This is a genomic window from Pseudomonas sp. NPDC089396 (assembly GCF_044749545.1).
Classification (GTDB): Bacteria; Pseudomonadota; Gammaproteobacteria; order Pseudomonadales; family Pseudomonadaceae; genus Aquipseudomonas.
Window position 1 is genome coordinate 1 of sequence record NZ_JBIVIC010000016.1, and the last position, 56132, is coordinate 56132.

General features: G+C 63.6%; 51 protein-coding genes, 1 tRNA gene and 1 pseudogene (1 of these 53 running past the window's edge). 21 read left to right on the forward strand and 32 right to left on the reverse strand.

What is annotated here, in order from left to right; genetic code table 11:
• Nucleotides 1-132: 132 nt before the first annotated feature.
• A complete protein-coding gene (locus tag ACIPZB_RS23395) occupies nt 133-840 on the reverse strand; it encodes a S24 family peptidase (protein ID WP_400642917.1) in 708 nt (235 codons plus the stop codon).
• Between the two features lie 88 nt (nt 841-928).
• Between ACIPZB_RS23395 and ACIPZB_RS23400 the strand changes: the two genes are divergently transcribed.
• Both ACIPZB_RS23400 and ACIPZB_RS23405 read left to right on the forward strand, forming a co-directional pair.
• A complete protein-coding gene (locus ACIPZB_RS23400; protein WP_400642918.1) occupies nt 929-1240 on the forward strand; it encodes a DUF6124 family protein in 312 nt (103 codons plus the stop codon).
• Between the two features lie 437 nt (nt 1241-1677).
• On the forward strand, nt 1678-2193 hold the full coding sequence (locus tag ACIPZB_RS23405; protein WP_400642919.1) for a DUF4880 domain-containing protein: 516 nt from the start codon (nt 1678-1680) through the stop codon (nt 2191-2193).
• Between the two features lie 15 nt (nt 2194-2208).
• Here ACIPZB_RS23405 and ACIPZB_RS23410 read toward each other — a convergent pair whose 3' ends face one another.
• Together ACIPZB_RS23410 and ACIPZB_RS23415 are read right to left on the reverse strand one after the other, a co-directional pair.
• Nucleotides 2209-3081 (reverse strand): EamA family transporter, encoded by an 873-nt coding sequence (locus ACIPZB_RS23410; RefSeq protein WP_400642921.1) that lies wholly within the window; start codon nt 3079-3081, stop codon nt 2209-2211.
• Nucleotides 3082-3240: 159 nt separating this feature from the next.
• Nucleotides 3241-3603: pseudogene (locus tag ACIPZB_RS23415) on the reverse strand (MFS transporter); the annotation flags it as partial.
• A gap of 357 nt (nt 3604-3960) precedes the next feature.
• On the opposite strand from ACIPZB_RS23415, the gene ACIPZB_RS23420 reads away from it, so the two are divergent.
• Nucleotides 3961-5109 (forward strand): M14-type cytosolic carboxypeptidase, encoded by a 1149-nt coding sequence (locus ACIPZB_RS23420; RefSeq protein WP_400642923.1) that lies wholly within the window; start codon nt 3961-3963, stop codon nt 5107-5109.
• A 109-nt stretch (nt 5110-5218) separates the two neighbouring features.
• On the opposite strand, the gene ACIPZB_RS23425 is transcribed toward ACIPZB_RS23420, so the two are convergent.
• Genes ACIPZB_RS23425 through ACIPZB_RS23455 form a run of 7 tightly spaced genes read right to left on the reverse strand, consistent with a single transcriptional unit; the run spans nt 5219 to nt 11549 of the window.
• Nucleotides 5219-6190, reverse strand: coding sequence for a spore coat protein U domain-containing protein (locus ACIPZB_RS23425; RefSeq protein WP_400642924.1), 972 nt, complete (start codon nt 6188-6190; stop codon nt 5219-5221).
• Nucleotides 6187-8571 carry a fimbria/pilus outer membrane usher protein gene (locus ACIPZB_RS23430; RefSeq protein ID WP_400642926.1) on the reverse strand — a complete coding sequence of 795 codons (2385 nt, stop codon included), beginning with the start codon at nt 8569-8571 and terminating at the stop codon, nt 6187-6189. Before ACIPZB_RS23430 ends, ACIPZB_RS23425 begins: the two co-directional genes overlap by 4 nt.
• 12 nt (nt 8572-8583) lie before the next feature.
• Nucleotides 8584-9351, reverse strand: a complete 768-nt coding sequence (locus ACIPZB_RS23435) for a molecular chaperone (RefSeq protein WP_400642928.1) — start codon at nt 9349-9351, stop codon at nt 8584-8586.
• Nucleotides 9352-9390: 39 nt separating this feature from the next.
• Entirely contained in the window at nt 9391-9894 is a 504-nt protein-coding gene (locus ACIPZB_RS23440) for a spore coat U domain-containing protein (RefSeq protein ID WP_400642930.1), read from the reverse strand.
• A gap of 9 nt (nt 9895-9903) precedes the next feature.
• Nucleotides 9904-10437 (reverse strand): spore coat U domain-containing protein, encoded by a 534-nt coding sequence (locus ACIPZB_RS23445; protein ID WP_400642931.1) that lies wholly within the window; start codon nt 10435-10437, stop codon nt 9904-9906.
• Nucleotides 10438-10457: 20 nt separating this feature from the next.
• Nucleotides 10458-10991 carry a spore coat U domain-containing protein gene (locus ACIPZB_RS23450; protein WP_400642932.1) on the reverse strand — a complete coding sequence of 178 codons (534 nt, stop codon included), beginning with the start codon at nt 10989-10991 and terminating at the stop codon, nt 10458-10460.
• A 30-nt stretch (nt 10992-11021) separates the two neighbouring features.
• A complete protein-coding gene (locus tag ACIPZB_RS23455; RefSeq protein WP_400642934.1) occupies nt 11022-11549 on the reverse strand; it encodes a spore coat U domain-containing protein in 528 nt (175 codons plus the stop codon).
• Nucleotides 11550-11792: 243 nt separating this feature from the next.
• Here ACIPZB_RS23455 and ACIPZB_RS23460 point away from each other — a divergent pair, with 243 nt between their 5' ends.
• Genes ACIPZB_RS23460 through ACIPZB_RS23470 form a run of 3 tightly spaced genes read left to right on the forward strand, consistent with a single transcriptional unit; the run spans nt 11793 to nt 16941 of the window.
• Nucleotides 11793-14063, forward strand: coding sequence for an ATP-binding protein (locus ACIPZB_RS23460; protein ID WP_400642935.1), 2271 nt, complete (start codon nt 11793-11795; stop codon nt 14061-14063).
• A 15-nt stretch (nt 14064-14078) separates the two neighbouring features.
• Nucleotides 14079-14540, forward strand: coding sequence for a response regulator (locus ACIPZB_RS23465; RefSeq protein ID WP_008096020.1), 462 nt, complete (start codon nt 14079-14081; stop codon nt 14538-14540).
• A gap of 13 nt (nt 14541-14553) precedes the next feature.
• Entirely contained in the window at nt 14554-16941 is a 2388-nt protein-coding gene (locus ACIPZB_RS23470; RefSeq protein WP_400643030.1) for a response regulator, read from the forward strand.
• A 179-nt stretch (nt 16942-17120) separates the two neighbouring features.
• Here ACIPZB_RS23470 and ACIPZB_RS23475 read toward each other — a convergent pair.
• Nucleotides 17121-17195, reverse strand: a tRNA-Gln gene (locus ACIPZB_RS23475).
• 272 nt (nt 17196-17467) lie between these two features.
• Between ACIPZB_RS23475 and ACIPZB_RS23480 the strand changes: the two genes are divergently transcribed.
• Complete coding sequence (locus tag ACIPZB_RS23480; protein ID WP_400642936.1) at nt 17468-17710, forward strand: hypothetical protein; 243 nt, start codon at nt 17468-17470, stop codon at nt 17708-17710.
• Between the two features lies 1 nt (nt 17711).
• Here the strand turns inward: ACIPZB_RS23480 and ACIPZB_RS23485 are convergent, their stop codons facing one another.
• A complete protein-coding gene (locus ACIPZB_RS23485) occupies nt 17712-18137 on the reverse strand; it encodes a DUF1810 domain-containing protein (RefSeq protein ID WP_400642938.1) in 426 nt (141 codons plus the stop codon).
• Nucleotides 18138-18295: 158 nt separating this feature from the next.
• On the opposite strand from ACIPZB_RS23485, the gene zapE reads away from it, so the two are divergent.
• Nucleotides 18296-19381: a cell division protein ZapE gene (gene zapE / locus ACIPZB_RS23490; RefSeq protein WP_400642940.1), complete on the forward strand. Its 1086-nt coding sequence runs from the start codon at nt 18296-18298 to the stop codon at nt 19379-19381.
• Between the two features lie 112 nt (nt 19382-19493).
• Here the strand turns inward: zapE and ACIPZB_RS23495 are convergent, their stop codons facing one another.
• Nucleotides 19494-21383: a propionyl-CoA synthetase gene (locus ACIPZB_RS23495; RefSeq protein ID WP_400642942.1), complete on the reverse strand. Its 1890-nt coding sequence runs from the start codon at nt 21381-21383 to the stop codon at nt 19494-19496.
• 181 nt (nt 21384-21564) lie between these two features.
• Between ACIPZB_RS23495 and ACIPZB_RS23500 the strand changes: the two genes are divergently transcribed.
• Complete coding sequence (locus tag ACIPZB_RS23500) at nt 21565-22431, forward strand: LysR family transcriptional regulator (protein WP_400642943.1); 867 nt, start codon at nt 21565-21567, stop codon at nt 22429-22431.
• Here the strand turns inward: ACIPZB_RS23500 and ACIPZB_RS23505 are convergent.
• The 5 genes from ACIPZB_RS23505 to ACIPZB_RS23525 form a co-directional block, all read right to left on the reverse strand.
• Entirely contained in the window at nt 22405-23562 is a 1158-nt protein-coding gene (locus ACIPZB_RS23505) for an HPP family protein (RefSeq protein WP_400642944.1), read from the reverse strand. The genes ACIPZB_RS23500 and ACIPZB_RS23505 overlap by 27 nt on opposite strands.
• Nucleotides 23563-23858: 296 nt before the next feature.
• Nucleotides 23859-25178, reverse strand: coding sequence for a sensor histidine kinase (locus ACIPZB_RS23510; RefSeq protein ID WP_400642946.1), 1320 nt, complete (start codon nt 25176-25178; stop codon nt 23859-23861).
• Nucleotides 25175-25843: a response regulator transcription factor gene (locus ACIPZB_RS23515; protein WP_008096038.1), complete on the reverse strand. Its 669-nt coding sequence runs from the start codon at nt 25841-25843 to the stop codon at nt 25175-25177. Before ACIPZB_RS23515 ends, ACIPZB_RS23510 begins: the two co-directional genes overlap by 4 nt.
• The gene (locus ACIPZB_RS23520; protein WP_400642947.1) at nt 25844-26158 is read right to left on the reverse strand and encodes a PepSY domain-containing protein; all 315 of its coding nucleotides are present in this window, start codon (nt 26156-26158) and stop codon (nt 25844-25846) included. It abuts the gene before it with no gap.
• Nucleotides 26158-26466 (reverse strand): PepSY domain-containing protein, encoded by a 309-nt coding sequence (locus ACIPZB_RS23525; protein WP_400642949.1) that lies wholly within the window; start codon nt 26464-26466, stop codon nt 26158-26160. Before ACIPZB_RS23525 ends, ACIPZB_RS23520 begins: the two co-directional genes overlap by 1 nt.
• A 240-nt stretch (nt 26467-26706) precedes the next feature.
• Here ACIPZB_RS23525 and ACIPZB_RS23530 point away from each other — a divergent pair, with 240 nt between their 5' ends.
• The gene (locus tag ACIPZB_RS23530; protein ID WP_400642951.1) at nt 26707-27786 is read left to right on the forward strand and encodes a patatin-like phospholipase family protein; all 1080 of its coding nucleotides are present in this window, start codon (nt 26707-26709) and stop codon (nt 27784-27786) included.
• A 53-nt stretch (nt 27787-27839) separates the two neighbouring features.
• Nucleotides 27840-28196 carry a 6-carboxytetrahydropterin synthase QueD gene (gene queD / locus ACIPZB_RS23535; RefSeq protein ID WP_400642953.1) on the forward strand — a complete coding sequence of 119 codons (357 nt, stop codon included), beginning with the start codon at nt 27840-27842 and terminating at the stop codon, nt 28194-28196.
• 129 nt (nt 28197-28325) lie between these two features.
• On the opposite strand, the gene ACIPZB_RS23540 is transcribed toward queD, so the two are convergent.
• Complete coding sequence (locus tag ACIPZB_RS23540; protein ID WP_400642954.1) at nt 28326-28805, reverse strand: DUF1289 domain-containing protein; 480 nt, start codon at nt 28803-28805, stop codon at nt 28326-28328.
• A 405-nt stretch (nt 28806-29210) separates the two neighbouring features.
• Between ACIPZB_RS23540 and acnB the strand changes: the two genes are divergently transcribed.
• Nucleotides 29211-31820 carry a bifunctional aconitate hydratase 2/2-methylisocitrate dehydratase gene (acnB, locus tag ACIPZB_RS23545; RefSeq protein WP_400643031.1) on the forward strand — a complete coding sequence of 870 codons (2610 nt, stop codon included), beginning with the start codon at nt 29211-29213 and terminating at the stop codon, nt 31818-31820.
• Nucleotides 31821-31966: 146 nt separating this feature from the next.
• Here the strand turns inward: acnB and prpD are convergent, their stop codons facing one another.
• The 6 genes from prpD to ACIPZB_RS23575 all read right to left on the reverse strand — a co-directional run bounded on the left by prpD (nt 31967) and on the right by ACIPZB_RS23575 (nt 40600).
• A complete protein-coding gene (gene prpD / locus ACIPZB_RS23550; RefSeq protein WP_400642955.1) occupies nt 31967-33451 on the reverse strand; it encodes a 2-methylcitrate dehydratase in 1485 nt (494 codons plus the stop codon).
• 158 nt (nt 33452-33609) lie between these two features.
• Nucleotides 33610-34800: a 2-methylaconitate cis-trans isomerase PrpF gene (gene prpF, locus ACIPZB_RS23555; protein WP_400642956.1), complete on the reverse strand. Its 1191-nt coding sequence runs from the start codon at nt 34798-34800 to the stop codon at nt 33610-33612.
• Nucleotides 34801-34960: 160 nt separating this feature from the next.
• Complete coding sequence (gene acnD / locus ACIPZB_RS23560) at nt 34961-37549, reverse strand: Fe/S-dependent 2-methylisocitrate dehydratase AcnD (protein ID WP_400642957.1); 2589 nt, start codon at nt 37547-37549, stop codon at nt 34961-34963.
• A gap of 180 nt (nt 37550-37729) precedes the next feature.
• Nucleotides 37730-38857, reverse strand: coding sequence for a 2-methylcitrate synthase (gene prpC / locus ACIPZB_RS23565; RefSeq protein ID WP_400642958.1), 1128 nt, complete (start codon nt 38855-38857; stop codon nt 37730-37732).
• 139 nt (nt 38858-38996) lie between these two features.
• Nucleotides 38997-39887: a methylisocitrate lyase gene (gene prpB / locus ACIPZB_RS23570; RefSeq protein WP_400642959.1), complete on the reverse strand. Its 891-nt coding sequence runs from the start codon at nt 39885-39887 to the stop codon at nt 38997-38999.
• Nucleotides 39884-40600 (reverse strand): GntR family transcriptional regulator, encoded by a 717-nt coding sequence (locus ACIPZB_RS23575; protein WP_400642960.1) that lies wholly within the window; start codon nt 40598-40600, stop codon nt 39884-39886. Before ACIPZB_RS23575 ends, prpB begins: the two co-directional genes overlap by 4 nt.
• Before the next feature lie 292 nt (nt 40601-40892).
• On the opposite strand from ACIPZB_RS23575, the gene ACIPZB_RS23580 reads away from it, so the two are divergent.
• The 5 genes from ACIPZB_RS23580 (at nt 40893) to ACIPZB_RS23600 (ending at nt 46446) form a co-directional block, all read left to right on the forward strand.
• Nucleotides 40893-41429 carry an ATP-dependent zinc protease gene (locus ACIPZB_RS23580; RefSeq protein ID WP_176517667.1) on the forward strand — a complete coding sequence of 179 codons (537 nt, stop codon included), beginning with the start codon at nt 40893-40895 and terminating at the stop codon, nt 41427-41429.
• Nucleotides 41430-41434: 5 nt separating this feature from the next.
• On the forward strand, nt 41435-42970 hold the full coding sequence (locus tag ACIPZB_RS23585) for an inactive transglutaminase family protein (RefSeq protein WP_008093593.1): 1536 nt from the start codon (nt 41435-41437) through the stop codon (nt 42968-42970).
• Complete coding sequence (locus ACIPZB_RS23590; RefSeq protein ID WP_400642961.1) at nt 42970-43950, forward strand: alpha-L-glutamate ligase-like protein; 981 nt, start codon at nt 42970-42972, stop codon at nt 43948-43950. The genes ACIPZB_RS23585 and ACIPZB_RS23590 overlap by 1 nt, the downstream gene beginning before the upstream one ends.
• Before the next feature lie 209 nt (nt 43951-44159).
• The gene (gene pabB, locus ACIPZB_RS23595; protein ID WP_400642962.1) at nt 44160-45503 is read left to right on the forward strand and encodes an aminodeoxychorismate synthase component I; all 1344 of its coding nucleotides are present in this window, start codon (nt 44160-44162) and stop codon (nt 45501-45503) included.
• A gap of 208 nt (nt 45504-45711) precedes the next feature.
• A complete protein-coding gene (locus tag ACIPZB_RS23600) occupies nt 45712-46446 on the forward strand; it encodes a phosphoadenylyl-sulfate reductase (protein ID WP_400642963.1) in 735 nt (244 codons plus the stop codon).
• Between the two features lie 123 nt (nt 46447-46569).
• Here the strand turns inward: ACIPZB_RS23600 and cysB are convergent, their stop codons facing one another.
• The 3 genes from cysB to ACIPZB_RS23615 all read right to left on the reverse strand — a co-directional run bounded on the left by cysB (nt 46570) and on the right by ACIPZB_RS23615 (nt 49223).
• Nucleotides 46570-47544: an HTH-type transcriptional regulator CysB gene (gene cysB / locus ACIPZB_RS23605; protein ID WP_008095512.1), complete on the reverse strand. Its 975-nt coding sequence runs from the start codon at nt 47542-47544 to the stop codon at nt 46570-46572.
• A 129-nt stretch (nt 47545-47673) separates the two neighbouring features.
• Nucleotides 47674-48171, reverse strand: a complete 498-nt coding sequence (locus tag ACIPZB_RS23610; protein WP_400642964.1) for a universal stress protein — start codon at nt 48169-48171, stop codon at nt 47674-47676.
• Nucleotides 48172-48275: 104 nt separating this feature from the next.
• A complete protein-coding gene (locus tag ACIPZB_RS23615; protein WP_400642965.1) occupies nt 48276-49223 on the reverse strand; it encodes a putative 2-dehydropantoate 2-reductase in 948 nt (315 codons plus the stop codon).
• Nucleotides 49224-49457: 234 nt separating this feature from the next.
• On the opposite strand from ACIPZB_RS23615, the gene ACIPZB_RS23620 reads away from it, so the two are divergent.
• Complete coding sequence (locus tag ACIPZB_RS23620) at nt 49458-50534, forward strand: 3-deoxy-7-phosphoheptulonate synthase (RefSeq protein ID WP_400642966.1); 1077 nt, start codon at nt 49458-49460, stop codon at nt 50532-50534.
• 82 nt (nt 50535-50616) lie between these two features.
• Here ACIPZB_RS23620 and ACIPZB_RS23625 read toward each other — a convergent pair whose 3' ends face one another.
• The gene (locus ACIPZB_RS23625) at nt 50617-50898 is read right to left on the reverse strand and encodes a GNAT family N-acetyltransferase (protein ID WP_008095521.1); all 282 of its coding nucleotides are present in this window, start codon (nt 50896-50898) and stop codon (nt 50617-50619) included.
• 508 nt (nt 50899-51406) lie between these two features.
• On the opposite strand from ACIPZB_RS23625, the gene oprI reads away from it, so the two are divergent.
• The gene (oprI, locus tag ACIPZB_RS23630; RefSeq protein ID WP_003259780.1) at nt 51407-51658 is read left to right on the forward strand and encodes an outer membrane lipoprotei OprI; all 252 of its coding nucleotides are present in this window, start codon (nt 51407-51409) and stop codon (nt 51656-51658) included.
• Between the two features lie 139 nt (nt 51659-51797).
• On the opposite strand, the gene ACIPZB_RS23635 is transcribed toward oprI, so the two are convergent.
• From ACIPZB_RS23635 to ACIPZB_RS23645, 3 genes are all read right to left on the reverse strand, one after another.
• Nucleotides 51798-52775 carry a L,D-transpeptidase family protein gene (locus ACIPZB_RS23635; RefSeq protein ID WP_400642967.1) on the reverse strand — a complete coding sequence of 326 codons (978 nt, stop codon included), beginning with the start codon at nt 52773-52775 and terminating at the stop codon, nt 51798-51800.
• A 106-nt stretch (nt 52776-52881) separates the two neighbouring features.
• Entirely contained in the window at nt 52882-53163 is a 282-nt protein-coding gene (locus tag ACIPZB_RS23640) for a hypothetical protein (RefSeq protein ID WP_008095532.1), read from the reverse strand.
• A gap of 58 nt (nt 53164-53221) precedes the next feature.
• Nucleotides 53222-53827: an arylesterase gene (locus ACIPZB_RS23645; protein WP_400642968.1), complete on the reverse strand. Its 606-nt coding sequence runs from the start codon at nt 53825-53827 to the stop codon at nt 53222-53224.
• Between the two features lie 10 nt (nt 53828-53837).
• Between ACIPZB_RS23645 and ACIPZB_RS23650 the strand changes: the two genes are divergently transcribed.
• Both ACIPZB_RS23650 and ACIPZB_RS23655 read left to right on the forward strand, forming a co-directional pair.
• A complete protein-coding gene (locus ACIPZB_RS23650; protein WP_008095536.1) occupies nt 53838-54521 on the forward strand; it encodes an ABC transporter ATP-binding protein in 684 nt (227 codons plus the stop codon).
• On the forward strand, nt 54521-56132 hold the 5' portion of the coding sequence (locus ACIPZB_RS23655) for an ABC transporter permease (protein ID WP_400642969.1). It continues 896 nt past the right edge of the window; only the first 1612 of its 2508 coding nucleotides appear in the window; it begins with the start codon at nt 54521-54523; its stop codon lies off the right edge, out of view. The genes ACIPZB_RS23650 and ACIPZB_RS23655 overlap by 1 nt, the downstream gene beginning before the upstream one ends.

Below are 56132 nucleotides of genomic sequence, written 5' to 3' on the forward strand. Positions count from 1 at the left end.
CTCCACAGCTATAACAACTACCTGTCGCCAATAGCTATGGAGCAACAGGCAGCGTGATCACCGTAATCGGTGTCCGGCAAAACTTGACCAGAACAGCTTGCCGGCGATGAGGCCAGTACAGGCAACGACGCTTCAGAAGACCCCGTGCACCCGCACCACCACCCCCAGAAACTCACATCCCTCTTCACAGACCAAGGCCGGATAGCTGCTATTGAGCGCCTTCAGGTACCGCTGCCCGCCCTCTTCGCCCAACTCGCGCAAGATCGCCGATTTGCCAGGCTGACGCGCAATCACCAAACGCCCCGGCTCAGCCTCCAGCCCTGGGTCGACCAGAATACGCATCCCCTGGGGCACGCTACGGCCACTCGCCGAACTCATCGCATCGTTCTCTACGGTCAACCAGAACGCCTTGCCCTGGGCCAGGTACTCGGTCTGCTCGTAGACCGTACCCTCTTCAGGCACCGCTTCGGCCAGTGCATCCCAGTCCCGCAGCGGGTAACGAAAACACACGATGTATTGCATCAGGTCGATATCGTCTTCGTCTTCATCGAGCACATAGCGCCCCTTGTCCTCGCCCACCTGGCCGAGTACCCGTAGCTGCAGGCTGACGTGGTAATGCGGCATGCCCAACTCGACGAACACACGGTTCATCGAATCGACCTTGGGCTGACGCCGCTTGTTCACCCAATGCCCCACGCTGCCTTGGGAGACCCCAACGCGTTCGGCGAGCTGCTCCTGGGAGATATCGAGCTCCTCCATCCGATCACGGACGAGGGCAATCCATTTATCCATATTCATCGCTGGCACGATACGGACTGCCTTCAGGCGCTCAATAAACATTCAGTATTATTTATCGGAATGTCTTCAAATACCTTAAGTATTAAACTCGACCAGGAGCTTTTCCCTATTGGCATGCGCAGGTATCAGGATGAAACCAACGAAAAACGACGTAACAGAACTCGACAGCGAAGCCGCCCGCCGCGCCCTCGACTATTACCTCAACCCCAGCCCCACCCGCCCCAGCGAGCACAACAGGATCTGGACCCTGCACGAAGGGGTCAGCAACCAACAGGCGCAAGAACACGCCATCGCCCTGCTCCGCTGCGCAGCCGCCACCGCCCAGGAAACCGCCATTCATCAGGAAGGCAGCACCCGCGAACTGATCTTCGCGCTGATGCACATGATGGACATGGCCAGAGCCCTGCTTGAGCACAAGCACGCGGGAAACAGCGGGTTTTAGGGGAGAAAGGAAGGGAGAAACGTGATGGCCGGGTACTGGCAAGAGCGCCGAGTACCGGACAGAGGAAGCGCATCGGTAAAAGTTTTTTACCGAATAAATGAAAATTCATTTGACTGGCAAATGATAACGATTATTATTGCACTCAGCTGATCGCGAGATCTGCTGGATAACCTGGAGCTTAGGTCGCTCTCAGATTATCTCCTCATCAGGCTAATCACGGTTTTTGACCCGGCTTTTTGCCGGGTCTTTTTTTTTGGCTCTTCAGGCTAATGAAGATCGTTGATGGCGGCGATGATAGCAAAAGTGTTTCAGAGCGTGAACGCTCATTACAAAACTTTGCGGAATCAGCACTTGAGAATCAATCTCGTTTCCCCTACTCTGGATCCGCATCAAGGACGATGCCCCCAACCCTCCCCCTCTTGAGCAAGGAGCTGTCCATGAGCCGTCTGCTGCTGCCCCTCGAGCACCCTACCCCCGCTGCCGAGCAGGATGCCGACAATGCGCTGCTTCATGGCCTCAAGCGCTTGCCACGGCGCGTGCAGCAAGTGTTCCTGCTCAGCCGCCTCGACCAACTGGACTTCACCAGCATTGCCGCGCGGCTCGATCTGCCATTGTTGAGCATCGAACGGCACATGAACCAGGCCTTGCAGATAGCCAGTCCGCGGGGGAATGCCTTGGCCAGCGTGGCCGGGCAGTGGTATGTGCGGCTGCAGAGCCCAGAAGCCACTGCCTGCGAGCGGATCGATTTTCGCCGCTGGCTGGATGCGGACCCGGCGCACCTGCAGGCTTTCCATGACACCGAATTGCGCTGGCGCAGCCTGCTGGTACCCGCGCGTGAGCTGGGACAGGATGGCTGGTATCGGCAAGGGCGTGCGGCGATTTCGTTGGGTGGGTGTTCAATTGCTGTCGGGCTGGGCGTCGCAGCGATTCTGCTGTTCGGTTACTGGGCCTGACGCTATTGGGCGAGCCTAACGTTGATCCACCAGATGCAACGCCACCGCGCCACCCAATACGAGGCAAATACCTACAAGCTGCAACGCCGTCAGACGCTCCCGGTGAAACAGGTATCCCAGGACCGCAGCCACCCCGCCTGACAGCGTGCTGATCACTGTGACAATCGCAACAGAGCCGCCGATCGCACCATATGAGAACGCTGTAAATCCTCCCAGATTGGACAGGCTGGCTCCAAAGAGCGACGAATACGCCTTCAGCCCGCGAGAACGCAGAGCAAGTGTTTTGCAGGTCACAGGCCCCAGAACGATAACGCCGACCAGATAGTTTACCCAAAGCATATTGACTGGCCCGATTGCGGGAAGCGCATAAACACCTTGAAGCCAGAAGCTGACGCCATAAAGCAAGGCAGCCAACAGGGCGAAAAGAATGGCGCGCCCCTCCCCCACGGGTGACGTCGAGTTACTTGACCTCTTGCCCAATCCAACGAACGCAACGCCTGCAGCGCAGATCACCAAACCTGCGAATTGCATCAACGAGACCGACTCTCCACTCCACCATGCCAACAGCGTAGTGAACACACCATATGTAGTAACCAACGGCGCCACAATTGAGGTTCTGCCCGAAAAAAAAGCAGAGGAAAGCGCAATTGCACCCGCAACGGTGGACAAACCAGCCGCAAAACCGAAGAACAGATCAATTAAATCCGTTTCAAATAGAAAGCCGAAGCCTTCAGATGAAACAGCAAGCATTGAAGTCAGAACCAATAACCCTATCAGCTGCCCTAGCAAAACCGATTGCCGAACACCGAAAATCCTGGCACTTGTGCCAACCAGATAGTCAGTCACACCCCAGCAAAGCGCGGCCAAAAGGCCCATCACAATATCCATATTGATGCCCTTCTTATCTTTGACTTATCAACGTTAATCACTTATCAACCAGCACCTCACCCGCGGACCCGGGCAAATAAACAAGTAGCAACCAGCCTGAAAGGCAGGACACTACGAAGCTCAACGCCAGACTCATCGGCAACATTTCTTCGACTGACACCCACACCCCATCGCCTGCAAAAGACGAAACGCCATGAAGCTCTCGTAATTTGATGCGAGGGAACAGCCCGCCGCCCCTGCGATTGATACGGAGAGCCCCGCAATCAACAACCGTTTTCGGCCCATATGATCAGACAGCGGCCCAATGATCGCTTGAGAGAGGGCGACGCCAATAGCGAAAAAGCTAATTGAATAGGCCGCATACTTCGTATCGACAGCAAAATCATGGGCGATCGCGGGAACTGAGGGCAAGATCACATCGAGCGGAAAGACACCAAGCAGGCTTATTAGTATGAGCAATGTGACCTGCGGATTATTTGGCCACAACACACTACGACCGTTCACCTGCTCACCCCCGCACATTAACCGAAAATTCTATTTTCCTTCCGTTCATTTCTAATCCCCACATAGCACACTGCACGCTTGCGACGCCTCATGCTAGCCAAACACACAAGATGCACAAGCTCAGAAGTTGAGCGAGAATTCCCATGAAGTTGTAGGAAAAGCCATCCAATGAAAGTCAAGGTATCTTTCCGCTAAGCGCCCACTGCCGCACTCAACCATTACTTCGCGTAGTCAGAAACGCGGACATATACGCTCAATCGCCGGCTATGTTTTCAGCACCTTTGGCCGAGATTGCAGGGCTTATGCACCCCGACACACCCGCGATCCCCCAAGCGGTGTACAGTACCCCGACAACAATTCCCAAGGAGCCCGCCAATGACCGTGACGCTGTCCCCCCTGCAGATCGACTGTGATTTCGACTCCGGCAACATCCAGGTCCTGGACGCCAGCAACCCGTCCCAGGTCCGCCTGGCCATTCGCCCGGACACCCACAGCGGCCACTTCCAGTGGTTCCACTTCAAGGTCAGCGGCCTCACTCCCGGCCAGCGCCACCGCTTCAGCCTGGACAACGCCAGCGAGTCTTCCTACAAGAACGCCTGGACCGGCTACAACGCCGTGGCGTCCTACGACCAGCACACCTGGTTCCGCGTGCCCAGCCAGTTCGACGGCAAAGCCTTGTCGTTCGAGATCCAGGCTGAACAGCCGCAAATCTGGTTCGCCTACTTCGAACCTTACCCCCGCGCCCGCCACAACCAGCTGATCGAGCGCGCCCAGCAGATTCCGGGCGTGGAGCTGCTGGCCCACGGGCGCAGTGTGCAGGGCCGGGATATCCCGCTGCTGCGCGCAGGCGACGGCGCGGCGGGCAAGCGCAAGCTGTGGCTGATTGCCCAGCAGCACCCGGGCGAGCACATGGCCGAATGGTTCATGGAAGGCGTGATCGACCGGCTGCAAGGCCATGATGCGACGGTTCAGGCACTGCTGGCGAAAGCCGACCTGTACCTGATCCCCAACATGAACCCCGATGGCGCCTTCCTCGGCCACCTGCGCACCAACTTCAAGGGCAAGGACCTCAACCGGGCCTGGCAGGACGCCAGTGTCGAGGCGAGCCCAGAGGTGTTCTTTGCCCAGGCGCAGATGAAACAGTACGGGGTGGATGCGTTCATCGATGTGCATGGGGATGAAGAAATCCCCCATGTGTTCACCGCGGCTTGCGAGGGCAATCCGGGGTATACGCCGCGGCTAGCCAAGCTGGAAGAGCAGTTCCGCAGCACCTTGTGCAGCCTGACGCCGGACTTCCAGACGAAATACGGCTATACCCGCGATGAACCGGGACAGGCCAACACCACGTTGGCGTGCAACGCGGTGGGGATGGCGCATGAGTGCTTGTCGCTGACGCTGGAGATGCCGTTCAAGGACCATGACGATGCGCCCAATCCGGTTACCGGGTGGTCGGGGGCGCGGTCGAAGGCGTTGGCGGGGGCGGTATTGGAGACGCTTGTGAAGATGGTTGACGATTTGCGCTGAGGCTTCTGGCCCTATCGCCGGCAAGCCGGCTCCCACAGGGAAGTCACACAGCTTTCACTGACTGTGTGGGAGCCGGCTTGCCGGCGATGGGGTCAACACCGATTCCCGCTCAGAACTGCACGTCCAGTATCACCGTGTCGGTATAAGTCGCCGCCGGCGGCGTGGCCTGATCGGTGTAGACCTTGGCGTTGTAATTGAACACCTGGCTGCCGGTGCCGGTCCCCGCGCCAGGGTTCACATCGGCATCACTGCTGGCGCGCCGCGCGCTGCTCACCGAGCCCCAGCGCACCGCACCGGCGCTCTTGAAGATGTCGTAGGCCATGTAGTTGTTGGCACTGGACTTCATCCGCCGTCGCCCCCCCGAGACGTTCTGCCCGTCATCCAGTCCCACCGTGTAGGTGCTGCCTTTGGTGCACGACACGCTCAGGTTCTGGCTCACCGTACCGAACCCGGCCACCACCGGCGCACTGCCAAAACTGATGTTGGGCGTGGTGATCTGGCAGTCGTTGCTCACCGTCAGGGTGACGTTCAGGGTCTGGGTGCCATTGTCGATATCACGCCCCAGGCAGATGCTGCCCACGCCAATGCCCGAACAATAGTTCCAGTCCCAGAAGATCTGCAGGGTTTCCCGGTACACGCCTGCCGCGACATTGCTGCCGATCTGGGTACGCAGATAGAGCGGCACGGCTTTGGGTGTGGTGCCATTGAGCAGTCCCAGCAGGTCGATGATGCCATTGCGGGCAAAGTCGAACGGCAGGCCGCGGGTGATCGGGTAGCGGGTGGTGTTGTCGGCGTACAGGGTGTAGCCGATGACATCGCCCGTCGGGCCTACCAAACCGGCGGTACTGGACGTGATGGTGGCATAGAAATGGTCGTTGGCGCTCAGCAGGGTGAGCAGCGAGCCGGTGCACTGCAGCCCTGAGTTGGTGGTGGAGGCGTTCTGCACGTTGTTGCGCACCACCGTGGAGCTGAGCGTGCCGAACCCTGCCGGGAGCGTCGCCACCGACTTGCACAATGCCCAGGCGGAGCCTGCCTGCAGCAGCAAGAGGCCAAGCAAGACAAACCGTGCAAGCCGTTTCATCGACACTCCAGCGGGCCGATCAGCGGAACTGTGCCCTGCGCAGGCGGCAAATCGAATTCGACCTGACATTGCCCTCCTCCTTCGATCGCCACCTGCAGGCGGTTGTGTGTCGCCAGGTTTTCCAAGTACACCAGGCCATCCCAGCCCACCACTGCCTGAGCGCCGCTTTCCTGGTGAGTGACGGTGCTGCCCAGCTTCAAGGGCTGCTGGCTGCCGTCCACCAACTCGATGCTGGCCGCCAGCACGCGCTTGACCGGGAACTCCAACAAATAACCACTGCCGCGGCGCACGGCCACCCGCTGCTCCACTTCGGGGGCCAGCACATCGGGCGGCAGGTCCATCGGGTCGATTTCGTACTTGCCGCGGTAGTAGCCACTGCTATAGGGCACCAGCAGATGCCCGTGCTTGTCGGTACGGCCGATCTCCTGGTTTTCGTAACGCACCGGCACGTCCGCATAGCCGTCGGTGCTGACCACCACAAAGGCATCGTCGATGCGGTTGGCGGCGAACATGCCGCTGTCCATCCATACCAGCGAGCCGCTGGCATCGCCCCAGCGCGTCATCTCGCCACTGTTGCCATACACCCCGGCCTGCAGCTGCACCGACTGCAGGCGCCAGGTGACGTCGGCCTGGCGGTAGGCGTCGCGGTCGCTGCCGGTGGCATAGCCGAGGTTGTAGCCCACGCCAGCGCCCACCGGCACCGCGCGGCTGTAATTGACCCGCTGCACGTCCTCGCCGTCCTTGCTGCGCTCCGTGCTCACGGCCAAGGTGCCGTTGAAGTCGAACGGGATCACCAGTTGCGCCTGCACCGCCCACTGGCTGTCGCCGACTTCGCGGTTGGCCGACAGGTAGACGCTGCTGTTGCCCCACAGGGGTTTGCTCCAGCTCAGGTTGATCAGCCGTGTGCGCGTGCCGTCACCGGCGCGAACGTCGAAGTAGCCCGCGCCAAGGCTGCCGTAACGGTCCAGGTTCAGGCTCAGGGTCACTTGCTCGCTGCGTTGGCTCAGCTGCATGTCGGGGATGTCGACCCGACTCAGGTCGGCATAGTCGCCATGGCGCTGCAGGCGCTGGTAGCTGAAGCCGATGCGCTGGCTGTTGTACTGGTAGCCAAGAGCAACCTGATGGCCGTTGTCGCCGTCGAACTGGCTCTGCGCCAGGGCCGCGTTGAGCACGCCAAAGTTGCCCAGGCGCATGTTGCCGCCCAGGCCACCGAGCAACAGCGATTCGGCCGTTTCAACGTGGCTTTCGAGGGTGAAGTAGTCACTGAGGCCGTAGCGCAGGTTGGCCGAAGCGACACCGGGGCCATAGCTGAAGTCCTCGATGGCGTAGTCGCGGCGCAGGCTGCCGGCGGCCACCGAGTAGTCCGACAGGCCTTTTTGCAGCAGGCTGCTGGTGACGTAGAACGGCAAGGTGGTGGACACCTGCCGACCGAGGGCATCGGTGGTCACCACCACGGCTTCGCCGGCACCGTTGATGAACGGCACGTTGGTCAGGGTGTAGGGGCCAGGTTGCAGTTCTGTCGTGCTGGATTTGTAGCCATTGATGAACAGGTCCAGCGACGTCGGCACCGCCGCCTCGCCGGCGAATGCGGGCAATGGATAGGTGACCAGGTCCGGGCGGGCGGCGAAATCGCGCGACAGCTGCAGGCCACCGACACGCACCGAACTGGTCCAGGGCAAGGCGCCGGTCACGAAGTCACCGGCTTCATAGGTCAGCAGCCGCTGTTCGTCGGTGAAGCGCCAAGTGGTGTCGTAGCGCAGAAAGCCCTGGCCGCCGTCGTCGCCTGGCGCGCCATTGAATGACTGGCGCCACTGGCCCGTGGTGGCGAAGGTGCCCCAGCTGTCGAACAGGCGCAGTTCGTTCCAGGCGGCCAGGTAAGTGCCGCCGTCATCGGTGTCATTGAGGTACAGGTCATAGTTGAACAGGGCGCCGAAGCTGCTGCGCGCCTCGCTGGGCGGATACAGGTTGCGATCGCCGAGCTGCTGGTCCGGCAGCCAGGCCGCAGGCACTTGCAGCAGAAGCCGCTGGTTTGGGCTGTCGTAATCGCTGTGCAGGCCTTCGAGCTCATCCAGTGCGACTTCGCCCTGGGGGTTGCCCGGCAGCTTGATGCCGGCTGCGCGCAGCACCTCGCTGTCCAGAAACAAACGCCCGGCCCGTTGCTGCACCGGCACCAGCTCAGCCCTGGGCACCTGGTTCACCAACAGGTCGAGGTACAACGTGGCGTCGGCAATGGCAGCGGCCTCCGTGGGCGGCGGCGGCAGGTCGTCGGCCAGCACCAGGCCCGAGCCCAATACGGCCAGGCCGAGGCAGCAACGGGTCGCCCGCGACAACCATCTCACGCACGGATTCCGACCATTGATGGGTCCTCCCTGGGCCCTCATTCAGTAACAGGCTCATTGCTCTTGGCTGATCACTTCGGCCACTTCCTGGCCATTGACCCTCCCCTTGAGCCCTCCCGGTGTCACCGGCGCAGGCCAGCGCATGCTGGCGCCGGGCAGGACATAGCCGAGCAGCCCTTCGGCCAAGGGCTTGGCCTGGCCGCCTTGCTGCACCACCACGTCGGTCAGGCGGGCATGCACCGGGCCCGTATTGCGCAGTTCGACATAGGGTTTGCCCTGCACCGTCACCGGGCGCCAGCTCAATTGCGGCTTGCCGACACCGCTGGCGTTGCGCTTGCCCTCCGGGTCCGGCTTGCCCCACAGGCCTTCGCCATAAACGAACAGCGGCACCGAGTAGCGCATCTGCAGGCGGATCGCGGCCGTGGTGCCCTGGTTGCCGGCATCGGCCGGCAGTGGCGAGGGAATTTCGTCGATGATGATGCGGTAGGCCTGCTCCTGGCCTGCGGGCGAGCTGCCGGTACGGGTCAGGCGGATCAGTTGCTTTTGCCCCGGCGCGAGGGTCGCCACCGGCGGGCTGCCGATGATCTCGCGCTGGGCCTGGAACTGTTCCTGGTAATCGCCCTGGCGCCAGGCGAAGACCCGCACCTGCAGGCTGGCCGGAGCCGTGCCGCGGTTCTCCAGCCACAACGCACCGGCCCTCTGGTCAGCCTCCAGCACCGGGTCGATGGGCCAGATCAGTACCGAGGTGGCCGCCCCCGCCGGCATGCTCGCCAACAGCAACAATCCGATTACACCCTGCGCCCACTTCGCGCCTGCCCGCATGCCACTCTCCTTGGTCACGTGAAATGCGTGGCGGTGCCGTCACCAGGTCACCGTCACTTGCACGACATCTGTATACGTTCCGGCCGGCAACTTGCCGGTCAGTTGGGTACGGCCATAGACCGGCAGCGTGATGGCCGTCGGGTCGCTGTAGCTGACCACCACGCTCTGGCCAATGCCCAGCACCTGGCTGAAGCCCGCATCCCCATAAAGCTGGTAGGCCAGCACTTGCGTGCCGCCGCTGCGCTTGAGGTAACGCGTGCCGCTGGCGCTGTTCTGGCCACCGTCCAGGCTCATGCTCAGACTCACGCCCGGGGTGCATTGGAAGGTCACCGTGGAGCCGCCCAGGGAGGTGCTGAGAATCCCGGTGGACAGCGCCGACTGGCTCCCGTAGTTGAGTACGCCATAGTTGGTCACCCCGCCCATCACCAGGCACCCGGCGACGACCTGTGCGGTCACCTGGAACGTGCTGCTGGTCGCCGCATCCAGCGGCGCAGCCAGCAGCACGCCGAGCCCTGTCAGGCAGCCACCCAACCAGGCGCGCATGGCCGCGACTCAGAACGACAGCTCAACGGCGACGGTGTCGGTGTAGGTCCCTGCCGGAAGACCTGCCTTGCCGCGGGCCTGGCCATACAGGTTGACGGTTTGCGCCACCCCGGTGCTGGTCGGCAAGGTAATGGTGTCGTCGATGTTCAGCAGCTGGGTGTGCCCGGCGTCGGTGTAGAAGTCATACGGCACGAAGTTGCCGACGCCATCGGCAAGTGCCCGGGTGCCACCAGGCGACTGGCCATCGTGGCTACCCGCACGCACGCGGATCGCCGGCACCGTGCCGGGCGAGCAAAGGATGCTCAAGGCGCCACCACCACCGCCCAGCACCTGGCCGGGAGCATCAGTGAAGAATGCCTCATGGGTGCCGAAATCGAGGGTACCGAAATTCAACCCCGAGCTGCCCCCGCTGCCATTGACCTGGCAGGCCGCCGTCAGCGTCAGGGTAGAACTGATGGTGCCGGTCACCGTGGCGGCTTGGGCATGGGCTGCCAGGGCCAGGCCAAGCCCGGCGAGGATGCAGTGGGTAAGGTTCGTTCGCATCAGGGATCTCCTTGCGATGGTTACCAGTCCAGGGTCACTCTCAAGGTGTCGCGATACAGCCCGGCAGGTAGCGCGCGCGGTTGCGCCACCACTACGCCGTAAATGGGAATCGGAATCTGCTCGGTGCCGCTGATGGTGAAGGCACGGGCCTGGCCGATGCCATAATGGCTATTGCCGCCCGGGTCGACGGCCAACTGATAAGGGATCGTCTCGCGCCCGTTGCTCAGCCTGCGCACGCCATCGCTGCCATTCAGGCCGCCGTTGATGCGCACGTTGAAGGCCCTGACCTGGGGCGTGCAACTGATCTGCAGGCTGCCTTCGCCACTCACCTCGTCGACTCGACTACGCAGCGGCTGGTCCCAGTTCGGGCCGCGCTCGCCGAAGTCCATCACGCCGGGGTTGCCCAAGGTGGCCGGGGGCTGGTCGCCGCTGATGATCTGGCAGGCGGTGCTGATCACCAGGCGTGCCTGGATAAAGCCGGTGGTGGCACCGTGCGCGGTGCCGGGCAACAGCAGCGGGCCAAGGCTGAGCAGCAGGATCGACGTGCGGTTCATGGCGAGACGTCCTTAGGCATGGTGCCCTCGCTACCAGGTGACCGTGACTTTGAGCAGGTCGGCGTACTGCCCGGCTCGGGGCACCCAGGCCAATTTGTCGATACGGGCGTAGAGCGGCAGCTCGACAGTGCCGCTGTCCGGTACCCGGGCGGCTTGGGCGACCCCAACGACCACCGGCTCGCGCCAGGCCGCGTCGCGGAAGAGGCGATAGGGAATTGGCCGAGCCTTGGCGTCATCGCTGGCCAGGAAACGCAACTCGCCAACACCCCCATGCTGTCCCCCGTCGATGCGCACCTGATAGGGCGTGTCAGGGTTGCATTCCAGGCGCGGCGGACGGCGGTTGAGCAACACGCCACTGAGGGGCGCGCCAGGGCCATCCAGGCGCGCCGTGGCACCCAGGTCGATCCGACCCAGGGCCTGCGCACCCGCATCGCGAGTCTGGCCGACCAGCATGCAGCCACGCTGCACCTGCACCCGCACTTCCACAAGAAAGTCCGCCGCACCAGCCAAGCCGCTCAACAACAGGCCCAACAGCGCGGCCACAAAGCGTTCCGTCACTGGGTAATCCTTGTTCTTGTCCTCTGAATCTGAGCGTAGCAGCGGTTGGCAAACGCGTGATGGCTGAGTGCCATTCTTTTGTGATAACGACAAAGTTCTAGGGGCGCCAACAATTTTGTCGATCGTTGCGAACCCATGCACATCCTTCGCCTCCAATGGCCATGGGCCGGAAAAGCGGCGCACATTCTGTTACGGTGCTTTTCCGGCACCGTTGTCAGACGCATGCGCCAAGCAAGGACGAACATGACAGGAGCGTATTCATTGAGCACCGCAGACAAGCTACTCGCCGAAGCCGTGGAACGCTGCGCCCAGGAACCTATCCAGGTGCCGGGCAGCATCCAGCCACAGGGTTTCATGCTGGTACTTGACGAAGCGAGCCTGCACATCCTCCAGGCCAGCGAAAACGCCGAGCGCTGGCTGGGCATACCCGCGCAGTCGCTGGTAGGGTGCAGCTTCGCCGAGATGGTCAGCGCGCAGTTCGACCTGCGCGCCCAACTTCAACGCCTGCCCGATGACCAGGTATTCCCCTTTCACCTCGGCGATGTGCACTTGCGCCCTGACGCACCCTGCAGCGACAGACTGCGCCTGTTGACCCACCGTCACGACCAGGTCCTGATCGCCGAATTCGAACCCGTTCGCTTGCCCGCCGACCTCACCGACGACGGCGACTACTACCCGCTGGTGCGCGAGTTCGTCGGCAGCCTACACACGGCCAGCGATCTGCAGGCGCTGTTGCAGCAGACGGTGCAACAGCTCAAGCGCATCACCGGGTTTGGCCGGGTGAAGGCCTACCGCTTCGATGCCGAAGGCAATGGCCAGGTCCTGGCCGAAGTGGCCGACGACGGCTACCCGCGCTACCTGGGCTTGTGTTTCCCCGCCTCCGACATCCCGCGCCAGGCCCGCGAGTTGTACCGGGTCAACCGTATCCGCGTGATCGAAGACGCCAACTACCAGGCCTCGCCCCTGCTGCCCGCTGCCAACCCGCGCACCGGCAAGCCACTGGACCTGAGCTTCGCCGCCTTGCGCAGCGTATCGCCGGTACACCTGCAGTACATGCGCAACATGGGGACCTTGGCGTCGATGTCGTTGTCGATCGTGGTCGACGGGCAGTTGTGGGGCCTGGTGTCGTGTCACCATGCGCAACCTCGCTCGGTCGACTTGCGCACCCGCACCGCCTGCGAACTCCTGGCCAGCGTGCTGTCGCTGCAGATCGAATCGCGCGAGTCCCACGCCCATACCCGCCAACGGCTCGACCTGCGCCAGCACATCGTGCGGATGATCTCGTCCATGGCCGACCACGACAGCGTCAGCGACGGCTTGCGCGCCTTGCCCCAGGTACTGCTGGACTTCGCCGGTGCCAATGGCGCAGCGGTGATATCCGCCGAGCGCTGCGACCTGTTCGGCCACACCCCGCCTGCCGCCCAGGTCAATGCACTGGTCCATTGGCTGTCGCAACGCGGCACCGAAACGGTGTTTCACAGCGACAACCTGGCCCGTGACATCGACGAACTGCCCGAGCTGACCGCGCATGCCGGCGGCGTGCTGGCAGTGGCCATCTCGCAGATCCACTCGCACTACCTGCTCTGGTTCCGCCCGGAGCAGGTGCGCACGGTGCACTGGGCCGGACGCCCAGACAAACAGATCGGCCCGCAGGGCGCCCTCAACCCGCGGCACAGCTTCGAGCACTGGCAGGAACAGGTCAGCGGCTTCAGCCAGGCGTGGGATCCGCAGATCATCGAAGGCGTGATGGAACTGCGCAGCGCCGTGCTCGGCATCGTCCTGCGCAAGGCCGAGGAGCTGGCGCAACTGAGCAGCGAGCTGCGCCGCTCCAACAAAGAGCTCGAAGCGTTTTCCTACAGCGTGTCCCACGACCTGCGGGCGCCGCTGCGGCATATCGCCGGCTACACCGAACTGCTCGATGAAATCGAAGGTCAGAACATGGGCGAGCGCGGCCGGCGCTTCCTCACGCACATCGAGGAAGCGGCACGCTTTGCCGGCAGCCTGGTGGACAACCTGCTCAACTTCTCGCAGATGGGCCGTTCGGCGTTGCGCTTGTCGGATGTCGACCTCAATGCCCTGGTCGAAACCATTCGCCAGGAGCTGGCGCCGGACTACGAGGGCCGCGAAATCATCTGGGACATCGCGGCGCTGCCCAAGGTGTACGGCGACCCGGCTTTCATCAACCTGGCCCTGCACAACCTGCTCGCCAACGCCATCAAGTACACCCGTGACCGTGCGCCGGCGCGCATCGAAGTCGGCGCGCGCCAGCACAAGGGAGAAACCGAGGTCTATATTCGCGATAACGGCGTCGGCTTCGACATGGCCTACGCCGGCAAGCTGTTCGGTGTGTTCCAGCGCCTGCACCGCATGGAAGACTTCGAGGGCACCGGGATCGGCCTGGCGAGCGTGCGGCGCATCATCGAGCGCCACGACGGCCGGGTCTGGGCCGAAGGCCAGATCGGCCAGGGCGCCTGTTTTCATTTCACCCTTCCCCGTCATCCCGAGACTATCTGAGGCACCCGTACCATCATGCTCAAACCCATCCTGCTGGTAGAAGACAACCCCCGGGACCTGGAGCTGACGCTCCTGGCCCTGGAGCGCAGCCAGTTGGCCAACGAAGTCATCGTCCTGCGCGACGGTGCCGAAGCGCTCGACTACCTGCTGCGCCGCAACGCCTATGCCGAACGCGACGACGGCAACCCGGCGGTGCTGCTGCTGGACCTGAAGCTGCCCAAGGTCGACGGCCTGGAGGTGCTCAAGGAAGTGCGCGCCACCGCCGAACTGCGCAGCATCCCCACGGTGATGCTGACCTCCTCACGGGAGGAGCCTGACTTGCTGCGCGCCTATGAATTGGGGGTCAACGCCTATGTGGTCAAGCCCGTGGAATTCAAGGAGTTCGTCGCTGCCATTTCCGACCTCGGGGTGTTCTGGGCCGTGCTCAACGAACCACCCCCTGGCTCGCTGCGCCTGAACAGGCGTGGCAGCAACTGAGGCCCGCGCGAAGATGCTGCCAATGCCGCTGAAACTGCTGATGGTCGAAGACAGCTCGATGGACGCCGAGCTGACGCTGCTGAGCCTGGAGCGCAGCGGGTTGCAGATTCGTTCGCGGCTGGTGTTCGATCACCAGGCCGCCGAGCATGCCCTGCTCGACACCCGCTACGACCTGATCCTCTGCGACTGCGTGCTGCCCGGCTCCTCCGGCACCGATGTGCTGGCCATCGCCCAGCGCCTGGCCCCGGACACCCCGTTCATCTTCCTTTCCGGCATCTACGGCGAAGAGCACGCGGTGGAGATGATTCGCCTGGGCGCTACCGACTACGTGCTCAAGAAGAACCTGCCGCTGCTGCCCAAGGCCGTGCGCCGCGCCCTGACCGAAGTGCAGGAGCGCCAGCGTCGGCGCCGCGCCGAGGAAGCCCTGGCCGATGTCGAAGCGCGCGCACGCATTGCCATCGACGCCGCGGGCATGGGCACCTGGGACTTGCGCCCGCACGAAAACCTGCTGATCTGGGACGACCGCTGCAAGACACTGTTCGGCTTGCCCCTAGACACCGAGATGAGCCTGGAAGTGTTCTACGCCGGCATCTACCCGGACGACGTACCCCGGGTGCGCGACGCTGTGGAACAGGCCATGCGCCCGGACAGCGACGGCCTGTACCGTGTCGAATTCCGCATCGCCCAGCCCCTCGGGTTGGAGCCGCGCTGGCTGCTCAGCAGCGGCCAGGCCCAGTTCGTCGATGGCAAGTGCACGCGGTTTTCCGGCGTGCTGCAGGACATCCACACCCAGCGCCAGGCGACCCAGGCGCTCAAGCAACTCAATGAGATGCTGGGTGAGCGGGTCGAGCGCCGCACCCGCGAGCGTGACCGCGCCTGGGAGCTGTCCCAGGACCTGCTCGCAGTGCTCAACAAGGATCTCACCCCGGTCGCGCTGAACCCGGCCTGGGAAGCCAGCCTGGGCTTCTCGCGCGAGCGCCTGAGCCAGGCCTCGCTGCTGCAATTGCTGCCCGAGCCCGACCAGGAATCGCTGCTGGCTGAGCTGGCCGCCCTCGCCCACGGCCGCACCAGCGCCCGCTTCGTCGGCCGCATCCGCCACGTGACCGGGCAGTTGCGCTGGCTGTCCTGGGTGGTGGTGCCGGAAGACACCCTGCTCTATGTGGTGGCCCGGGACATCACCAGCGAACGGGAAACCGCGCTGGGCCTGGCCGAAGCCAACGACCGCCTGCTCGAGCAGATCACCGAGCGCGAGCGCATCGAAGCCGCGCTGCAGCAGATGCAGCGGCTCGAAGCGGTGGGCCAGCTCACCGCCGGTGTGGCCCACGACTTCAACAACCTGCTGATGGTGATCCTCACGGGCGCCAGCTTCCTGGAGCGCGACCTGGCCAAGCGTGACGTGGACAAGGCGCGGTCACGCCTGACGCATATTCGCGAGGCCGGCGAACGCGGCGCCAAGCTAACGTCGCAACTGCTCGCCTTCTCCCGGCGCCAGCGCCTGGAGCCGGTGCCACTGAACCTCAACCGCACCTTGGGCGGCCTGGAAGAACTGCTGCGCCGCACCCTGGGCGGCAACATTTCCGTGCGCCTGGACCTGGACCACACCTTGTGGCAGGCGCTGACCGACCCGACCCAGACCGAGATGATCATCCTCAACCTGGCGATCAACGCCCGCGATGCCATGCCCGAGGGTGGTCAGCTGACCCTGTCGACCCGCAACACCCGGATCAAGGCCCGCGCGCAACGCCCGGAAGACCCCGAGCCAGGCGAGTACGTGATGCTGAGCATTCGCGACACCGGCTGCGGCATGAACGAAGAGGTGCTGGCCAAGGTGTTCGAACCGTTCTTCACCACCAAGGACATCGGCAAGGGCTCGGGCCTTGGGCTGGCCCAAGTGTTCGGCTTCGCCAAGCAGTCAGGCGGTGGCGTGCGCATCGATACCCAGCCTGGGCTCGGTACCCAGGTGGCGGTGTATCTGCCGGCGGTAAAGCATGAAGCGGCCAGCGAGCCGATTGCCCCGACGATTTCCCAGCCGATTGGTGACAGTGGCCGCGACCGCACGGTGCTGTTGGTGGACGATGATCACCTGGTGCGCGACCTGCTCGGCGACGTGCTGCGCCAATACGGTTACCAGGTGCGCCAGGCCCACAACGGCGAACAGGCGCTGGCGTTGCTGGATGAAAGCATCGACCTGTTGCTGACCGATTTCGCCATGCCCGAGTTCAACGGTGCCCAGCTGGCACTGGCGGCGCGCGAACGGCATCCGCGCTTGCCGGTGGTGTTCTTGACCGGTTATGCCGAGTTGCAGGGCCTGGAGATGCCAGAAAGCCTGGTGCTGCAGAAACCGGTGCAAGCCGAGGAGCTGGCGCGGGCGCTGGATGAGATGCTGCGGGTGAACCGATAGATTTGTAGAACCTGCACGGGCCCTATCGCCGGCAAGCCGGCTCCCACAGGGGACGCGCTGCCTTCAATGTGGGAGCCGGCTTGCCGGCGATAGGGCCAGCACAAACGCCAGAAACGACAAAACCCAGCGCCGATATCATCTGCACTGAATCAAGAATAGGTATTTGTATCGAGAGAAAATGGCAGGGGCGGCTGGATTCGAACCAACGCATGGCAGGATCAAAACCTGCTGCCTTACCGCTTGGCGACGCCCCTGTATCGGATGCAGCTGATGCTGCCCAGACAATTCCAATTTGGCGACAACTGGGTTGTTGTCTTGGAATGCGCGGCACTTTAACAACATTCTTTTCACCTGGGAACCCCCTCACGCAAAAAAATGCTTTAAAACAGCAAGTTAGTGTTCCCTTGCACGTTTCGCGGTCACGCCGGCCCCACCACCCGTCGTTTTTCCGCCGGCTTGCCCCAACACAATCGCATTGCGCCCTTCCAATCAGGTAAGCGAACTGCGAAGACCAAGGAGGCCCCCAATGCCCGTTTCCCACGACCTGTACCAGGACTTGCACTACCCCCGCGAGATCGTCCAGCAACGCCGCCAGCAAGACCAGACCCTCGACCGCCTGCTCGATGACTACATGGACATCGACAACCAGGTGCTGGCCGCCGAGTCGATCTCGGCGGGCAACTTCCAGGACGACGATCTGCGCCATCTCAAGGAACGCCGGCTGACCGTGAAGTACATGATCGAACGCCAACTGGAGCGCAAGGGCTGAACTAGCGCCCCAGCAGCGCGAGGGTGCGCAGGTCAGGCTCGCCTGCGTAGAACTGCGCGAGGGCGAGCTGGAACAGCGGATTGTCAGGCGCGACCTGGCTGAACAAGGTCAGGCACGAGCGCAGCTTGAGGTCATCGGGACTGCCGAGGACCTCGCGGGCGCTCTTGTCGCTGTGCTGCACGAGCGCGGTCACGCAAGCCTCCAGGCGCGGCCCCAGCAAGGGATGGCCAAGGTAGGCACGGGCCTCGTCGAGGCCGGACAACGCATAGCGCTCGGCCATGATGCTGTGGCCCAGGCCATCCAGCTGGGGGAACATGTACCACATCCAGTGGCTGCGCTTGCGCCCGGCCTGGAGCTCCTGGATCACCTGGTCATAGACCCGGTTCTGCGCCTCGACGAAGCGCTCGAGATCGTAATCGCTGGGCATGGCCACTGCTCCTCTGATCGGTTCCTTTCCTTAGCCTACGCCTGTATGGGCAACCTATCTCGCCAGCCGATCATTGCCCCCCAGTTTATCTATTGGTCAGAATGGCATCACTCGGGCAAGCTGCACGCTGCCCTGCCTTCGCCCAAGGAGCATCGCTTTTGTCTGCCTGGATCCCTTCCCCCCTGCGCCAGCTCGGTCAGCGCCTGAGCGGCGCATCGCCTCACCAGAGTGAACTGCTCGGCTGGTTCGAAGACAAGGCGCACGGCCGTGGCTATCAGCTCAGCGATGGCCAGCGCCGGGTCATCCACAGCATGGCCGAGCAGCTTGCCATGTTGCCGAGCGGCCACCCACGCAGCCTGTACCTGCATGGCTCAGTCGGGCGTGGCAAGAGCTGGCTGCTCGACGGCTTCTTCCAGGCCGTGCCCATCGAGGCCAAGCAGCGCCTGCACTTTCATGACTTCTTTGCCCGCCTGCACCAGGGCATGCACCGCCACCGGTTGCTGGACGATGCGTTGGGCGCGACCCTGGATGAACTGCTAGGCGATTGCCAGGTGCTGTGCTTCGACGAATTCCACGTACACGACATCGGCGATGCCATGCTGCTGACGCGGCTGTTCAATGCCCTGTTCGAGCGCGGCATCTTCGTGCTGCTGACATCCAACTACGCGCCCGAAGGGCTGCTGCCCAACCCGCTGTATCACGAGCGCTTCCTGCCGGTGATCCGCCTGATCAATGGCCGCATGCAGGTGCTGGAGGTGGGGGGCGATACCGATTTTCGCAGCCTGCCGGCCAACCGCGAGCACCAGCGGTTTACCCAGGGGCATTATGTGTGGCCGGGAGATGCACAGCAGCGCCAGGCGTTGAAGGTGCCGGAGCAACAGCCGGTGATGCTGGAAGTGAACAGGCGTCCCTTGCGCGCGCTGGCCACCGAGGGGCGGCGGGTGGTGTTCGCCTTTGACGATTTGTGCGAGAAGGCCACGGCGGTGATCGATTACCTGGTGCTGGCCGGGCAGTACGATGAGTGGATCATCGAAGGGCTGGACGATCTGTCGGAATGCACGCTGGCGGCGCAGCAGCGGTTCGTCAACCTGGTGGATGTGCTGTATGACCAGGACCGGCAGGTGACGGTGATCGGGCGGCGGCCGCTGGAAGAAAGTCTGGGAGGGCCGCTGGCCGACCTGATGCGCACTCGAAGCCGGTTGGGGCAGCTGCATCAGGCAGGGCTTGAGGGCTCCATTGGCTGAACGGGCCCTATCGCTGGCAAGCCAGCTCCCACTGGTACCCCACCGGACCTGAAAACAGTGGACTACCTGTGGGAGCTGGCTTGCCAGCGATGAGGCCAGTCAGGTCACCCCATCAACCCGCCCGTGGCAAATCCGCCAACACCGCCTCTATCTCCCCCAACACCGCCACATCATCCAGCGTCGAAGGCGGCACATACGCCTCCCCATCGGCAATCTTGCGCAGCACCGCCCGCAAGATTTTCCCGGAGCGCGTCTTGGGCAGCCGCTTCACCAACCGCACCCGGTTGAAACACGCCAGCGCCCCGATTTCCTCGCGCACCCTGCCCACCAGCTCCACCAGCAACTGCGCTTCGCTAATGCCCTCGCCATCCTTGAGCACCACCAGTGCCAGTGGCACCTGCCCCTTGATCTCGTCATGCACGCCGATCACCGCACACTCGGCCACGGCCGGGTGGCGGGCCACCAGGTCCTCCATCTCGCCCGTGGACAGGCGATGCCCGGAAACGTTTATCACGTCATCGGTACGCCCCATGATGTAGACGAAACCCTCGTCATCCAGGTAGCCGCCATCGCCGGTATGGTAGTAGCCTGGGTAGGTGCGCAGGTAAGCCTGCAGGTAGCGTTCGTGATCACCCCATAGGGTCTGGCTGCACCCCGGTGGCAACGGCAATGCGATGACGATGGCGCCCTGGTGATCAGGGCCGAGCAGGTGCCCCTCGTCATCCAGAACCTGTACGTGGTAACCCGGCACCGCGCGGTTGCTCGACCCCGGCCGCGCCGCACTGCCCTCCAGGCCCACGCAGGGTGCAGTGACAGGCCAGCCGGTCTCGGTCTGCCACCAGTGATCGTGCACCGGCTTGCCGCTGACCCGCTCCAGCCATTGGTGCGTGCTGGAATCAAGCTTCTCCCCCGCCAGGAACAGCTGGCGCAGCGAGCTCAGGTCATGCCCGCGGATCAGTTCACCGTCCGGGTCTTCCTTGCGAATGGCCCGCATGGCGGTCGGCGCGCAGAACAACGCATTGACCCGGTACTGCTCGACCACACGCCAATAGGCCGAGGCATCGGGGGTGCGAATCGGCTTGCCTTCGTAGAACACCGTGGTGCAGCCGCTCATCAGTGGCCCGTAGACGATCAGCGAATGACCGACCACCCAACCGACATCGGAAATGCCCCACCACACATCACCCGCCTGCATGCCATAGATGTGGCGCATGGCATAACACAGTGCGACCGCATTGCCGCCGTTTTCGCGCACGATGCCCTTGGGTTTGCCGGTGGTGCCGGAGGTGTACATGATGTACAGCGGGTCACCGGCATCCAGCGCCACCGGCGGCACCGGCTGGGCAGTGGCCAGCGCTTCGTGCCAGTCCAGGTCACGCCCCGCTTGCAGCTGCGCGCGGGCCTGGGGCCGCTGCAGCACCAGCACATGGCGCGGCTGGTGACGGGCCAGTTGCAGGGCGCGGTCGACCAGCGGCTTGTACTCGATCACCCGCTCGAATTCCAGACCGCAGGACGCCGTCAGCAATAGCGTCGGCCGTGCATCGTCGATGCGCAGGGCAAGTTCGTTGGCGGCAAAACCGCCGAACACCACCGAGTGCACCGCGCCGATGCGCGCGCAGGCCAGCATGGCCATGGCCGCCTGCGGCACCATCGGCATGTAGATGATCACGCCATCGCCCTTGCCCACGCCAAGCTGACGCAACAGGCCGGCCAGGCGGGCCACCTCGTCGTGCAACTGCTGGTAGGTGAACGACTGCTGCACGCCGGTCACCGGCGAGTCGTAGATCAGCGCCGTCTGCTCGCCCCGGCCCTGCTCGATCTGGTGGTCGAGGGCCAGGTAGCAACTGTTCATTCGCCCGTCGGCGAACCAGCGGTGGGTGCCGTCGGGGTTTTCCTGCAGGGTCAGGGACGGTTTGCGGTACCAGGCCAGGTGGTCGGCCTGTTCGGCCCAGAAGGCAGCAGGGTCGTTAATGGAGTGGTCGTAGCTGTGCTGGTAGGTCATGGTGACGAGAACCCGGTACTTGTTGTTATTGAGGGGCGAATCTTGAGTATGGACCGCCACGCCGGGCCCGCCATGGGACTAAAGTCACAACCCATATGCAGATTTGCAGGGCGCGCGAAGGCGCCCCATAACGGTGCAAAGTCTCTAGAATAGGCCACTCTTTTTCCCCACCGAGCAACCCATGGACATCGATCAGGCCCGTACCTTTCTGGAAGTCGTGCGCTGCGGCAGCCTGGTCGCCGCCGCCGAACGCCTGTTCGTGTCGCAGACGGCCATTACCGCCCGGGTGCAGCGCCTGGAGCAGCAACTGGGTTGCCAGCTGTTCGTGCGCAGCCGCAATGGCGCCAGCTTGACCAGCGACGGCGAAGCCTTCGTCAGTTATGCCAACCAGCTGGTGCAGACCTGGGAGGCGGCGCGCCGTGACCTGCCGCTGCCCCAAGGCTGCCAGCAGGTGCTGCATGTGGGCAGCGAGGTGAGCCTGGGCAACCCGATGCTGCTCGACTGGGTCAGCGCCTTGCATCGCGAGTTGCCCAGCCACGCGATCCGCAGCGAGGTGAGCGATGGCGAGTCGCTGTTGCGCAAAGTGGAGATGGGCCTGCTGGACGCGGTACTGGTGTATCAACCTACCTACGGCCCGGGCCTGCAGGTAGAGCAGTTGATGGAGGAGAAGCTGATCCGCGTGCGCCGGGTCGATCGGCCCGAACCGTACATCTACATCGACTGGGGCGAGGCCTTTCGCCGCCAGCACGATGCCGCCCTGCCCGACTGCGCCCGCCCGGCGCTGAGCTTCAATCTCGGGCCGCTGGCCCTGCAGTTCATCCTCGACCAGGGTGGCAGTGGCTATTTCCGTACCCGCGTGGTGCAGGCCTACCTGGACAGCGGGGTGTTCGAGCGAGTACCGCAGGCGCCGGAATTCACCTACCCGACCTACCTGGTGTACCCGCGCGAGCGTGACAGCGAAGCTTTGCAACAAGCCTTCGCGGTGTTGCGCCGGCTGGTGGAGGCCGGCGCCAGCGATTGGTCACAACGCTGGGACCCGGTGATCTGAAACGCGGTCGGCGGCACTGAGCAACTGACGCTTGAGGCCGGCGATCAGGTCGGTCTGGGTAATCACGCCCACCAGCTGCTCGCCGTCGAGCACCGGCAGGCAATGCAGGCCTTGCTCGCACAACAGCGGCAACAGGCGTTCAAGCGGGTGCTGGCTGCTGACACTGACGACACGCCGGCTCATCACCTGCTCCATGCGCACCGCCTTGCGACCGAACAGGCCACGCCAGCTGAACTGCCCCCGTTGCATGGCCGGGCCGACCAAGTCGCTGAGGCTGACGATGCCCACCAGTTTGCCCTGCTTCAGCACGGGCAAGGTTTTCAGGTGGTGGCTGGTGAGCATTTTCCAGGCCTGCTCCAGGGTGGTGTCGGGGCCGGCGAACTGCACATCGCGGGACATCACCGAGGCGGCGGTGATGCCACCCAGGCTGCGCTGCAGGGCGTGCTGCTCGGTGGCCAGAATGATGCGCTCGAGCTCGTCGCGGGTGACGTCGACGAATTCGCCCAACTCTTCCAGGGCCTGGTCCAGGTCCGCGCCGCGGATGCCGACCCGCTCGCTGGGCAGCGGGTCGTGGGTGTGGTGCAGGTCTTTGCGCGGCGCCTTGCCTTTGGGGTAGTGCACGCCGGTCAGGCGGTTATACAGCACCGCTACCGCCACCAGGATCAGCGCATTGAGCAGCACCGGCTCAAGCAAGTGGTCGCCCATGGCTGTCAGTCCCGAGTCGGCCAGCACCGCACTGACCGCCACGCCACCTCCTGGTGGGTGTAGGCAGCGCAACAGGCACATCACCAGCAGCGACAGGCCCAGGGCCACGGCGGCGACCCACAGCTCGGCGCCGAAGCCCTCGCGCATGACCAGGCCCACCGCGCCGGCCAGGGCATAGCTGCCGAGCACCGGCCAGGGCTGGGCCAGCGGCCCGGAATGCACGGCAAACACCAGTACCGCCGAAGCGGCCAGCGGGCCGAGCAAGTGCAAGGCGATGCTGGGCCCGTAGGCCAGGCTGGTCAGCCAGCCGGCCAGGAACAGGCCGAGCAACGCACCGATACCGGCACGCAACCATTGTTTGGGAGGGATGTTCAGGGGCGCAGGCAACAGCCGCTGCAGACGACTTTCGGAACGCGAGGCAGGCATTTAGGTGATCGTATCGGTATTTTTTGGATTTAAAAGAAAGCCCAGCCGAATTGGCCTGGGCCCTAGAAGGGGCTCCGTCCGTGGAGAGATGGAAACCGCAGGGTTTCTTGAAGGGGATTGTGCCGGGAGGGAGTGGGCTTGGGCCAATTCAAAAAAATGCGGCTGTACTGCAATATTTTTGCAGTGCTGTTACGGGCCCTATCGCCGGCAAGCCGGCTCCCACAGGTACAGCGCCTGCTTCAAGTGCGGTGACATCCCTGTGGGAGCCGGCTTGCCGGCGATAGGGCCAGCGCGGATCAACGCCCCTTGCGCGGCAATTCGATACTCGCCCGCAACCCGCCCAAAGGGCTCTCCAGCAAGGCCAGCGACCCACCCCAGGCGTCGACGATATCCCGCACGATCCCCAGCCCCAACCCATGCCCGTCAACCTGCTCATCCAGCCGCGACCCCCGCTCCAGCACCTGCAGGCGCTGGCTTTCAGGAATCCCCGGGCCATCATCGTCGACCCACACCTGGTAGCCATCCTCAGTAGGCGCAATCCCCAGCCGCACCTCGCTGTCCGCCCATTTGCATGCGTTGTCCAACAGGTTGCCAAGCAGCTCCAGGAAATCCTCGCGATCCCACGGCAGCAGCAGCCCCGGTGGTACATCACGCGTCAGCAGCAGCCCTTCGCCATGGATCATCCCCAGGGTGGCGAGCAGCCCCGGCAACTCGGCGTCACAGTCGAACTGGGCCCCCGGCAGCGCATCACCCGCCAGTCGCGCGCGGTTGAGTTCGCGCGCCAGGCGCTGCTGAATCTGCTCCAGCTGCTCGCGCAGTTGCGTGCGCACCTCGGGCAAGTCCTTGAGGCGCTCGCTGGATGCCAGGCTCAGCAGCACTGCCAGCGGCGTTTTCAACGCATGGCCGAGGTTGCCCAGGGCATTGCGCGAGCGGCGCAGGCTGTCTTCGGTATGGCTGAGCAGGTGGTTGATCTGGCCCACCAGCGGCGCCAGCTCGCTGGGCACCTCGGCATCCAGTTGCGAACGCTGGCCCTGCTGCAGCTGGGCGATCTGTTGGCGGGCGCGCTCCAGCGGGCGCAGCGAGCGGGTCACGGTGATGCGCTGCAGAACCAGCACCAGCAGCAACGCCACCAGCCCCATGCCCAGGCCGATCTGCTGCAGGCGCCGGAAGCTTTCGCGCACCGGCGAATAATCCTGCGCCACGCTGATGGTGATGTTCTGGCCCAGGCGTCGATAGTCGGCGCGCAAGGCCAGCAATTGCTGCCCTTCCGGGCCCAGCTCGTGGCTGTCGGAAAGCCCGGGCGCGGCCGGCTTGGGCATGTCCAGGTCCCACAGTGAACGGGAGCGCCAGGTGCCCTGCTCGAAATCGATGCGGAAATAGTAGCCCGAGAACGGACGCTGATAGGCAGCGGAAACGCGTCGCTCATCCAGCTGCAGGCCCGAAGGCCCACGCACCAGTGCCACCAGCAGATTTTCGCTTTCCTTGCGCAGGCCGTTTTCCAGGTAGCGCTGCAAGCCGGCTTCGAACAGCCACAGGGTGAGTTGCGCCAGCACCACGCCGACCACCACCAGCACGGCCACCAGGCCCAGGCTCAAACGTGCCTGGATCGACTTCATCCGACGTTACCGGCGTACAGGTAGCCTTGCCCGCGGCGTGTCTCGATGACACTGCGGCCCAACTTGCGGCGCAGATGGTTGACATGCACTTCGAGCACATTGGAATCGCGCTCGGTTTCGCCGTCGTACAGGTGCTCGGCCAGGTGGCTCTTGGAGAGGATCTGCTGCGGGTGCAGCATGAAGTAGCGCAACAGGCGGAACTCGGCAGCGGTCAGCTGGATATCGACACCGTCGCGGCTCACGCACTGGCGGCTTTCATCCAGGTGCAGGCCGGCAGCCTCGAGCGTTGGCTGGTTGGCCAGGCCCCGGGCACGGCGCAACAAGGCCTGGATGCGCAGTTGCAGCTCCTCTGGATGAAACGGTTTGCTCAGGTAGTCGTCGGCCCCGGCCTTCAGGCCCTCGATCCGCTCGGCCCACGAGCCGCGCGCAGTAAGGATCAACACCGGGGTAACCAGGCCGCCGGCCCGCCACTGGGTCAGCACGTCAAGGCCCGGCAACCCCGGCAGGCCGAGGTCGAGAATGATCAGGTCGTAGGGCTCGCTCTGGCCCTGGTACACCGCATCACGGCCATCGGCCAGCCAATCCACGGCGTAGCCCTGGCGCTGCAGCCCCGCGATCAGTTCGTCGGCCAGTGGCACGTTGTCTTCGACAAGCAACAGGCGCATTCAGTCGTCTTCCTCGTCTTTGAGCAGGGCGCCGGTGCTGGCATCGAGCTTGATCTCGCGCACCACGCCCTGAGGGGTCAGCAGCTCGACTTCATACTGGTAACGGTCATCGTCCTGTTCCAGCTCCGCCTCCAGCAAACGCGCCCCGGGGTAACGCCCCAGGGCGGTTTCCAGCAGTTGTTCGAGCGGCAGGATGATGCCTTGCTGGCGTAGCTTGAGCGCTTCGTCCTGGTCCAGGTCGCGGGCCATGGTCAGGGAACAGACGGCCAGCAGCGAAAGCGCCAGGTAACGCGCCGGCCGGGGCACGTGGATCATCAGCTGTCTCGCGCGTCCTTGAGCACTTCACCGGTCTTGGCGTCCAGGTCGACGTCCCATTCCACGTTCTGCGCGTCGCGCAGCTCGACCTTGTAGATCAAGCGGCCGTATTCGTCTTCGAGCTCGGAATCGGTGACCGTGGCGCCTGGGTGCTTGGCCACGGCGGCGGCCTTGAGCTCATCCAGCGACTTGATGGTCTTGGCGTTGACCAGCTTGACCACTTCATCCGGCTGGACGTCTTTGGCGAATGCCGCGTTGGCACCCAGGGCAAGGGCGGCGGCAGTGAACAGGGCAGTGAGGGTTTTCATGTGTGCTCTCCTGAGGGACGTACAAGTTGTCTACGGGGTTAAGATTACCCCGTGGTCCTTAATTCAACCTGAAAACAGCTGGCGCCATGATAGCGCAGCTTGGGACCGCGTCGCCTTGATCGCCGGCAAGCCGGCTCCCACACGTTCTGTATCCTGCGCGGTCAGTGTGGGAGCCGGCTTGCCGGCGATAAGGCCCTCAGACACCCTATAATCACCCGCCTGTTGCCCCCGAGATCCGTCATGAGCGCCATTCACATCAAGTACCCCGCCCTGACCTTCAAGGCCGGCCACCGCGCCCTGCGCCAGATCCGTGAACGCGGCTTGCGGGCCGAGGACGTCGGTGTATTGCCAGGCGCGGCCGGCGGGCCGAAACCGTTGGGCATCCAGGGCCTGGACCTGGCGCTGTTCGGCGAATGGTTGCCATCGGCACCCCGCCAGCGCGCGTTGATCGGCGCCTCGATCGGCTCCTGGCGCTTCGCCAGTGCCTGCCTCGACGACCCGGTGGCGGGCATCCGCCGGTTGGGTGAGCTGTACACCGAGCAGGATTTTGCCAAGGGTGTAACGCCGACCGAGATCAGCCGCAGTTGTCAGCACATGCTCGACGACCTGCTGCAAGGCCGCGATGGGCAGATCCTCGCCAATCCTCACTACCGCCTGAACATTCTGGTGGTGAAGAGCCACGGGCAGCTCGCCCATGACCACCGCGGACGCCTGGGGATGGGCCTGTCGTCGGTCATTGCCAGCAATTTGCTGGGCCGTTCGCGCCTGGCCCGGCATTTCGAACGCATCATCCTGCACGACGAGCGCGCTGCCCCGCCCCTCGACGCCCTCACCGACTTCCCCTCGCGCTGCCTGCCGCTGGACCTGGCCAACCTGCGCCATGCGCTGCTGGCTTCAGGCTCGATCCCGATGGTGATGGAGGGCGTGCGCGACATTCCCGGTGCCGGCGCCGGCACCTACCGCGATGGCGGCTTGCTCGATTACCACCTGGACTTGCCGTACCGCGGCGACGACCTGGTGCTCTACCCGCATTTCACCGACAAAGTGGTGCCTGGCTGGTTCGACAAGGCCCTGCCGTGGCGCAAGGGCGATGCCACGCGCCTGCAGAATGTGCTGTTGATGACCCCTTCAGCGCAGTACCTGGCCGCCCTGCCCTTCGGTAAGCTGCCCGACCGCAACGACTTCAAGCGCTTCATGGGCGACGCGCCGAGCCGCAAGCGCTACTGGTACAAAGCCATTGCCGAAAGCCGGCGCCTGGGCGACGAACTGCTGGAGCTGATTGCCACCGGGCGGCTGCATGAACGCCTGCAAGCCTTGTAGCGGCCATGCTGGTAGACTGCGCGCAACATTGATTCACACAGAGTTATGACAGCGTGGAAATCTTCAAGGAATTTACGTTCGAATCGGCCCACCGCCTGCCCAACGTCGTCGCCGGGCACAAGTGCGGCCGCCTGCACGGTCACTCGTTCAAGGTGGCTCTGCACCTGACCGGGCCGCTCGATCCACACACTGGCTGGATCCGCGATTTTTCCGAGATCAAGGCGATCTTCAAGCCGATCTACGAGCAGTTGGACCACAACTACCTGAACGACATTCCTGGCCTGGAGAACCCGACCAGCGAAGTGATCGCCAAGTGGATCTGGGATCAGGTCAAGCCGCTGCTGCCTGAGCTGTCCAAGGTGCGCATCCACGAGACCTGCACCAGCGGGTGCGAATATACCGGCGACTGATCCGGCATATTCACGGGCCCTATCGCCGGCAAGCCGGCTCCCACAGGGATATCACTGCGCTTGAAGCCTGTGCTTTACCTGTGGGAGCCGGCTTGCCGGCGATAGGGCCAGCAGCCCCACCACAAGGCCTCAGCCCTGCCCGTCACCCACGGCATCGCGCAGGAAGCTCGGCGCGATATAACGCTGGTAATGCGCCTCGGAAAGCAGAAAGAACTCGCGATCGATCGCATCGCGCAACTGCGGCAGTTCCCAGTCGCGAAACTCCGGCAGCAACACCATCCCATACGCCTCAAGGTCACGAATCATCCGCGCCCCGCGGGCGATCAGCTGATAGGCCCAGCAATATTCCGACTGCTGCTCGACATAACGGATCGAGCGCTGCTGCAGTTGCTGACGCAACAGGCCTTTGTCGAACACCTCCAGCTTGGCCATCATCACCTGCGCCAGCAGTTGCTCCAGACGCAGCCATACGGCGCGCTTCTGCTCGTCGTCGTAACCGTTCCAGTGGATCACTTCATGGTGAAAACGCTTGCAGCCACGGCACACCGTGTCTCCGTACACCGTGGAGCACAGGCCGACGCAAGGGGTCTTGATGGATTGGTTGGACATGAAAAAACAACGGCTTGGCGATGGAACACAGGCCCATGTTAGCCCTTTGTCTAACCAGGGTCACCCGTTAAAGTCTCGTCCAGCGCCTTACCTTCCGGATTTTTTTGCCGTAGAATCATCCCGCCTTTTCTAAGGCAACAATGTCCGTTGGAAGCTGTTTTCAAAGCGTCACGAGCACAGTTAATCCGGTAGAACGGCGTTGGCCCGGGACATGCCCCCTCGCATGCCCGCGCCAGCCCTCATCCCTCCCCGTTCTGCAGGCGTAAAACTTTGAAAGCAGCTTCTGTAAGGATTCTCTGCGACCCTGGCTGGGCGGCCCACAAAGCCGTGATAGCGCATGGGTGCATGGAATGCTGGATGAGCGTCCCGGACTCCCTTTAGGGACCACTGATGAGGGTAATAACTGTGCTTGAAGCCTACCGCAAACACATCGAAGAGCGTGCCACCCTGGGCATCGTGCCCCAGCCGCTGAACGCCGAACAAACTGCAGGCCTGGTCGAGCTGCTGAAAAACCCGCCGGCCGGCGAAGAAGCCTTCCTCGTAGACCTGATCACCAACCGCGTTCCGCCAGGCGTGGACGAAGCTGCCTACGTCAAGGCCGCCTTCCTGTCCGCCATCGCCAAGGGCGAAGCCAAGTCGCCGCTGATCGACCGCAAGCACGCCGCCGAGCTGCTGGGCACCATGCAGGGCGGCTACAACATCGAGACGCTGGTCGCGCTGCTGGATGACGCCGAACTGGGCGCCGTCGCGGCCGAACAGCTCAAGCACACGCTGCTGATGTTCGACGCCTTCCACGACGTGGCCGAAAAAGCCAAGGCTGGCAACGCCCACGCCAAGGCCGTGCTGGACTCCTGGGCTGCCGGCGAGTGGTTCACCTCGCGTCCGGCCATCGCCGAGAAGTACACCCTGACCGTGTTCAAGGTGCCTGGCGAAACCAACACCGACGACCTGTCGCCTGCTCCGGACGCCTGGTCGCGCCCTGACATCCCGCTGCACGCCCTGGCCATGCTGAAAATGGCCCGTGACGGCATCGAGCCGCAGCAGCCAGGTTCGGTTGGCCCGCTGGCCCAGATCGAAGCGGTCAAGGCCAAAGGCTTCCCGGTCGCCTACGTCGGTGACGTGGTCGGTACCGGTTCCTCGCGTAAATCCGCCACCAACTCGGTGCTGTGGTTCTTCGGCGACGACATCCCTTACGTGCCGAACAAGCGCGCCGGTGGCTTCTGCTTCGGCACCAAGATCGCCCCGATCTTCTACAACACCATGGAAGACGCCGGCGCCCTGCCGATCGAATTCGACTGCACCAACCTGGCCATGGGCGACGTCATCGACGTTTACCCGTTCAAAGGTGAAGTACGCCGTCACGGCAGCGACGAACTGGTTACCAGCTTCCAGCTGAAAACCGAAGTGCTGCTCGACGAAGTCCGCGCTGGCGGCCGTATCCCGCTGATCGTCGGCCGTGGCCTGACCGAAAAAGCCCGTGCCGAACTGGGCCTGAGCCCTTCGGACCTGTTCAAGAAGCCAGAGCAGCCTGCAGACAGCGACAAGGGCTTCACCCTGGCGCAGAAGATGGTCGGCCGTGCCTGCGGTCTGCCAGAAGGCCAGGGCGTGCGCCCAGGTGCCTACTGCGAGCCGAAGATGACCACCGTCGGTTCCCAGGACACCACTGGCCCGATGACCCGCGACGAACTGAAAGACCTGGCGTGCCTGGGCTTCTCCGCTGACCTGGTCATGCAGTCGTTCTGCCACACCGCGGCCTATCCGAAGCCGATCGACGTCAACACCCACCACACCCTGCCAGACTTCATCCGCACCCGTGGCGGCGTGTCGCTGCGTCCAGGCGACGGCATCATCCACAGCTGGCTGAACCGCATGCTGATGCCTGACACCGTGGGTACCGGTGGCGACTCGCACACCCGCTTCCCGATCGGCATCTCGTTCCCGGCAGGCTCGGGCCTTGTGGCCTTCGCCGCCGCCACCGGCGTCATGCCGCTGGACATGCCAGAGTCGATCCTGGTGCGCTTCAAGGGCAAGCTGCAGCCGGGTATCACCCTGCGTGACCTGGTGCATGCCATCCCTTACTACGCCATTCAGAAGGGCCTGCTGACCGTCGAGAAGAAAGGCAAGAAGAACGCCTTCTCCGGCCGCATCCTGGAAATCGAAGGCCTGGACGAACTGACCGTCGAGCAAGCCTTCGAGCTGTCTGACGCCTCGGCCGAGCGTTCCGCTGCAGGTTGCACCATCAAGCTGCCAGAGAAGGCCATCGCCGAGTACCTGACCTCCAACATCACCCTGCTGCGCTGGATGATCGGCGAAGGCTACGGCGATGCCCGCACCCTGGAGCGCCGCGCCCAGGCCATGGAAGCCTGGCTGGCCAAGCCTGAGCTGCTGTCGGCCGACGCCGATGCCGAATACGCTGAAATCATCGAAATCGACCTGGCCGACGTCAAGGAGCCTGTGCTCTGCGCGCCGAACGACCCGGACGATGCCCGCCTGCTGTCTTCGGTACAGGGCGAGAAGATCGACGAAGTGTTCATCGGTTCGTGCATGACCAACATTGGCCACTTCCGTGCCGCCGGCAAGCTGCTGGAGAAGGTCAAGGGTGGCATTCCGACCCGTCTGTGGCTGGCTCCGCCCACCAAGATGGACGCTCACCAGCTGACCGAAGAAGGCTACTACGGCATCTACGGCAAGGCCGGTGCGCGCATGGAAATGCCAGGCTGCTCGCTGTGCATGGGTAACCAGGCACGTGTGCAGACCGGTTCGACCGTGGTCTCCACTTCGACCCGTAACTTCCCGAACCGCCTGGGCGACGCTACCAACGTGTACCTGGCATCGGCGGAGCTTGCTGCTGTCGCTTCGATCATCGGCAAGCTGCCGACCGTCGAAGAGTACATGCAGTACGCCAAGGACATCGACAGCATGGCTGCCGACGTCTACCGCTACCTGAGCTTCGACCAGATCGCCGAGTTCCGCGAAGCGGCAGCCAACGCCAAGATCCCAGTGGTCCAGGCGTAAGCTGAGTTGTAGGTTGTAAAGAAAGCCCCGGCAGAAATGCCGGGGCTTTTTTGTTGCCTGTACTGGCCCTATCGCCGGCAAGCCAGCTCCCACAACGCGGTCGGCGTGGGAGCTGGCTTGCCAGCGATAGGGCCAGTACAGACAGCTCAAATCACGAACAGGTCGACAAACCTGTGTACCGCCGTGCCCTCCAGCTTCTGCTGATCCTTGCACAGCGCAAAAATCGCCTCACACCGCTGCCGCGCAAAGCGCGTCGCCAGGTTCTCCCTGAACTTCGCCTCCAGCATCGGTATGCCCTCCTCCCGCCGACGCCGATGCCCGAGCGGATACTCCACCACCACCTGCTCGGTGCTACTGCCATCCTTGAAGAACACCTGCAACGCATTGGCAATCGAACGCTTGCCCGGCTCCAGGTATTCGCGACTGAAACGCGGGTCTTCGACCACCTCCATCTTCTCGCGCAGCCGGTCGATACTCGGATGTGCGGCGTGGAAAGCGTCCTCGTAATCCTCGGCCTCCAGACGCCCGAAAATCAGCGGCACCGCCACCATGTACTGCAGGCAGTGATCGCGGTCGGCGGCGTTGGCCAGTGGGCCGACCTTGGAGATGATGCGGATCGCCGACTCCTGGGTGGTGATCACGATACGGTCGATCTCATGCAGGCGATTGCGCACCTGTCGGTGCAAGGTGAGCGCCGCCTCGCAGGCGGTCTGGGCATGAAACTCGGCAGGGAAGCTGATCTTGAACAGAACGTTTTCCATCACGTAGCTGGCCAGAGGCTGCGGCAGGCTCAGCTCATGCTTGCCGGCCGGCTTGAGTGCCAGGTCCTTGTTGGTGTGGCTGAACGACACGTCATAGAAACCCCACTGCGGCGCCGTCAGTACGCCAGGCACCCCCATCTCGCCGCGCAGCGCGATATCGGCCAGGCGCACGCCGCGGCTGGAGGCATCGCCTGCGGCCCATGACTTGCGCGAGCCGGCGTTGGGCGCATGGCGATAGGTGCGTAGCGCCTGGCCGTCGACGAAGGCATGGGACAACGCTGAGAGCAGTTGCTCGCGATTGGCACCCATCAGCTTGGCGCACACGGCCGTGGACGCCACCTTGACCAGTATCACGTGGTCCAGGCCGACCCGATTGAACGCGTTCTCCAGCGCCAGCACACCCTGAATCTCGTGGGCCATGACCATGGCTTCGAGCACTTCACGCATCATCAGCGGGGCTTCGCCATTGGCCACGTGCTTTTGCGACAGGTGATCGGCCACTGCCAGGATGCCACCGAGGTTGTCCGAGGGATGGCCCCACTCGGCCGCCAGCCAGGTGTCGTTGTAGTCCAGCCAGCGCACGGTGCAGCCGATGTCCCAAGCCGCCTTGACCGGGTCCAGGCGGTAGGCGGTGCCGGGGACCCGGGCGCCGTTGGGGACGACGGTGCCTTCGACCAAAGGGCCGAGGTGCTTGGTGCATTCGGGGAAGCGCAGGGCCAGCAGGCCGCAGCCTAGGGTGTCCATGAGGCAGTTGCGCGCGGTGTCCAGGGCCTCTGGGGATTCGACTTGGTAGGTGAGGACGTAGTCGGCGAGGGTTTGTAGCACCCGGTCGTAGTCCGGGCGGTCGTTCAGGTCCACGTTGGCGCTCATCATTCGCTCCCTTTGGAAAAGCCGGGGCTGCTACGCAGCCCTTTCGCGACACAAGGCCGCTCCTACAGAAGCGGCGCCGCCCCCTGTAGGAGCGGCCTTGTGTCGCGAAAGGGCCGCAAAGCGGCCCCAGCCATCGAAAGCCGAGCGCCAGTAGTGCGTTAGAAGCAGTCGCCAGGTACGCGCACCCAGCCTTCCATCAGCACGCGAGCACTGCGGCTCATGATTGCCTTGGTCACCGTCCACTCGCCGTTCACCTGACGCGCCTCGGCGCCTACCCGCAACGTGCCGGACGGATGCCCGAAACGCACGGCGCTGCGCTCGCCCCCGCCCGCGGCGAGGTTGACCAGCGTGCCCGGAATGGCAGCAGCGGTACCGATGGCCACCGCAGCGGTGCCCATCATTGCGTGGTGCAGCTTGCCCATGGACAACGCACGCACCAGCAGGTCGATGTCACTCGCCGCGACAGCTTTGCCACTGGAGGCAGTGTAGGTGCTTGGCGGCGCAACGAAAGCGACCTTCGGCGTGTGTTGACGCCCGGCAGCCTGGTCGACGTGCTCGATCAGGCCCATGCGCACGGCGCCGTAGGCGCGGATCGTTTCGAAACGGGTCAGTGCCTGCGGATCACCGTTGATCGCTTCCTGCAGCTCGGTGCCGGTGTAACCGATATCGGCGGCATTGACGAAGATGGTCGGGATGCCAGCGTTGATCAGGGTGGCCTTGAAGCAGCCGACGCCAGGCACTTCCAGGTCATCCACCAGGTTGCCGGTGGGGAACATGGCGCCGCCGTCACCATCTTCGTCGGCGGCAGGGTCAAGGAATTCAAGCTGCACTTCGGCCGCCGGGAAGGTGACACCGTCGAGCTCGAAATCGCCGGTTTCCTGCACTTCACCTTCAGTGATCGGCACGTGGGCGATGATGGTCTTGCCGATGTTGGCCTGCCAGATGCGCACGGTGGCCACGCCATTGCGCGGGACACGGGCTGGGTCGACCAGGCCGCTGCTGACGGCGAACGAGCCGACGGCGGCGGAAAGGTTGCCGCAGTTGCCGCTCCAGTCGACGAAGGCCTTGTCGATGGAGACCTGGCCGAACAGGTAGTCCACATCGTGCTCGGGCTTGATGCTGGACGAGAGAATCACGGTCTTGCTGGTGCTCGAGGTAGCCCCGCCCATGCCATCGATCTGCTTGCCGTAGGGGTCGGGGCTGCCGATCACCCGCAGCAGCAGCGCGTCACGGGCCGGGCCAGGGACCTGGGCGGCTTCGGGCAGGTCTTGCAGGCGGAAGAACACGCCCTTGCTGGTGCCGCCACGGATGTAGGTGGCGGGGACTTTGATCTGGGGTACATGTGCCATGGGGTGTTTCCTGTCTTGAAGGTAAGTCGCCTCTTGGGGGTGCTGCGCACCCCAATCGCTGGCAAGCCAGCTCCCACAGGTACAGCGCTCGCCTCAGGCCAGCGCAATCCCTGTGGGAGCCGGCTTGCCGGCGATGGGCTGCAAAGCAGCCCCGCTACCCTTAGGCCGAAGCTTCGAGGAAGTCCTGGGCAAAGCGCTGCAACACGCCGCCCGCCTCGTAGATCGACACCTCTTCAGCGGTATCCAGGCGGCAAGTCACCGGCACCTCGATGCGCTCACCGTTGGCCCGGGTAACCACCAGCGTCAAGGTCGCACGCGGCGTGCGCGCCCCCAGCACGTCGTAGGTTTCGCTGCCATCCAGGCCCAGGGTCTTGCGATCGGTCCCTGGCTTGAATTCCAGCGGCAACACGCCCATGCCCACCAGGTTGGTGCGGTGAATGCGCTCGAAGCCTTCGGCGACGATCGCCTCGACACCCGCCAGGCGCACACCCTTGGCCGCCCAGTCGCGGGACGAACCTTGGCCATAGTCGGCACCGGCCACGATGATCAGCGGCTGCTTGCGTTCCATGTAGGTCTCGATGGCTTCCCACATGCGGGTCACCTTGCCTTCCGGCTCGATACGCGCCAGCGAGCCCTGCTTCACGCTACCGTCTTCCTTGCGCACCATCTCGTTGAACAGCTTGGGGTTGGCGAAGGTCGCGCGCTGTGCGGTCAGGTGGTCGCCACGGTGGGTCGCGTAGGAGTTGAAGTCCTCTTCCGGCAGGCCCATTTTCGCCAGGTACTCGCCTGCCGCGCTGTCGAGCATGATGGCGTTGGACGGCGACAGGTGGTCGGTGGTGATGTTGTCCGGCAGCACTGCCAGCGGGCGCATGCCACGCAGGGTACGCTCACCGGCCAGGGCGCCTTCCCAGTATGGCGGACGACGGATGTAGGTACTCATCGGGCGCCAGTCGTACAGCGGTGCCACTTTCGGCCCACGGTCTTCTTCGATGGCGAACATCGGGATGTAGACCTTGCGGAACTGCTCAGGCTTCACCGCCGCACGCACCACGGCGTCGATCTCTTCGTCGCTCGGCCAGATGTCCTTGAGGCGGATTTCCTTGCCGTCGACCACGCCCAGCACATCCTTCTCGATGTCGAAGCGGATGGTACCGGCAATCGCATAAGCCACCACCAGAGGCGGCGACGCGAGGAACGCCTGCTTGGCGTAAGGGTGGATACGCCCGTCGAAGTTGCGGTTGCCCGACAGTACGGCAGTGGCGTACAGGTCGCGGTCGATGATCTCCTGCTGGATCACCGGGTCCAGCGCACCGGACATACCGTTGCAGGTGGTGCAGGCAAAGGCGACGATGCCGAAGCCCAACTGCTCCAGTTCCTTCTCCAGACCCGCCTCTTCCAGGTACAGCTGCACAGCCTTGGAGCCCGGTGCCAGCGACGACTTGACCCACGGCTTGCGGCTCAGGCCAAGCTTGTTGGCGTTGCGCGCCATCAGGCCGGCGGCAATCACGTTGCGCGGGTTGCTGGTGTTGGTGCAGCTGGTGATGGCAGCGATGATCACCGCGCCGTCAGGCATCTGCCCAGGCACTTCTTCCCAGGCGCCGGCGATACCTTTGGCCGCCAGGTCGCTGGTGGCGACACGGGCATGCGGGTTGGACGGGCCAGCCATGTTACGTACCACGCTCGACAGGTCGAACTGCAGCACACGCTCGTACTCGGCGTTGGCCAGGCTATCAGCCCACAGGCCGGTGGCCTTGGCATAGGTTTCCACCAGCTTGACCTGCTGCTCTTCACGGCCGGTCAGCTTGAGGTAGTCGATGGTTTGCTGGTCGATGGCGAACATGGCCGCAGTGGCGCCGTATTCCGGGGCCATGTTGGAGATGGTCGCGCGGTCGCCCAGGGTCAGGGCACGTGCGCCCTCGCCGTAGAATTCAAGGTAGGCACCGACCACTTTCTGCTTGCGCAGGAACTCGGTCAGGGCCAGCACCAGGTCGGTGGCGGTGATGTTCGGCGCCAGCTTGCCGGTCAGCTCGACGCCGACGATTTCCGGCAGGCGCATCCACGAGGCGCGGCCGAGCATGACGTTCTCGGCTTCCAGGCCACCGACGCCGATGGCGATCACGCCCAGGGCGTCGACATGCGGGGTGTGGCTGTCGGTGCCGACGCAGGTGTCCGGGTAAGCCAAGCCGCGGTCGTTATGGATGACCGGCGACATCTTCTCCAGGTTGATCTGGTGCATGATGCCGTTGCCGGGCTGGATCACGTCGACGTTCTTGAACGCCTTCTTGGTCCAGTTGATGAAGTGGAAGCGGTCTTCGTTGCGACGGTCTTCGATGGCGCGGTTCTTCTCGAACGCTTGCGGGTCGAAACCACCGCACTCGACGGCCAGCGAGTGGTCGACGATCAGCTGTACCGGTACCACCGGGTTGACCTGGGCCGGGTCGCCGCCTTTGTCGGCGATGGCGTCACGCAGGCCGGCGAGGTCGACCAGGGCGGTCTGACCGAGGATGTCATGACACACCACACGGGCTGGGAACCAGGGGAAATCGAGGTCGCGTTTGCGCTCGATCAGCTGGCTGAGCGAGGCGTCGAGTGTGGCTGGGTCACAGCGGCGCACCAGGTTCTCGGCGAGCACGCGGGAGGTGTAGGGCAGGCCGTCGTAGGCGCCGGGCTTGATCGCCTCGACTGCCTGACGGGCGTCGAAGTAGTCCAGGTCGGTGCCTGGCAGGTTCTTGCGAAATGCAGTGTTCATATCGTTATCAGGCTCGGTCACGGTGCGGTCGTGGAATTCATGGCTCTGGGGTGCCGGCTCCGGCCTCATCGCCGGCAAGCCGGCTCCCACAGGGGGGGGTGGCGTACAGCCCTTGAGGCGGGCGCTGTACCTGTGGGAGCCGGCTTGCCGGCGATGAGGCCAGCACAGGCTGGCCCAGTATCAGCGCTGCTCGATCGGCACGAACTGGCGCTGCTCGACGCCGACATACTCGGCGCTCGGGCGGATGATGCGGTTGTTGGCGCGCTGCTCGAAGACGTGCGCCGCCCAGCCGGTCAGGCGCGAGCAGACGAAGATCGGGGTGAACAGCTTGGTCGGAATGCCCATGAAGTGGTACGCCGAGGCATGGTAGAAGTCGGCGTTGGGGAACAGGCGCTTCTGGTCCCACATGGTCTTGTCGATGGCCTCGGAGACCGGGTACAGGACCTTGTCACCGACTTCGTCGGCGAGCTGCTTCGACCAGCCCTTGATCACTTCGTTACGCGGGTCGGACTCTTTGTAGATGGCATGGCCGAAGCCCATGATCTTGTCCTTGCGCTCAAGCATGGCCAGCAGCTCGGTGACCGCTTCCTGCGGGCTCTGGAAGCGCTCGATCAGCTCCATGGCCGCCTCGTTGGCACCACCGTGCAGCGGGCCGCGCAGCGAACCGATGGCAGCGGTGACGCAGGAGTACAGGTCGGACAGGGTCGAGGCACACACACGGGCGGTGAAGGTCGAGGCGTTGAATTCGTGCTCGGCGTAGAGGATCAGCGAGACGTTCATCACCTTGACGTGCAGCTCGCTCGGCTTCTTGCCGTGCAGCAGGTGCAGGAAGTGGCCGCCGAGGGTGTCTTCGTCGCTGGTGCAGTCGATACGCACGCCTTGGTGGGTGAAGCGGTACCAGTAGCACATGACAGCCGGGAACAGCGCCAGCAGGCGGTCGGTCTTGTCGCGCTGGGCCTCGAAGGTCAGCTCGGGCTCCAGGGTGCCGAGCACCGAGCAACCAGTACGCATCACGTCCATCGGGTGAGCATCGCCCGGGATACGCTCGAGCACTTCCTTCAGCGCCTGGGGCAGGTCGCGCAAGCCTTTGAGCTTGTGCTTGTACTCGGCCAGCTGGGCCTTGTTCGGCAGCTCACCGTACAGCAGCAGGTAGGCCACTTCTTCGAATTCGGCACCGGCAGCCAGGTCGCGGACGTCGTAGCCACGGTAGGTCAAGCCGGCACCGGCCTGGCCAACGGTCGACAGCGCGGTCTGGCCGGCCACCTGGCCGCGAAGGCCTGCGCCGCTGAGTACTTTTGCTTCGGCCATGGTGTTTCTCCTTTCTTGAATTTGTTATGGAATCTTTTCTGGCTAATTCGGGGTGGCTGTACCGGCCCTATCGCCGGCAAGCCGGCTCCCACAGTTAGAGCGTTGGAGCCGGCTTGCCGGCGATGAGGCCAGCAAAGGCTTAACCTTTCTTCTGCGCAAACAACGCATCCAGGCTCTGCTCAAAGGCGTGGTAGCCGATAGCTTCGTAGAGCTCCATGCGGGTCTGCATGGTGTCGATCACGTTCTTCTGGGTGCCGTCACGGCGCAGCGCGGTGTAGACATTCTCGGCCGCCTTGTTCATGGCGCGGAACGCCGACAGCGGGTACAGCACCAGCGACACGTCGACCTCGGCCAGTTCCTGGGTGGTGTACAGCGGCGTGGCACCGAATTCGGTGATGTTGGCCAGGATCGGTGCCTTCACGCGGTCGGCGAAGGTCTTGTACATCGCAAGCTCAGTGATGGCTTCCGGGAAGATCATGTCGGCACCGGCCTCGATGCAGGCGGCGGCACGGTCCAGGGCGGAGTTCAGGCCTTCCACTGCCAGGGCATCGGTACGCGCCATGATCACGAAGCTGTCATCGGTACGGGCGTCCACGGCCGCCTTGATGCGGTCGACCATCTCCTGCTGGGAGACGATTTCCTTGTTCGGCCGGTGACCACAGCGCTTGGCGCCCACCTGGTCTTCGATATGGATGGCGGCAGCGCCGAACTTGCACATCGAACGCACGGTGCGCGCAACGTTGAAAGCCGAAGAGCCAAAGCCGGTGTCGACGTCCACCAGCAGCGGCAGGTCGCAGACATCGGTGATGCGACGCACGTCGGTCAGCACGTCGTCCAGGCCGGTGATGCCCAGGTCCGGCAGGCCCAGGGAACCCGCAGCGACACCGCCACCGGAGAGGTAGATGGCCTTGAAGCCGGCGCGCTTGGCCAGCAGTGCGTGGTTGGCGTTGATGGCGCCGACCACTTGCAGCGGATGTTCGGCGGCAACGGCGTCGCGGAAACGCTGACCTGGAGTGCTCTTCACAGTCATTTCTCACCTCTTGGGCTGTTGTTGTGAGCGTCCAGATAGTGACGCTCGATATTGCGCTTGGATGCACCGATGTGGCGGCGCATCAGGAGTTCAGCCAGCTCGCCGTCACGGTCGGCGATGGCATCGAGAATGCGGTGGTGCTCGGCAAAAGCCTGGTGCGGCCGATTGGGCGTGGCGGAGAACTGGATCCGGTACATGCGCACCAGTTGGTACAGCTCGCCGCAGAGCATCTTGACCAGGGTCTGGTTGCCGCTGCCCTGGATGATTCGGTAGTGGAAGTCGTAGTCGCCTTCCTGCTGGTAGTAGCCCAGGCCGGCCTGAAACGCGGCATCGCGCTCGTGGGTGTCGAGCACCCGGCGCAACTCCTCGATCTCGGCCTGGCTCATGCGCTCGGCGGCAAGGCGGCAGGCCATGCCTTCGAGCGACTCGCGGATTTCGTACAGTTCGATCAGCTCGGCATGGTTGAGCGACACCACCCGTGCCCCGACATGCGGCACCCGCACCAGCAGGCGCTGACCTTCGAGACGGTGAATGGCCTCGCGCAGCGGGCCGCGGCTGATGCCATAGGTACGCGCCAGCTCAGGCTCGGAGATCTTGCTGCCTGGGGCGATGTCACCTTTGACGATGGCGGCCTGGATGCGCCGGAAGACATTCTCCGACAAGGTTTCCGTTTCGTCTGATGGTGCGAGGCTTGGGTCGCTGAGGTCCAGCATATTGTCGACACCTTGATAATCAATGGTGCAGAAATTAGCGAATCCAGCGCCGCCAGTCAAAGACAAAATGAATATTGTCGACAATCGTCTAAGAACGAACTTACCCGGTCGCCGCGCTGTCAGATCGCGACGCGCTGGCGTCAAGACATCGTCGTGATAGAATGCCGCGCTTTCCAAGGAGTATGGATAGTGTGTTTGTCATCAATTCATGTTGTTGACAGTTAATGAGGAAGCTTGCGCAGCAGTTGCCAGTCGCCTTGCCCCGAACCCTGCACAGCACCGCGCCAGGATTATGAGACTTACACCCGTATTATTGCTGCTTTGCCTTACCCTGCTGCCGGCCCTTGGTCAGGCGGCGGGCAAGACCGTGTACGGTCTGAACGAATATGCGCGCCTTGGCGACCTCGACCTTGAGGTGGCTGCCAAGCTCGATACCGGGGCCAAGACTGCGTCCTTGAGTGCCCGCGACATCAAGCGCTTCAAGCGCAACGGTGAAAGCTGGGTGCGCTTCTACCTGGCCATCGACGCCGCCCACTCGCACCCCATCGAGCGCCCACTGGCCCGGGTCAGCAAGATCAAACGCCGGGCGGGTGACTATGATGCGGAATCAGGCAAGGCCTACACCGCCCGCCCGGTCATCGAACTCGACATCTGCATGGGCCAGGCCCGACGCACCATCGAAGTCAACCTCACCGACCGCAGCGCGTTCCAGTTCCCGCTGCTGATCGGCTCCGAGGCGCTCAAGCACTTCGACGCGCTGGTCGACCCAAGCCTTAAATACGCGGCCGGCAAACCTGCCTGTGCCACCGACGCTCCCAAAGCAGAGTAATCCCGATGCGCTCTCTTACCCTCCATCTGAAAGTCCTGATCACCGTACTGGTGCTACTGGGCGTGGCGGTCACGGCTTATCAGATCTTCTTCCTCGGCATCCCGGTGACCGAGGATGAAACCGACGACCTGTGGAATATCGACGCCAAGGTCGAATTCGTCGCCAGCACCAAGGACCCGGTCAAGGTGCAGATGTTCGTGCCGCCGCTGAACCGCGACTACGTCAGCCTCAACGAGAGCTTCATCTCCAACAACTACGGGGTCAGCGTCAACCGCGCCGACGGCAACCGCAAGGTGACCTGGTCGGCCCGCCGCGCCAGCGGCAACCAGACCCTGTACTACCGGCTGGTGCTGACCAAGCGCTACAGCAACGAAAAGACGGCCATCAAGGGCCCGACCTTCCGTGACAGCCTGGCCGTCGAGGGCCCCGAGAAGATCGCCGCAGAAGCCCTGATGGCACCGATCCGCCAGCATTCCGCCGACGTCGAGACCTTCGTCAGCGAAACCATCAAGCGGGTCAACAACCTCAACGACGACAACGTCAAGCTGCTGCTGGCCGGCGACACCTCGTCCATGAAGAAAGCGCAGATCATCGACCTGCTGCTGTCCATCGCCCACGTGCCGATGGAGAAGGTACACACCATTCGCCTGGTGGCCGACACCCCGCAGACCCCCGAGCTTTGGCTGCGCAGCTTCAACGGCAACGACTGGCTGTACTTCAACCCGGACACCGGCGAACAGGGCCTGCCCAGCGACCGCCTGCTGTGGTGGACCGGTGACGACAACCTGATCACCGTCGATGGCGGCAAGAAGGCCAACGTCACCTTCAGCATGAACAACAGCGAGATGAATGCCATCCGCCTGGCCAAGCTGACCGACGAGAACACCGACGCCGACTTCCTCGAATACTCGCTGTACGGCTTGCCGCTGCAGACCCAGCAAACCTTCATGATCATGGTGATGATCCCGATTGGCGTGCTGGTGATTCTGGTCCTGCGCAACCTGATCGGCATCCAGACCCTGGGCACGTTCACCCCGGTACTGATCGCCCTGGCCTTCCGCGAAACCCAGCTGGGCTTCGGCATCGTGCTGTTCACGGTGATTACCGCGCTGGGGCTGTCGCTGCGCTCGTACCTGGAGCACCTGAAGCTGCAGATGCTGCCGCGTCTGTCGGTGGTCCTGACCTTCGTCGTGGTGCTGATTGCCGCCATCAGCCTGTTCAGCCACAAGCTGGGCCTGGAGCGCGGCCTGTCGGTGGCGCTGTTCCCGATGGTGATTCTGACCATGACCATCGAACGCCTGTCGATCACCTGGGAAGAACGCGGTGGCGGCCATGCCATGAAAGTGGCCATCGGCACCCTGTTCGCCGCCTCCCTGGCGCACTTGCTGATGATGGTGCCGGAGCTGGTGTACTTCGTCTTCACCTTCCCGGCGGTACTGCTGATCCTGGTGGGCTTCATGCTGGCGATGGGTCGCTACCGCGGCTACCGCCTGACCGAGCTCGTTCGCTTCAAGGCATTCGTGAAGAAGGCTGACGCCTGATGTTTGGCCTGATCAAGACGTGGAAAGCCCTGGAGGCCCGGGGCATCATGGGTATCAACCGGCGCAACGCGGACTACGTCCTGAAGTACAACAAGCGCCACCTGTACCCGATCGTCGACGACAAGATCATCACCAAGGAGCGCGCGCTCGCCGCCGGCATCCATGTGCCGGAAATGTACGGCATCATCGAGACCGAGAAGCAGATCGAGAAGCTTCACGAGATCATCGGCGGGCGTAACGACTTCGTCATCAAGCCGGCCCAGGGCGCCGGCGGTGACGGCATCCTGGTGATCGCCGACCGCTTCGAGGACCGCTATCGCACGGTGTCGGGCAAGATCATCAGCCACGAGGAAATCGAGCATCAGGTCTCGAGCATCCTCACCGGGCTGTACTCGCTCGGCGGGCACCGCGACCGCGCGCTGATCGAGTACCGGGTCACCCCGGACCAGATCTTCAAGAGCATCAGCTACGAAGGCGTGCCGGACATCCGCATCATCGTGCTGATGGGCTACCCGGTCATGGCCATGCTGCGCCTGCCGACCCGCCAGTCGGGCGGCAAGGCCAACCTGCACCAGGGCGCCATCGGCGTGGGTGTGGACCTGGCCACCGGCGTGACCCTGCGCGGCACCTGGCTGAACAACATCATCAGCAAGCACCCCGACACCACCAATGCGGTGGATGGCGTGCAACTGCCGAACTGGGATGGCTTCATGAAGCTGGCGGCCGGCTGCTACGAGCTGTGCGGCCTGGGCTACATCGGCGTGGACATGGTCCTGGACCAGGACAAGGGGCCGCTGATTCTCGAGCTCAACGCGCGCCCCGGGCTGAATATCCAGATCGCCAACGATACCGGGCTGACCCAGCGCACCCATGCCATCGAGGCGCACATCGAAGCACTGGCCAAGGAGGGCATCACCGAAGATGCCGAGCAGCGCGTTCGGGTTACACAGGGCCTGTTCGGGCACGTGCAGCCGCGCTGAAATCGTGGGGCTGCTGCGCAGCCCTTTCGCGACACAAGGCCGCTCCTACAGGACACCGCGTAACTCTGTAGGAGCGGCCTTGTGTCGCGAAAGGGCCGCAAAGCGGCCCCAAGGCGCAACCCAAAGCTTTAATGTCGCCCCAGCGCTAGGCGCTTTTCCTACACAGGTCTACAATCGCCCTCCTCGCTTTTACATCGCCGTCCACACTGATGCCGACCTGTACGCTCCACCCCCTGCCCTACCAGCCCGACCCTGCCGCCTACTTCGCCCGCCTGCGCCAAGCGCCCGGCGCGATTCTGCTCGACAGCGCCCGCCCCGGCGCGGAGCGCGGACGCTTCGACTTGCTCAGCGCCTGGCCCCGGCAACACCTGCAAGCACAGCCCGATGAAGACGGCCGCACCTTCCTGCAGCGTCTGCGCGCCGCACTGGCCGAACTGGGCCACGCACAACTCCCCGACGGCATCGAATTGCCATTTGCCGGCGGCCTGATCGGCTACCTGAGCTACGACTTCGGCCGCCGCCTGGAGCATCTGCCCAGCCAGTCCATTGACGATCTCAGCCTGCCGGATGCACAACTGGGTGTGTATGCCTGGGCCATGGTCACCGACCACCTGCTCGGCAGCAGCCAGTTGGTATTCCACCCAAGCCTCGCCAGCGCAGAGCGCGAGCGCCTGATCGCCTTGTTCGAAGCCCCAGACATCACGGCAAGCGGTGATTTCACGCTGCTCGCCCCCATGCTGGGAGATTTGCAGCCCGAGCAGTACCGCGCCGCCTTCGACCAGGTACAACGCTACATCCAGGCCGGCGACTGCTACCAGATCAACCTCACCCAACGCTTTCGCGCCCCTTGCCAGGGCGACCCATGGCGCGCCTACCAGGCACTGCGCAAGGCCTGCCCGACGCCCTTCTCCGGCTACCAGCAACTGGCTGACGGCAGCGCGCTGCTGAGCTTTTCCCCGGAACGTTTCATCCGCGTCAACCAGGGCCAGGTGGAAACCCGCCCCATCAAGGGCACCCGCCCGCGCTCGGCCGACCCGACTGTCGACGCGCGCAATGCCGAGGAGCTGCGCCACAGCCCCAAGGACCGCTCGGAAAACCTGATGATCGTCGACCTGTTGCGCAATGATCTGGGGCGCACCTGCCAGATTGGTTCGGTGAAAGTGCCCGAGCTGTTCAGCCTGGAAAGCTACCCCAACGTGCACCACCTGGTCAGCAGCATCACCGGGCAGCTGGCCGCCGACAAGGACGCCCTGGACCTGATCGGTGACAGCTTCCCTGGCGGCTCGATCACGGGCGCACCCAAAATCCGCGCCATGCAGATCATCGACGAACTGGAGCCGACCCGACGCGCACTGTATTGCGGCTCGCTGCTGTACGTGGATGTGCGTGGCGAGATGGACAGCTCCATCGCTATTCGCAGCTTGCTGGTCAAGGACGGGCAAGTCAGTTGCTGGGGCGGCGGCGCAGTGGTGGCCGACTCCGATTGGCAGGCGGAATACGAAGAGTCGATCGCCAAGGTGCGGGTGCTGATGGAGACCTTGCAAGGGCTGTAATCGGGTAGTCGTCTGTGAGGGCCCTATCGCCGGCAAGCCGGCTCCCACAAATACCAGGCTTGCGCTGTACCTGTGGGAGCCGGCTTGCCGGCGATAAGGCCAGCACAGGCACTGCAAGCCCCCAAGGCAGCACGTCTACCCTGCCATTTTTTGTTACCATCAACCCACTACGAGCGCACAGCGCCACAGCCAAGATGGAAACCGCCTGATGAGCCAACCCTTCGACGTCGCCGCCCTGGCCGCGACCTATGCCAACAAGTCCCCGCAGGACATCCTCAAGCTTGCCTTCGAACACTTCGGCGACGACCTGTGGATTTCCTTCAGCGGCGCCGAGGACGTGGTGCTGGTCGACATGGCCTGGAAGCTGAACAAGCAGGTCAAGGTATTCAGCCTCGACACCGGCCGCCTGCACCCGGAGACCTACCGCTTCATCGATCAGGTGCGCGAGCAGTACAACCTGCCGATCGAGATCCTCAGCCCTGACCGCGCCAAGCTCGACCCGTTCGTCAAGGAAAAAGGCCTGTTCAGCTTCTACAAGGACGGCCATGGCGAATGCTGCGGCATCCGCAAGATCGAACCCCTGCGGCGCAAGCTCGCCACCGTCAGCGCCTGGGCCACCGGCCAGCGTCGCGACCAGAGCCCCGGTACCCGCAGCCAGGTGCCGGCGCTGGAAATCGACGGCGCCTTCTCCACGCCAGAGCGCACGCTGTACAAGTTCAACCCGCTGGCACAGATGACCAGCGCGGAAGTCTGGGGCTACATCCGCATGCTTGAGCTGCCGTACAACAGCCTGCACGAACGCGGCTTCATCAGCATTGGTTGCGAGCCGTGCACCCGCCCGGTGCTGCCGAACCAGCACGAGCGCGAAGGGCGCTGGTGGTGGGAAGAGTCAACCCAGAAGGAATGCGGGTTGCATGCTGGCAACCTGATCAGCAAGGCTTAATTAGCTGGGGCCGCTTCGCGCCCCTTTCGCGACACAAGGCCGCTCCTACAGGAAATTGCGTCCCCCTGTAGGAGCGGCCTTGTGTCGCGAAAGGGCCGCAAAGCGGCCCCATGCATTACCCGATCAGTGCACCGGCAGTTCGACACCCTCGAACAGCTCTTCAAGCTCTTGCTTGTTATGGCACTGGATAGCCTTGGCCATCACTTCACGCGTCAGGTGCGGCGCAAACTTCTCGATGAAGTCGCACATGAACCCGCGCAGGAAGGTGCCACGGCGGAAGCCGATCTTGGTGATGCTGGCCTCGAACAGCTCGCTGGCATCCAGCGCCACCAGGTCGCTGTCGAGCTTGCTGTCGACCGCCATCCTGGCCACGATGCCCACACCCAGACCCAGGCGCACGTATGTCTTGATCACGTCGGCGTCGGCGGCGGTGAACACCACTTTCGGCGTCAGGCCGCGGTGGTTGAAGGCCTCGTCCAGCTTCGAACGACCCGTGAAACCGAACACGTAGGTCACGATCGGGTACTCGGCGACCGCTTCCAGGGTCAGCTTCGGCAGCTTGGCCAACGGGTGGCCCTGGGGCACCACCACGCATCGGTTCCACTTGTAGCACGGCATCATGATCAGGTCGCCGAACAGCTCCAGCGCCTCGGTGGCAATGGCGAAATCGACGGTGCCATCGGCCGCCATTTCGGCGATCTGCATGGGCGAACCCTGATGCATGTGCAACGCCACTTCCGGGTACTGCTTGATGAAGCTGCTGATGACAGGCGGCAAGGCATAGCGCGCCTGGGTATGGGTAGTGGCGATGGACAGCGTGCCCTTCTTCTCGTTGGAGAACTCCTGGGCGATCTGCTTGATGCTCTCGACCTTGCGCAGGATTTCACCCGCGGTATTGATGATGCGTTCGCCGGCCGGAGTGACGCGGGTCAGGTGCTTGCCGCTGCGGGCAAAGACTTCGACGCCCAGCTCATCTTCGAGCAGTCGGATCTGCTTGCTGATGCCCGGCTGCGAGGTGTATAGACTCTGCGCCGTCGCGGAGACGTTGAGGTCATGGTGCGCTACTTCCCAGATGTAGCGCAGTTGTTGGAGCTTCATAGGTTTCCCTCGAATCAGCGGTAAGTCAGCGGCAGCAGGCAGCGACGAGATATAACTATATTAGTGGTTCTCGAAATAAAACTAGAACTATTTTGTTACACGCCACTCCGAATGAGCCTACTGCCAAATTCACATTTTCCTACGCCCGAGATGCTGCGAGAGCGGCACCATGTACACCGGCACCGGTGACAGCTGCAGCAGGCGTACCGCCGTTCGACCAATCGGCACGTCCACCCCGGCACCGGCAGCGTGGCTGCCGAAGATCAGTAAATCGACGCTCAGTCGCTGCGCCTGCTCCAGGATGACCTGGGCCGGATCGCCTTGGCGTACGCGGACCGCCTTGATCACGGCCAGGTCGGCGTCTTCACCCAATTCGTCGCGGAAATTTTCCAACACGCGCTGCTCGATGTTGGCCATCACTGTGTTCACACCCTCGCTGTGCAGCTCATCCAGGGTCTGCTCGTCGAGGTAACTTTGCAGGAGGGATTCGGCGAACTGCCCCATGGGCTCCACCGCGTGTATGACATACAGCTCCGCACCGAACGTGCGGGCCAGGGCCAAGGCATGCTGCATGACAAAAGGGGCGTAGACACCGAGGTCGGTGGCGTACAGCATGGAGCGGATCATTCGACCTCCTCGACTGCCGTTGCGGCAGAGCAAGCTTCAGCTTAGCAGCGCGCCGGACGCTCGCTTTGCCGTCCGGCGTACTGCCACAGCGGGCTGCAGAGGTTTCAGCCGGCCCGATTGGCGCGGTCGATGAACGCCAGTGACTGGTAGAGCATGTGCATGCGCGGCAGGTCGCAACCGGCTGCGCGCGCCTGTGCCAAAGGCTCGTGATAGATAGCCTGGAGCTCCAGCGGGCGTTGCTGGGCGTGGTCGTGATACATGCTCGGCCAATAGTCAGGCATTTTCTCGGTGATACGGAACAGGTATTCGGCATACCCCTCGGGCAGCACATGGCCACAGGCCGCAGCGCCCTCCACCACTTCGGCCATCAGGGCCTGGATCAGGTCGCGGCTGTCGGCATCGGCCATCAGCGGTGTGGTGCTGGCCCCGAGCAGTACCGACAGGCCATTGTAGGGCACGTTCCACACCAGCTTCTGCCAGCGCGCCTGGGCCAGGTTGGGCATGGCCTGGGAGTCGATGCCTGCGGCGCGGAACAGCCCGGCGCCTTCCTCGACGACGCCAGCTCCGCCATCGCGAGCAGGCCCGCTGTGATAACCAAGGTTGACCGCACCCAGAGCCTGATGACGGATCTCGCCGGGGCCTTGGCGATTGGCGCAAATGAAGCACAGACCACCGAGCAGGTGCAGGTTGTCGGGCAAGGCGGGTCGCAGCTGCTCTTCGACGCCCAGGCCGTTTTGCAACAGCACGACTTTGGCATCGGCCGCGGCGGCTTGCACGATCAGCGGTGCCAGCTCGGCGTTGTTGGTGGCCTTGGCACCCACCAACAACCAGTCGCACGGCGGCATGTCGGCGGCGCTGGCGTAGGCCTGCACGGGCATCTGCAACGCGCCATGCAGCGCGCTGTCGAGCTTCAAGCCCTGTTCGCGGACCACGGCATACTCACTGCGCAGGAGGAAATGCACGTCAAAACCGGCGCGCGCCAGCATCAACCCATAGAAGCCTCCAATGGCACCACTGCCAATAATGCCGATGCGTGGTTTACGTGGGGCCATGCTGATCTCCTGATAGTTGTGGATGCACTTTTTTGACATAGATTACAGCTTTGTGCGCACACCAATAGCGGCACTAGCCCAATCTGCCAGGGAAAAACCCTGCAACAGCGGGCTCAGGCCATTGTCGCGCCCCCAGTAACGCGCTAAGGTTCGGCTCCCCGCTGCGAACATTCTTGCTGCTGGGCCGCACGGGGATTGCTGGCGGCCGGCACCCGTGACCTGACGAGTAACACGATGGCTGATTTACCGATCGATGACCTTAACGTTGCCTCCAACGAGACCTTGATCACCCCCGATCAGCTCAAGAAGGAAATCCCCCTCAGCGCCAAGGCCCTGCAGACCGTGACTGCTGGCCGCCAAGTGGTGCGCAACATTCTTGACGGCAAGGACCATCGCCTGTTCGTCGTGGTCGGTCCCTGCTCCATCCACGACATCAAGGCGGCGCACGAGTATGCCGAGCGCCTGAAAGTGCTGGCCGAGGAAGTGTCCGATACGCTGTATCTGGTCATGCGCGTGTACTTCGAAAAACCGCGCACCACCGTCGGCTGGAAAGGCCTGATCAACGACCCGTACCTGGATGACTCGTTCAAGATCCAGGACGGCTTGCACATTGGCCGCCAGCTGCTGCTGGACCTGGCCGAAATGGGCCTGCCGACTGCCACCGAAGCGCTCGACCCGATCTCCCCGCAGTACCTGCAGGACCTGATCAGCTGGTCGGCCATCGGCGCCCGCACCACCGAATCCCAGACCCACCGTGAAATGGCCTCGGGCCTGTCTTCGGCAGTCGGTTTCAAGAACGGTACCGATGGCGGCCTAACGGTGGCGATCAACGCCCTGCAGTCGGTGTCCAAGCCTCACCGTTTCCTCGGCATCAACCAGGAAGGCGGGGTGTCCATCGTCACTACCAAGGGCAACCCGTACGGCCATGTGGTGCTGCGCGGTGGCAACGGCAAGCCGAACTACGACTCGGTCAGCGTCGCCCTGTGCGAGCAGGATCTGGCCAAGGCCAAGATCAAGGCCAACATCATGGTCGACTGCAGCCACGCCAACTCCAACAAGGACCCGGCCCTGCAGCCGCTGGTCATGGAGAACGTCGCCAACCAGATCCTCGAGGGCAACCAGTCGATCATTGGCCTGATGGTCGAGAGCCACCTGAATTGGGGTTGCCAGTCGATTCCGAAGAACCTGGACGAACTGCAGTACGGCGTTTCGGTCACCGACGCCTGCATCGATTGGTCGGCCACCGAAAAGACATTGCGCAGCATGCACGCCAAGCTCAAGGACGTACTGCCTCAGCGACAGCGCGGCTGATACAAGACAGGGCCGCTTCACACCCCCTCTGTCGGCTAGCCGGCAATGGGGGTGTGAAGCGGCCCTGCTTTGTCTGAAGGGGTCAGGCCTTGCTTGAATGGCGCTGCTGACGCTCCATGTAGCGCTCTACATACGAGCAGGACGGAATCACCGTATAGCCCATCTGGTCGGCGTACTCCAGGGCCTTCTCGGTCAGCGCCGCAGCGATCCCACGGCCGCGCAGGGCGTTGGGCACGAAGGTGCGATAAATGTCCAGCGTCTGTTTGCCCAGGTCCATGTACGTCAGGTAGGCACGATGACCGTCCACGTTGGTTTCGAACTGATGACCGGCTTGGTCATGGTGGATAGTCAGCGCTTCACTCATCACTACTCCTCGCAGGCCTTTTCGGCAGACCCTTACCTTAACCGATAGTGGTTTATCCGGCGGAGGAACCTCTACGCCACCTCTGCCCCTTGGACCGCAAGCCGAATGCAATGGTTCTGCCGGGCCGGGCACCCCAAATAGTAGGCGCGGGAACCGCGATTGCTCAAGGTGGTGACGCTTAAAAAATAGCAGGATCGAGCGCCTCAGGCGGTGATCCGCCTGGCTTGCAACAGCAACCGGATGTTCTAGGGCTTAAGACGCCGGGCGACAGTTAAAGTCACCGTTAGTTCAACAAAAAAGTTCCTGTACTACAATCGCTTGCGCACGCTGCACGTTTTTTTCACAAACCAGCCGCAATTCTTGTCGACGTGACCTACAGCAACATTTTTTTTGCAGTTCTTGCGCTCAGTCAGTTTACTTACTACAAGTAATGGGTACTATGTACGCCGGCCAGTTTCTCTTTTCCGAGAGATGGCTATTTAATAGAAAGTCCTTGAAGGGGAACACGATGAACAACGTTCTGAAATTCTCTGCTCTGGCTCTGGCCGCAGTTCTGGCTACCGGTTGCAGCAGCGTATCCAAAGAAACCGAAGCTCGTCTGACTGCGACTGAAGACGCAGCAGCTCGCGCTCAAGCCCGTGCAGACGAAGCCTACCGTAAGGCTGACGACGCTCTGGCAGCCGCTCAGAAGGCTCAGCAGACCGCTGACGAAGCCAACGAGCGCGCTCTGCGTATGCTGGACAAAGCCAGCCGCAAGTAATAATCCTCACGGATTGTTATGAAGCCGACCCACTTGTGGGTCGGCTTTTTTATTGCCTCGGCAAAGGTGCCTGACAGAAAGCAAAAGGCCCACCCCAGGCGTTCAGCCGGGAGCAGGCCTTGATGTACCGCGAAAGCCGTTACTGCAGTTCTGGCGGGATGCTCGTGACCATGGGCGCAGCGCCCTGATTATTGACCGGCACGGCAATCTCCACCGGCATGCCATCTTCCGTTGCAACCACGTCACGCACCATGTCCCAGTTCATGCGCAGGTTGTTGGCCAGGTCTTCACGCTTGAGCAAGGCGTTGATCACTGCCGTATGCTTGTCGACCACCGACGGGTTGCCGTGATCGTCCAGCGGCGTGTGCGCCTCGAGGTAAACCTTGCCACCACTGATACCGAACTTGTAGGGCTCGTTGATGATGCGCACTGGTGTTCCTACAGGAACCATCTTCGACAGTTCAAGCACATTGTTGTTGAGCATGCGGAAGCAACCATGGCTAGTACGCATGCCGATACCGAACTTCTTGTTCGAACCGTGAATCAGGTAACCCGGCACGCCCAAGGTGAACTTGAACGGGCCCAGCGGGTTGTCCGGACCAGCCGGCACAACGGCAGGCAGGATGTCGCCGTCCGCAGCATGCTCGGCACGGATCGAGGCCGGCGGCGTCCAGGTCGGGTTCGGCGTCCTGGCGGTGATCTTGGTGTTGGCGATGGGCGATCCCCAGCCTTCGCGACCGATGCCCAGGGGGAAGGTATGCACCACGTTCTGCCCTTTCGGGTAGTAGTACAGGCGGTACTCGGCCAGGTTGATGACGATGCCTTCACGGGCACCCGGCGGCAGTATGTAACGGGTCGGCAGGATGATCTCGGTGCCGGCGCCCGGCAACCAGGGATCGACACCGGGGTTGGCGGCGATCATTTCCAGGTAGCCGAGGTCGTTGGCGGTGCCGATGTCGGCGAAGGTGTCCTCGTACTTGGCCTTGATCACCCGCACTTGGCCGACGATGTCTTCACCGGGTGGCGGCAGGGGCAGTTCCAACGCAACGGCGGGGCCCGCTACCAGCAGGGAGGCCAGGGTCAGGCAACGGGTGACGGCGGGAAAGCGCGGCAACATCCGGTAAATCCTTCGAAAGGTGGGTCAAGACCATCGATTGTACACCCGCCCCGAAGCAAGCGGGAGGCATTGGCGGCTTACAAGCGTTTCAGATGATGAAAGGTGCTCAGAGTTCCGGCCATACGGGGCGCATGCCGCGCCGCTGGGCATCGAGAATCGCCCGGCACAGGTCGCACAAGCGACCGTCGCGGTAGATCGAGCGCGGCACCCCTGACCAGCGTGGCTGGGCCGGCAGGAGGCCGCCGCACAGGGTGCGATCGACCGGCACGCCAAGTTCAAGCTGACGGGCCACGAGGTGGACGCGGATTTCCTGGCAAGCGAACAGGTCGAGCTGCTCATCGGGCTCGATCAGTTGGTAGGCAAACAAGGACCAGGAAGGGCGCGGCATTGGGGGGTCTCGAAACGGGGGGCGCAACATTAGCCGAAAGCCGGCCCCGTTTAAAGCGTTACAGCAAGGGTTTTATCGCCGGCCAGGCATTTTCCAGCAAGCGCTGCTGGGCCCCTAGTGCCGGATGGATGCCATCGGCCTGCATCAGCTCCGGCACGCCCCCTACGCCCTCGAGGAAAAACGGCACCAGCGGCACCTGTTTTTCCGCCGCCAACTGCTCATACACCTGGGCGAAGGCGGTGGTGTAACGCACACCGTAATTGGGCGGCAGGCGCATGCCCAACAGCACCACCTTGGCACCCGAGGCACGCGAGTGCTCGATCATCGAAGCAAGATTTTGTTGCAATTGCTCTGGAGGTTGCCCGCGCAGCCCATCGTTGCCACCCAACTCCAGCACCACAAGGCTCGGCTTGTGCGCTGCAAGCAGCGCCGGCAGGCGCGCCTGGCCGCCAGCGCTGGTGTCGCCGCTGATCGACGCATTGACCACCTGATCGTCGAAACCTTCGTCCTTGAGCCGGGTCTGCAACAGAGAGACCCAACCCTGGCGGGTATCCAGGCCAAAACCGGCGCTGATACTATCGCCGACAACCAGCAGTGTTCCCGCCACCGCGCTCTGGGCCAGGCAATACAAGGCCAGACCGGCACTCAACCACCACACTCGCATCGGATTCTCCATGGGCCCCAGCATTCTCGTTGCGCAGCACCTTAGCAAAGTGGTCCCCAGCGCGGAAGGCGACCTGACCATCCTCCACGCATTGTCCCTCGACCTTGCCCAGGGCGACAGCCTGGCCATCGTCGGCGCGTCGGGCTCAGGCAAGTCGACCCTGCTCGGGCTGCTTGCCGGCCTGGATCGCCCCAGCGCCGGCAAGGTCATCCTCGCCGGGCATGACCTGGGCCCGCTGGACGAGGACCAGCGCGCCCGGGTGCGCGCCGAGCACGTTGGCTTCGTGTTCCAGTCGTTCCAGCTGCTCGACAGCCTCAACGCACTGGAAAACGTCATGCTGCCACTGGAGCTGGACGGCCGTCGCGATGCCCGCGAACAGGCCCGCACCCTGCTCGAGCGCGTTGGCCTGGGCAAACGCCTGAGCCACACCCCACGCCAGCTGTCGGGCGGTGAACAGCAACGGGTGGCGATCGCCCGCGCATTCGCTGCACACCCCGCGGTGCTGTTCGCCGACGAGCCCACCGGCAATCTCGATAGCCACACCGGCGAGCGCATCAGCGACCTGCTGTTCGAACTGAACAAAGAGCGCGGCACCACCCTGGTTCTGGTTACCCATGATGAGCGCCTGGCTCGGCGCTGCCGTCGACTGATCCGCCTGGACGCAGGCCGCCTGGTGGCGCCGGTGGAGGCCTGATGACACACATGCCGCTGCCCCGCCTCTGCGGCCTGGCGCTGCGCCAGTTGCTGCGTGATATCCGCGCCAGCGAAGTACGCGTGCTGTTCTTCGCGCTGCTGGTAGCCGTAGCCGCCAGCACCGCCATCGGCTATTTCGGTGCCCGTCTCAACGGCGCCATGCAATTGCGCGCCAGCGAGTTTCTGGGTGCCGACCTGGTGCTGCAGGGCAGCGCCCCCGCCCGCGTCGAGCAGATCCAGGCCGGCAAGGCGCTGGGCTTGCGCCACGCCCAGGTGGTCGAATTCACCAGTGTGGTCGGCGGTGATGCCGGTATACAGCTGTCGAGCATCAAGGCTGCCGACCGTGCCTATCCCTTGCGCGGCCAGGTGCGCAGCGCCGCCACCCCCTATGCCGAGGAAACGCCCGGCGGCGGGCCGCCGCCGGGCGAGGCCTGGGTCGAACCACGCTTGCTGGCAGCGCTGGGGTTGAAGGTTGGCGACAGCATCGATGTCGGCATGAAGACCCTGCGCATGAGCCGCGTGCTGACCTACGAACCGGACCGCGCCAACAACTTCTACAGCCTGACGCCGCGGGTCATGATGAACCTGGCTGACCTGCAGGCAACCGGCGTGATTCAGCCCGGTAGCCGGGTCAGCTACCGTGACCTCTGGCGCGGCGACACCCAGGCCCTGGCCCAGTACCGCCAGGGCTTGGCAAAGGATCTGGCGGCCAACCAGCGCCTGCTCGATACCCGTGATGGCAACCGCCAGATCGGCGGCGCCCTGGGCAAGGCCGAACGCTACCTGAACATGGCCAGCCTGGTAGCCGTGCTGCTGGCGGGCGTGGCCGTGGCGTTATCGGCCAGCCGCTATGCGGCACGCCGCCTGGATGCCAGCGCATTGCTGCGCTGCCTGGGGCTCTCGCGTCACCAGGCGCTGGGCCTGTATTGCCTGCAACTGGCCATGCTTGGCCTGGTCGCGGCACTGGCAGGCGCCCTGCTCGGCTGGCTGGCTCAACTGGGCCTGTTCCGCCTGCTGCACGGTCTGCTACCGAGCGAGGTACCGCCCGCAGGCATCGTGCCAGCCCTGGCGGGCATCGCCACCGGCCTGGTCGCCCTCGCCGGGTTCGCGTTGCCGCCGATCGCCGCCCTGGGTCAGGTGCCACCGCTGCGGGTCCTGCGCCGCGACTTGTTGCCTGTACCGCCGAGCAGTTGGCTGGTGTATGGCGCCGCATTGTTCGCGTTGGGCCTGATCATGTGGCGCCTCAGTCTCGACCTGCTGCTGACGTTCGCCCTGCTCGGCGGCGGCCTGCTCGCGGCATTGCTGCTGGGCGGCCTGCTCCTGCTCGGCCTGCGCAGCCTGCGCCGGCTGCTGGTGGGCGCACCGCTGACCTGGCGCCTTGGTCTCGGCCAGCTGTTGCGCCACCCCATGGCAGCCGCCGGCCAGGCCCTGGCCTTTGGCCTGATCCTGCTGGCCATGGCGCTGGTCGCCTTGCTGCGCGCGGAACTGCTCGACACCTGGCAAGCGCAGTTGCCCAAGGACGCACCCAATCATTTCGCCCTGAACATTCTGCCCGACGATCGTGAGGCCTTTGCCCAGCGCCTGCATCAGGTGAATGCGGCGTCGGCACCGT

What these genes read in the sequence shown, in the direction of transcription:
- ACIPZB_RS23395 (WP_400642917.1), bottom strand. Translation starts at nt 840, where the DNA reads ATGTTTATTGAGCGCCTGAAGGCAGTCCGTATCGTGCCAGCGATGAAT.
- ACIPZB_RS23400 (WP_400642918.1), top strand. Translation starts at nt 929, where the DNA reads ATGAAACCAACGAAAAACGACGTAACAGAACTCGACAGCGAAGCCGCC.
- ACIPZB_RS23405 (WP_400642919.1), top strand. Translation starts at nt 1,678, where the DNA reads ATGAGCCGTCTGCTGCTGCCCCTCGAGCACCCTACCCCCGCTGCCGAG.
- ACIPZB_RS23410 (WP_400642921.1), bottom strand. Translation starts at nt 3,081, where the DNA reads ATGGATATTGTGATGGGCCTTTTGGCCGCGCTTTGCTGGGGTGTGACT.
- ACIPZB_RS23420 (WP_400642923.1), top strand. Translation starts at nt 3,961, where the DNA reads ATGACCGTGACGCTGTCCCCCCTGCAGATCGACTGTGATTTCGACTCC.
- ACIPZB_RS23425 (WP_400642924.1), bottom strand. Translation starts at nt 6,190, where the DNA reads ATGAAACGGCTTGCACGGTTTGTCTTGCTTGGCCTCTTGCTGCTGCAG.
- ACIPZB_RS23430 (WP_400642926.1), bottom strand. Translation starts at nt 8,571, where the DNA reads ATGAGGGCCCAGGGAGGACCCATCAATGGTCGGAATCCGTGCGTGAGA.
- ACIPZB_RS23435 (WP_400642928.1), bottom strand. Translation starts at nt 9,351, where the DNA reads ATGCGGGCAGGCGCGAAGTGGGCGCAGGGTGTAATCGGATTGTTGCTG.
- ACIPZB_RS23440 (WP_400642930.1), bottom strand. Translation starts at nt 9,894, where the DNA reads ATGCGCGCCTGGTTGGGTGGCTGCCTGACAGGGCTCGGCGTGCTGCTG.
- ACIPZB_RS23445 (WP_400642931.1), bottom strand. Translation starts at nt 10,437, where the DNA reads ATGCGAACGAACCTTACCCACTGCATCCTCGCCGGGCTTGGCCTGGCC.
- ACIPZB_RS23450 (WP_400642932.1), bottom strand. Translation starts at nt 10,991, where the DNA reads ATGAACCGCACGTCGATCCTGCTGCTCAGCCTTGGCCCGCTGCTGTTG.
- ACIPZB_RS23460 (WP_400642935.1), top strand. Translation starts at nt 11,793, where the DNA reads ATGACAGGAGCGTATTCATTGAGCACCGCAGACAAGCTACTCGCCGAA.
- ACIPZB_RS23465 (WP_008096020.1), top strand. Translation starts at nt 14,079, where the DNA reads ATGCTCAAACCCATCCTGCTGGTAGAAGACAACCCCCGGGACCTGGAG.
- ACIPZB_RS23470 (WP_400643030.1), top strand. Translation starts at nt 14,554, where the DNA reads ATGCTGCCAATGCCGCTGAAACTGCTGATGGTCGAAGACAGCTCGATG.
- ACIPZB_RS23480 (WP_400642936.1), top strand. Translation starts at nt 17,468, where the DNA reads ATGCCCGTTTCCCACGACCTGTACCAGGACTTGCACTACCCCCGCGAG.
- ACIPZB_RS23485 (WP_400642938.1), bottom strand. Translation starts at nt 18,137, where the DNA reads ATGCCCAGCGATTACGATCTCGAGCGCTTCGTCGAGGCGCAGAACCGG.
- ACIPZB_RS23495 (WP_400642942.1), bottom strand. Translation starts at nt 21,383, where the DNA reads ATGACCTACCAGCACAGCTACGACCACTCCATTAACGACCCTGCTGCC.
- ACIPZB_RS23500 (WP_400642943.1), top strand. Translation starts at nt 21,565, where the DNA reads ATGGACATCGATCAGGCCCGTACCTTTCTGGAAGTCGTGCGCTGCGGC.
- ACIPZB_RS23505 (WP_400642944.1), bottom strand. Translation starts at nt 23,562, where the DNA reads ATGCCTGCCTCGCGTTCCGAAAGTCGTCTGCAGCGGCTGTTGCCTGCG.
- ACIPZB_RS23510 (WP_400642946.1), bottom strand. Translation starts at nt 25,178, where the DNA reads ATGAAGTCGATCCAGGCACGTTTGAGCCTGGGCCTGGTGGCCGTGCTG.
- ACIPZB_RS23515 (WP_008096038.1), bottom strand. Translation starts at nt 25,843, where the DNA reads ATGCGCCTGTTGCTTGTCGAAGACAACGTGCCACTGGCCGACGAACTG.
- ACIPZB_RS23520 (WP_400642947.1), bottom strand. Translation starts at nt 26,158, where the DNA reads ATGATCCACGTGCCCCGGCCGGCGCGTTACCTGGCGCTTTCGCTGCTG.
- ACIPZB_RS23525 (WP_400642949.1), bottom strand. Translation starts at nt 26,466, where the DNA reads ATGAAAACCCTCACTGCCCTGTTCACTGCCGCCGCCCTTGCCCTGGGT.
- ACIPZB_RS23530 (WP_400642951.1), top strand. Translation starts at nt 26,707, where the DNA reads ATGAGCGCCATTCACATCAAGTACCCCGCCCTGACCTTCAAGGCCGGC.
- ACIPZB_RS23540 (WP_400642954.1), bottom strand. Translation starts at nt 28,805, where the DNA reads ATGTCCAACCAATCCATCAAGACCCCTTGCGTCGGCCTGTGCTCCACG.
- prpD (WP_400642955.1), bottom strand. Translation starts at nt 33,451, where the DNA reads ATGAGCGCCAACGTGGACCTGAACGACCGCCCGGACTACGACCGGGTG.
- prpF (WP_400642956.1), bottom strand. Translation starts at nt 34,800, where the DNA reads ATGGCACATGTACCCCAGATCAAAGTCCCCGCCACCTACATCCGTGGC.
- acnD (WP_400642957.1), bottom strand. Translation starts at nt 37,549, where the DNA reads ATGAACACTGCATTTCGCAAGAACCTGCCAGGCACCGACCTGGACTAC.
- prpC (WP_400642958.1), bottom strand. Translation starts at nt 38,857, where the DNA reads ATGGCCGAAGCAAAAGTACTCAGCGGCGCAGGCCTTCGCGGCCAGGTG.
- prpB (WP_400642959.1), bottom strand. Translation starts at nt 39,887, where the DNA reads ATGACTGTGAAGAGCACTCCAGGTCAGCGTTTCCGCGACGCCGTTGCC.
- ACIPZB_RS23575 (WP_400642960.1), bottom strand. Translation starts at nt 40,600, where the DNA reads ATGCTGGACCTCAGCGACCCAAGCCTCGCACCATCAGACGAAACGGAA.
- ACIPZB_RS23580 (WP_176517667.1), top strand. Translation starts at nt 40,893, where the DNA reads ATGAGACTTACACCCGTATTATTGCTGCTTTGCCTTACCCTGCTGCCG.
- ACIPZB_RS23585 (WP_008093593.1), top strand. Translation starts at nt 41,435, where the DNA reads ATGCGCTCTCTTACCCTCCATCTGAAAGTCCTGATCACCGTACTGGTG.
- ACIPZB_RS23590 (WP_400642961.1), top strand. Translation starts at nt 42,970, where the DNA reads ATGTTTGGCCTGATCAAGACGTGGAAAGCCCTGGAGGCCCGGGGCATC.
- pabB (WP_400642962.1), top strand. Translation starts at nt 44,160, where the DNA reads ATGCCGACCTGTACGCTCCACCCCCTGCCCTACCAGCCCGACCCTGCC.
- ACIPZB_RS23600 (WP_400642963.1), top strand. Translation starts at nt 45,712, where the DNA reads ATGAGCCAACCCTTCGACGTCGCCGCCCTGGCCGCGACCTATGCCAAC.
- cysB (WP_008095512.1), bottom strand. Translation starts at nt 47,544, where the DNA reads ATGAAGCTCCAACAACTGCGCTACATCTGGGAAGTAGCGCACCATGAC.
- ACIPZB_RS23610 (WP_400642964.1), bottom strand. Translation starts at nt 48,171, where the DNA reads ATGATCCGCTCCATGCTGTACGCCACCGACCTCGGTGTCTACGCCCCT.
- ACIPZB_RS23615 (WP_400642965.1), bottom strand. Translation starts at nt 49,223, where the DNA reads ATGGCCCCACGTAAACCACGCATCGGCATTATTGGCAGTGGTGCCATT.
- ACIPZB_RS23620 (WP_400642966.1), top strand. Translation starts at nt 49,458, where the DNA reads ATGGCTGATTTACCGATCGATGACCTTAACGTTGCCTCCAACGAGACC.
- ACIPZB_RS23625 (WP_008095521.1), bottom strand. Translation starts at nt 50,898, where the DNA reads ATGAGTGAAGCGCTGACTATCCACCATGACCAAGCCGGTCATCAGTTC.
- oprI (WP_003259780.1), top strand. Translation starts at nt 51,407, where the DNA reads ATGAACAACGTTCTGAAATTCTCTGCTCTGGCTCTGGCCGCAGTTCTG.
- ACIPZB_RS23635 (WP_400642967.1), bottom strand. Translation starts at nt 52,775, where the DNA reads ATGTTGCCGCGCTTTCCCGCCGTCACCCGTTGCCTGACCCTGGCCTCC.
- ACIPZB_RS23640 (WP_008095532.1), bottom strand. Translation starts at nt 53,163, where the DNA reads ATGCCGCGCCCTTCCTGGTCCTTGTTTGCCTACCAACTGATCGAGCCC.
- ACIPZB_RS23645 (WP_400642968.1), bottom strand. Translation starts at nt 53,827, where the DNA reads ATGCGAGTGTGGTGGTTGAGTGCCGGTCTGGCCTTGTATTGCCTGGCC.
- ACIPZB_RS23650 (WP_008095536.1), top strand. Translation starts at nt 53,838, where the DNA reads ATGGGCCCCAGCATTCTCGTTGCGCAGCACCTTAGCAAAGTGGTCCCC.